The sequence below is a fragment of the Frigoribacterium sp. PhB107 genome, assembly GCF_003751515.1.
In the GTDB taxonomy this organism is placed as follows: domain Bacteria; phylum Actinomycetota; class Actinomycetes; order Actinomycetales; family Microbacteriaceae; genus Frigoribacterium.
In genome coordinates this window covers 1,424,208-1,481,878 of the sequence record NZ_RJKU01000001.1, presented here as the reverse complement: position 1 = coordinate 1,481,878, position 57,671 = coordinate 1,424,208, and the positions used below count along the sequence as shown (strand labels likewise).

Below are 57,671 nucleotides of genomic sequence, written 5' to 3'. Positions count from 1 at the left end.
CTCTCGGGCGCCGTCGAGATGCTCTCGGTCACGCCCGTGCTGGGCGTGATGCTCGGCCTCGCGGTGGGCATCGACTACTCGCTGTTCATCCTCAACCGGCACCGCACGCAGCTGAAGGCGGGCGTGCCGCTCGACGAGTCGATCGGGCTGGCCAACGGCACGTCCGGCAACGCCGTCGTGTTCGCCGGCTCGACCGTGCTCATCGCCCTGCTCGCGCTGAACCTGACGGGCATCCCGTTCCTCGGCTTGATGGGCACCGTCGGCGCGGTCTGCGTGTTCGTGGCCATCCTCATCGCGATCACGCTGACGCCGGCGCTGCTGCGCCTCGTCGGCCCGCGCATCCTCACGAAGAAGGCGCGTGCCGCAGTCGGCCGCACCGGCGCCGTGAAGGTGCCGTCGAAGCCGATGGGCACCGGCCGTGCCGTGCTGACGCTGATCGCGGGCGTCGCCGTACTGCTGATCATCGCCATCCCCGCGCTGTCGATGCGCCTCGGCCTCCCGGCCGGGTCGTCGGAGCCCGTCGACTCGAGCGCCTACCAGGCGTACAAGATCGTCGAGGACAAGTTCGGCGCCGGCGTCAACGGGCCGCTGCTCGTCGTCGCCGACCTCGACCAGGCCGTCTCGGACGACGACCTCGTCGCCGAGCAGGTGCGCGTCGGCACCGAGCTGGCCGCCCAGGACGACGTCGCCGCGATCGCCCCGATCGGCGCCTCGGACGACGACACCCTGCTCGCGTTCCAGGTCGTGCCCGAGGGCGGGCCGACGGCCGAGTCGACCGAGCAGCTGGTCCGCGACCTGCGCTCGCTCGACGTCGAGGGCGTCTCGTCGCTCGGCGTGGCCGGCAACGCGTCCGGCAACATCGACGTCAGCGAGAAGCTGGCCGCGGCCCTGCCGCTGTACCTGCTCGTCGTCGTCGGGCTGTCGCTGATCATCCTGATCTTCGTGTTCCGGTCGATCCTCGTGCCGGTGACCGCGACGCTCGGGTTCGTCCTGTCGCTGTTCGCCGCGTTCGGCGGCGTGACCGCGGTGTTCCAGTGGGGCTGGCTGGGCCCGGTGTTCGGGGTGCACGACCCCGGCCCGATCCTGAGCTTCCTGCCGATCCTCATGGTCGGGGTGCTGTTCGGGCTCGCGATGGACTACCAGCTGTTCCTCGTCAGCGGCATGCGCGAGTCGTACGCCCACGGGTCGCCGGCGCGGCTCGCCGTCCAGCGCGGCGTCCACGCCGGGCGGACCGTGGTCATCGCCGCGGCGCTGATCATGGCGGCGGTCTTCTCGGGCTTCGTCTTCTCGAACTCCGTGATGATCCAGTCGATCGGGCTGGGGCTCGCGCTCGGTGTGCTCGTCGACGCGTTCGTCGTCCGCCTGCTGCTGATCCCCGCGGTGATGCACCTGCTCGGCGACGCCGCGTGGTGGATCCCGAAGTGGCTCGACCGCATCCTGCCCGACGTCGACGTGGAGGGCGCGTCGCTCGAGCGGTCGCACCCGGCTTCGGGCGCTGACGGCGGTGCGGGTGCGGGCTCCGGCTCCGGCTCGGGTTCGTCTGACACCGTGTCGCACGTCGCGGCCGAGGCGCCCGTCGACGCCGAGACGTCGACCCGGCACCACGGGGACGGCGCCCACCGGGCCTGACCCGTCCCCCGGGCCACGGCCCGACCAGCGTCGAGGAGGCGCGGTGCGGCACCCTGCCGCGCCGCGCCTCCTCGTCTGCGTGCGCGACCTGGGCCGGGCCGTCGCGGTCGCGACCGGGCACAGTGTGGGGCATGCCCCTCTGCCGCGTCCGCGCCTCCTCCGCCCTCGTGACCCGCCCGTGAGGGCCGTCCTGCTCCGCGCGCGGGAGTCGTTCTGGTTCTTCCCGGCGCTGCTCGGCGTCGTCGCGATCGTCGCGGCCGAGCTGCTCGTCGCCGTCGACCGCGGCCTGATCGGCGCCGGCACCGTCGGCCTGCCCTTCCTCGACGCGCTGAGCGCCAGCGGCGGACGGTCGCTGCTCTCGATCATCGGCTCGTCGATGCTCACGGTGGCCGGCACCTCGTTCTCGATCACCATCTCGGTGCTCGCCACGACGTCGTCGACCTACGGCCCGAGGCTCGTCCGCAACTTCATGGCCGACCGCGCCAACCAGCTCGTGCTGGCGGCCTTCACCTCGACGTTCCTCTACGCGATCGTCGTGATGCGCTCGGTGCACACCGAGGTCGACGGCGCCGACGCGTTCGTGCCCCTGCTCGCCGTGCACGGAGCCGTGCTGCTCGGCGTGGTCGACGTCGGCGTGCTCGTCTTCTTCATCCACCACATCGCGACGTCGGTGCAGATCACGTCGCTGCAGCAGCAGGTGCTGGGCGACCTGCGCACGGCGGCCGACCTCGCCTACCCGGCCTCACCCGGCGACCGCGTCGAGACCGAGCCGCAGGAGGCGCCCCGCACGACGGCCGCGGTGCGCACCGACCGGGACGGCTACGTCCAGGCCGTCGACTGGCCGCGGCTCGTCCGCGTCGCGGCCGACGCCGATATGGTCGTGGACGTGCGCTCGATGCCCGGCAGCTGGGTCATCGTCGGCGACGAGCTCGTCGGCACGACGACGACCGCGTCGTCCGCCACGGCGACGGCGATCCGCGCCTGCGTGACGCTCGGCTCGTCGCGGACCCCGCACCAGGACGTCGGCTACGCGCTCCAGCAGCTCGTGGAGATCGCCGTGCGCGGCCTGGCCTCCGGCACCAACGACCCCTACACGGCGGTGAGCGCGCTCGACATGTCGACCGCGGTGCTCGTGCCCGTGTGGCGCGGACGCGACCGCGTGACCGGGCACCGCGACGCCGACGGGACGCTCCGCGTCGTCGTCGGGCTGCCGTCGGTCGAGTCGCTCGTCGACTCGGTCGTGGCGGGCGTCGAGACGTACGGCGCCGACCAGCCCGCCGTGGTCGCGGCGGCGCGCCGGCTCGTCGGGCGCCTGCGGGACGTGTCGCCGGAGCGGCGGCTCGGCACGGTCGACGAGCTCGAGCGACGTCTGGCGGCGTTGCCGGCCGCAGTTGCCGCCTGAGCCTGCACGACCGGTCGTGACCCGAGCCTGAGCCGCAGCGACCCGGGCGTGGCCCTCCGCGACCCGGCCTCTGCACGTCGGCGGGTACCCGTCGTGTCGGGCGGGTCAAGATCCCTGTCGGCGGGTTCCCGTCGTCCTCGGCGGGTCGGCGCTGACCCGCCGACGGCCACGGGAACCCGCCGACACCCAGTTCGAGGAGGCAGGCGTACCCCGGCGGGAGGCGGCAGGCTGGGAGGGCGGTCAGCCGTGCGTTCGTAGTGTCGGCGGTGCCTCGTAGTGTCCGACGTGCCCCCGCTGCCCGGGGGCACCGCGCCGAGGCCCCTCGAGGAGCACCCGTGAACACACCCGTCGACGCTGCCCGTCCGACGATCTTCTTCCTGCACGCCCTGGGCATGAGCGCCCGTGAGTTCGACGGCGTCGCCGCACGGCTCGCCGACACGGCCGACGTGGTCGCGCTCGACCTGCCCGGCTTCGGCGACGCGAGCGCCGCCTCCGGCGTCTCGGTCGACGCCATGGCGGCGCTCGTCGTGCGCAAGGTCCGGCGCCACGCGCCCGGCCGGTGGCTGCTGGTCGGCCACAGCATGGGCGGCAAGATCGCCTCCGTCGTGGCCTCCCGGGCCCTCGCCGGCGAGCACGGGCTCTTCGGCCTCAGCGGCGTCGTGCTGCTCGCGGCCTCGCCGCCGACGCCCGAGCCGATGAGCGACGACGACCGCGCCGAGAAGCGCGCGATGGCCGACGGCGGGGCGATCGACGCCGCCTCGGCTCGTGCCTTCGTCGACGCGAACCTGGGCGCGCCGCTCGACCCGCCGTCCGACGCGACCGCCGTCGCCGACGTGCAGCGCGCCTCCGCCGAGGCCTGGACGGCCTGGTTCGACCGCGGCAGCCGAGAAGACTGGTCCGAGACGGTCGGAGTGCTCGACGTGCCCGCCGTCATCTTGGCGGGCGGCAGCGACGGCGACCTCGGCGAGGCGGCGCAGCGAGAGCTCAACGGCCGCGTCTACCCGCGGGCCCAGGTGCACGTGCTCGAGGGCGCGGGTCACCTGCTGCCCCTCGAGCGTCCCGACGAGGTCGCCGCCGCGATCCGTGACCTCTGGCGCGACGAGGCCGGCACCGGCCCGGTCGTGCCCGTCGACGTGGTCCGCACCCTCGCCTCCTCGCGGGTCAGCACGCAGACCCGCGCGCTGCACGCGCGCCGCGTCCTGGCGGACGACCCGCGTTACCGTCCGGTCGTCGTCGACGAGGCGCAGCTGCAGACCCTGCGCGTGCTGAGCGACCGCATCGTGCCGCAGCGGGCTCCCGAGCCGCGGCAGGCGATCGACCTGGCCGCCCGGGTCGACGCCCGGGTCGGCTCCGGCCGGGGCGACGGCTGGCGCAACGCCGCCCTGCCGCCCGATCCCGAGGCCTATCGCCGCGGGCTCGACGAGCTGGCCGGCTTCGGCGACCTGTCACGGGCCGAGCAGGACGCCCTCGTCACCGCGATCATCGCCGGCGAGCACGAGCCCCGGTCCGACGACTTCACCGCCGAGCAGATGACGCTCTGGTTCGAGGACTGCCGGGTCGACCTCGTCCGCACGTGGCTGTCGCACCCGGCGACGATGTCGCGCATCGGCTACGACGGCTACGCGAACGGCGGCGACGGTCCGCGGTTCCAGGGCTTCCAGCTGCTGGCCGCCGATGCCCGAGAAGCGTGGGAACCGACCATGGAGGCAGCACGAACGCAGGCAGCACCGACGGAGGCAGCACGATGAAGCTCGACGACATGACCACCTACGGGCACGACGAGGTCGTCGACGCCGTCGTCGTGGGCACCGGCGCGGGAGGCGCGCCCCTGCTGGCGAAGCTGGCGGCAGCCGGCCTGCGCGTCGTCGCGATCGAGGCGGGGCCGAACTTCGACCCCGAGCTGTACACGAACGACGAGGAAGCGGGCACGGCCATCAACTGGATGGACGAGCGCCTCAGCGACGGCGACGACCCGAACGCGTTCGGCCCGAACAACTCGGGTCGCGGCGTGGGCGGCTCCACCCTGCACTGGGGCGCCTTCGTGCCCCGGCCCGACGAGCGCGACCTGCACCTGAAGTCCGTCACCGGCCAGGGCGTCGACTGGCCCGTCGACTCCGCCGAGGTCACCCGCTACATCGAGCAGGTCGAGGCCTTCGTCGGCGTCTCGGGGCCGAGCGACTACCCGTGGGATCCCTCGCGGCGCTACGCGTACCCGCCTGCGGGACGCAACGCCGCGGCCGACATGATGGTGCGCGGCTGCGACGCGGTCGGCATCCGCACGGCCGACGCCCCCGAGGCGCTCATCACCCACGACCACCACCAGGAGCACGCGGGCCTCCGCCACGCCTGCGTCAGCTGCGGCAGCTGCCACCAGGGCTGCCGCAACGGCGCCAAGGTCAGCATGGACGTCACGTACCTCCCCAGCGCGGTCGCCCACGGCGCCGAGATCCGGCCCGACTCCACGGTGACGGGCATCGACACCGACGACAGCGGCGAGGTCACGGCCGTCGTCTACGTGCACGACGGTGTCGAGCACCGACAGCGCACCGCGGCCCTGTTCCTCTGCGCCGGCGGCGTCGAGACCCCGCGCCTGCTGCTGCACACCGGCCTCGCGAACAGCAGCGGCCAGGTCGGGCGCAACTTCATGGCGCACGGCGCGACCCAGGTCTGGGGCACCTTCGAGGGCGAGATGCGCGGGCACCGCGGCTATCCGTCGTCGATCATCACCGAAGACCTGAGGGCGCCTGCCGACGCCGACTTCGTGGGCGGTTACCTGATCCAGAGCCTCGGCGTCCCGCCGCTCACGCTCGCCACGACGCTGGTGCGCGGCGGCGGGCTCTGGGGCGACGAGCTGGCCGACGTCATCGGGGGCTACCGCCACCTGTCGGGCATCGGCATCAACGCCGAGTGCCTGCCGAGCGACGACAACCGCCTCGTGCTCTCCGACGAGCTCGACGAGGTCGGCGTGCCCAAGGCGCGCATCTCGTTCACGGCGGGCCCGAACGAGCAGGCCATCGACGAGCACGCCATCCGCACGATGACGTCGATCGTCGAGGCCGCGGGCGGGACCGACATCCGGGTCCTGGCCCGGACGGCGCACACCCTCGGCACCTGCCGCATGGGCGACGACGCGGCCGACGCCGTGGTCGACCCCGACGGCCGCAGCTTCGACGTGGCCAACCTGTGGGTCTGCGACAACTCGACGTTCCCCAGCGCCGTCGTGGCGAACCCCGCCTTGCTGCAGATGGCGATGTCGCTCCGCACGGCCGACCGGTTCCTCGCTCAGCACCCGACGGCCTCGGTCGTCGAGGTGCGCGACGGCCGGGCCGACGGCGACGCGGCGCAGAACGGTGCGGTCGACCGCCGTACCCTGGTGTCATGACCGAGACGACCCTCACCAGCGCCGACGCGGCGCGGCTCATCGACCACACCCTGCTCAAGCCCGAGGCGACCCGAGCCGACGTCGACGCCCTGATCGCGGAGGCCGTCGAGCTCGGCACGTACTCGGTCTGCGTCTCGCCGTCGATGTTGCCCCTCGTGCTGCCCGAGGGCGCCGACCTCAAGGTCGCCGTCGTCGCCGGGTTCCCCAGCGGCAAGCACACCTCCGCGGTCAAGGCCGCCGAGGCGGCCGAGGCAGTCCGTGCCGGGGCCGACGAGGTCGACATGGTCATCGACGTGGGTGCCGCGGTCGCCGGCGACTACGCCTCCCTCGAGGAGGACATCGCCGCGGTGCGCCAGGCCGTGCCGGCCCCGACCGTCCTCAAGGTCATCATCGAGTCCGCGGCGCTGAGCGACGACGCGATCGTCGGTGCCTGCAAGGCCGCCGAGTCGGCCGGTGCCGACTTCGTCAAGACCTCGACCGGGTTCCACCCGGCTGGCGGTGCGTCCGAGCACGCGGTCCGGCTGATGGCCGAGACCGTCGGCGGACGCCTCGGGGTCAAGGCCTCGGGCGGCGTGCGCACCCTCGCCGACGCGCAGAAGTACGTCGCCGCCGGCGCCACGCGCCTGGGCGTCTCGGGGTCGCGGGCGCTCCTCGCCGACTCGGCCGCCGCCTCCTCGGGGGCCGGTTCGTACTAGGCGCCGATCGTCTCTCGGACGCCCCGCTGCCGACCCGGCGGCGGGGCGTCCGTCCTTTCGGGAGCACACGTTCTAGGCCCCTGCCGCCTGCCGAGTGCCGCCTGCCCCTGACGCCGCCGAGTGACCGGAACACCACCTCGTTCACCGGTGTCGCGTCCACTCGGCGGTGTCCGAGCCCGGGCGATGCCGGCTGTGCAGGCGCTGCCGGTTCAGCGGACGGTGCGGTGCTCGGCGATCAGCGCCGCATGCGGGCGTGATCCGGGGTCGGTGCGGGTCGTCGTCCCGAGCACGGTGAGCCCGGCAGCCTCCAGCCGTGCCGCCAGCTCGTCGACCGGCCAGCGCCAGGCCGTCACGACGGTGTGCTCGAAGCGCTCGAGCGCCGGCCACTCGAAGAACCCCACGAGGAAGCGCCCGCCCGGACGCAGGACGCGCGCGACCTCCCGCAGCGGCCCGTCGATCGCGTCCGGAGAGTGGTGCACGAGCGAGTACCACGCCAGCACCCCGCCGAGGCTGCCGTCAGGTGCCGACAGGTGCTCGGCCGTGCCGACCTCGTAGCGGCCGCCCGGGTATGTGCCTCGGGCGTGCTCCACGAACGCGGGGACCGGGTCGACACCCGTGACGTCGAGTGAGCTGAGCGGGGCGTGCCCGCTGTGCCCGTTGCCCCTGCTGTGTCCGCCACGCCCGGCGAGGAATGCCGTCCAGTGGCCCGGCCCGCAGCCGAGATCGAGCACCGGTCCGTCGAGCTCGTCCGCCCACTGCGACACGATGCTGAGGTCGGCGGGGTGGACCGCGCTCATCGAGCCGAGTGCTGCCGCGTACTCCGCCGCTCGAGACGAGTAGGCCGAGCGGACGGCGACGGCGTCCGATCCAGGTTCGGCGTCGGATCCGGGTTCACTCGGCGGTCGCTGCACGCCCACCATCATCGCGCGGTGCCCACACCCGCCGCACCCGCGCACACCCTCCTGCGCGCATGAGGGTGCGTGCGGGTCCGCGGGGTGCCGCCGCCCCCCGCCGCCGCGGCCGCCGCGCGAGCTGCACCCCCGAACCCGCGCTACACCCGTGGAACGGGGGGTGCAGCGCCGATCCAGGGGTGTAGCTCGTCCTTCGCGAGGGCGCTCACGCCACGCGGCGGCCGTCCACGAGGTGCACGACGTCGATGCCCGGCCCGCGCAGCGCGTGGTCGTGGGTCGCCTCGACGACGGTGGCCCCGCGGGCGAGCTCGGCGTCGACGGCTGCTCGGATCAGGGCTGTGGCGGAGGCGTCGACCCCGGCCGTCGGCTCGTCGAGCAGCAGCAGGTCGGCCTGGCGTGCCAGCCCCTGAGCCACGAGCACGCGCTGCCGCTGCCCGCCCGACAACGCCGCCAGCGGACGCCGGGCGAGGTCGGCGACGTCGAGCGCCTCGAGGCAGTCGTCCACGACGGAACGGTCCCGACGCCCGAGCGGCCGCCACGCACCGAGCGCCCCCCACCTCCCCATCGCGACCGTCTCGCGCACGGTGATCGGCAGGCGGTCGGTGACCGCGCTCCGCTGGACGACGAGCGCCGTCGTGCCCGACGCGGGCAGGGCGACCTGCCCCTCCACGTCGCGGTGGGTGCCGGCCAGCACGCCCAGCAGCGTCGACTTCCCCGAACCGTTCGGGCCCACGAGCACCGTGAGCCGGCCGTCGAGCACGTCGACGTCGACTCCCCGCAGCGCGGTGCGTCCGTCGTGGTGGGCGCTGACGCCGAGGAGGCGCGCGACCGTCCCCGAGGTCGGCTCCGCGAGGCGAGAGTCGGGGCGGGAAGCGAGGCGAGAGGGGAGGTCGGAGGCCGGTGCGAGGGGTCCCGATGCGATGTCCATAGCTTGATCATACTGATAATCGTTTTCATGTATGGTCGTGCCTCGTGACCTTCCTCCTCGACCCGTTCAGCACGGCGTTCATGCTCAGGGCCCTCGTCGGCGGCGTGCTCGTCGCTGTGCTCTGCGGCGTCGTCGGCACCTGGGTCGTCGTCCGCGGCATGGCGTTCCTCGGGGAGGCCATGGCGCACGGAGTCCTGCCCGGCGTCGCCCTGGCCGCGCTCCTCGGGCTGCCCGCCGTGCTCGGCGCCGCCGTCAGCGCCGCCGTGATGACGGCCGGCGTCGGTCTCGTCACGCGACGGTCACGGGTCTCTCCCGACACCGCCATCGGCCTGCTCTACGTCGCGATGCTCAGCGTGGGCGTCGTGATCGTCTCCTGCTCACGCTCGTTCGCGACCGACCTCACGGCCGTGCTGTTCGGCGACGTGCTCGCCGTCGACCAGGGCGACCTCGTGTTCATCGCCGTCGCGGTCGTCGTCGGGGTCGTGGTCACGGCCGCGTTCCACCGCCCGTTCGTGGCCCTCGCCTTCGACCCGCGGGTCGCGAGCACGTCCGGCCTCCGCCCGGGGCTCGCCCACGTGGTGCTGGTCGGGCTCGTCACCCTCGTCGTCGTCGCCTCCTACCAGGCGGTGGGCAGCCTCCTCGTCGTGGGCCTCCTCATCGCCCCGGCCGTGGCCGCCGCCCAGTGGACCCGTCGCATCCCCACCACCATGGCCGCCGCCGCCGTCGTCGGCGCCCTCGCCGTGCTCGTCGGGCTGCTCGTCTCGTGGCACGCCTCGACGGCGGCGGGCGCGAGCATCGCCGCGTGCGCCGTGGCGCTGGCCGGGCTGTCGGCCGCGGCGCGTGCCGTGGTCGGAGACCGCGCCTCCTCGGCATCGACGCCTGGCGCGGACGCCGGGGCGACGCCCGCGCCCGCACCTGCACCCGCATCCGCACCCGCGGCGTCCGCGCTCGTCGCCTCCGTCGCCGCCCGCCCCGCACCTGACCGCCCGACCCTCGACCTCGCGCCCCCGGCGCGACAGGAAGCGACCCCGCACTCGTGACCAGAAGAACAGTCCTCCTCCCCGCCGCCCTCGTCGCGCTGCTCGCCCTCGCGGCCTGCAGCCCCGGCGCCGACTCCGCCGACGACGCCGGCAAGGCCGGTGCCGACGAGACCGCCGTCCCGCACGGGTACGTCGAGGGAGCCCGCGAGCTCCAGGAGCCGCAGCTCCGCCTCGTCGCCCTCGACGGCGACGTGCTGAGCGCCCTCGACCCTGCCTCGGGCGAGATCGTCGAGCTGGCGTCCGGGGGCTCGCTCGGCGACGCTTCCTCGCTCACGACCGACGGCCGGCACCTCTTCGCGGCGACCCCGGACGGGCGGCTCACCGTCGTCGACGGCGGCGCCTGGACGGTGCCCCACGGCGACCACTCGCACTACTACCTCGCGGATCCCCGGGTCGTCGCCGAGCCCGACGACCTGGCCGACCTCGGCGTCGAGACCGGCAGCGGCAGCGGCACCGGCGCCGACGGCGGCGCCGACGCGTCAGGCACGTCCGAGGACGCTGCGCAGGAGGTGCGGGCCGCCTCCAGCGCGTCCCTCACCGCCGCGTCCTGGTCGGCCACCGGCACGGGGCTCGTGCTCGACGGCGACGCCCTGGCCGACGGCGAGCTCGACGCGGTCGGGAGGATCGAGGGGACGCCGCACGCCGGCGTGCTCGTGCCGCTCGGCGACGAGCTGATCGCGAGCGTCGTCAGCGACGCGGCCGACGCCGCCGACGCGGCCGACGCGGCCGACGCCTCCGGCGCCTCCGAGCCCGCGCCCGTGCTCGCCGACACGGTCGTCGTCACGACCGCCGGGGGCGAGCCCGTCGATGGCCTCGAGGAGCCCTGCCCCGCTCTCCGCGGCTCGGCCGCGACCCGCGTCGGCGTCGTCGTCGGCTGTGCCGACGGCGCTGTGCTCGCCACCGCCGACAGCGCCGGCGACGTGACGCTCGAGCGCATCCCGTACCCGGCCGGGACGGCCGCGTCGGACGTGGCCACCTCGTTCCAGGCGCGCCCCGGCCGGCCGGCCGTCGCCTCCGTCGCCGGCACCCGCGGGGCCTGGCTGCTCGACACGCGGGCCCGCACCTGGACGCTGATCGAGACCCCGGAGCCGCTGCTGCGGGCGACGGCCGTCGGCGACTCGGACGACACGGTCGTGGCGGTCGACACCTCCGGACGCGTCGTCGTCCTCTCGCCCGAGGGCGTGCTCGCGCAGACGGAGCCGCTCGTCGCGGCCGACCTCGTCGCCGGAGCCGACGGGCCCGAGCTGCCCGCCGGCGTCGTCCTCGAGGTCGACGCGTCGCGCAGCTACCTGAACTCGCCGTCGGCGGGAGTCGTGCACGAGATCGACCACGCCGACTCGGCGCGGGTCGCCCGCACGCTGCCGCTGCCCGGCCGCCTGTTCGTGGAGACGGGTCGATGAGCCGCGCGCGCCTCCTCGGTTCCGGTCTCGGCTCGATGAACCGCGTTCCGAACCATGAACCGCGAACTATCCCGGTTCATGGTTCGGAACCCGGTTCGCGGGGCTCAGTGGCTCGTGCTCGTCCTCGGGGTCGACTCGTCCGGGCGACCGCCGCCCTCGCCGTGCTGCTCGTCACCAGCGGCTGCTCCGCCCTCGCCGAAGGCGGCTCTGCAGGCACAGGCACGAGCACCGGCGGCGCGGCCGCAGGCACCCTGCGCGTCGTCGTCACGACGAACATCCTCGGCGACGTCGTCGGCGAGCTGGTCGGCGACCAGGCCGACGTCGTCACCCTGATGCCCCCGGGGGCCGACCCGCACAGCGTCGAGATCTCGGCCCGCGAGGCCGCCGACCTGCGCGACGCCGACCTGGTCGTCTCGAACGGCCTCGGCCTCGAGGAGGGCCTGCAGCAGCACGTCGACTCCGCCGCCGCGGCGGGCGTGCCCGTCGTCGAGGCCGGCGACCTGATGGAGCCCCTGGCCTACGCCGAGGGCGACGCGGAGGGCGAGCTCGACCCGCACTTCTGGACCGACCCGCAGCGGATGCTCGACGTCGTCGACGGGCTCGAGCGCGAGCTGGCGACGCAGGTCGACGGCCTCGACGCCGGTGCGCTCGAGTCGGCCGCCGCCTCCTACCGGGGCCAGCTCGAGCAGCTCGACGCCGACCTCGAGGCGAGCTTCGGCGCGATCCCGGCCGAGCGGCGCGCGCTCGTCACGAACCACCACGTCTTCGGCTACCTCGCCGAGCGGTACGGGTTCCGCGTCGTCGGGGCCGTGCTGCCGAGCGGCACGACGCTGGCGGCGCCGAGCGCGTCCGACCTCGCCGGGCTCACCGACGCGATCGAGGAGGCGGGGGTCGGCACGATCTTCGCCGATGCCTCCCAGCCGGACCGCCTCGTGCAGGTCCTCGCTGACGAGGCCGACGTCGAAGTCGACGTCGTCGCCCTGCACACCGAGTCGCTCAGCGCCCCCGGCGGGGGAGCCGAGACCTACCTCGAGATGATGCGCTCGAACGAGCAGCTCATCGCGACCGGCCTGTCGCCCTGACCGGCCCGCACCACCCCCATCACCGAACACGGAAACGGATCACATGACCCAGCGACACACGACCTCCCGACACCAGACCAGGGCCCTCGCCGGCCTCGCCCTCGCCGCCTCGGCCGCGCTGGCCCTCACGGCGTGCTCGAGCGCAGGAGGCGCGGGCGGCGACGCCGCGACCGGCGCGGCCTCCGAGGCGGGCGCGACCACCGCCTCCTCGGCGCAGCCCCGCATCGCGGCCACCTACGACGGCGGGGTGCTCGTGCTCGACGCGACCACCCTCGAGACCGTGGCCGACATCGAGCTGGCGGGGTTCAACCGGGTCAACCCGGCCGGCGACGGACGGCACGTGCTCGTCTCGACCGAGGAGGGGTTCCAGGTGCTCGACACCGGGGCCTGGACCGCCGACGGGACGTCGTACACCGCGGAGCCCGAGCTCACCGACCTCGTGTTCGAGGCGCCGACGCCCGGCCACGTCGTGCGCCACGGCGACAAGACGATCTTGTTCTCGGACGGGACCGGCGACACCACCGTCTTCGACACGGCCGACCTGCTCGACGTCTCGTCGACCGGGGAGCTGCCCGCGACCGAGACGATCTCGTCGCCCGAGGCCCACCACGGCGTCTCGATCGAGCTCGAGGACGGCACGTTGCTCACCACGATCGGCGACTCCGAGTCGCGGGTCGGCGTGCGCGCGCTCGACGCCGCCGGCGAGGAGACCGCGCGCAGCGAGGAGTGCCCCTCCGTGCACGGCGAGGGCACCACGGCCGACGAGGTCGCGGTGTTCGGCTGCAGCGACGGCGTGCTGCTGTACGACGACGGCGCGTTCACGAAGATCGCCGCCCCGGACGACTACGGCCGCACCGGGAACGCCTACGTCACCGACTCGTCGACCGTCATGCTCGGCGACTACAACAGCGACCCCGACTCCGAGGGCTACGAGCTGACACAGCTCACCGCCGTGGACACCGCCGCGGCCACCTCGCAGGTGCTCGACCTGCCCGACGGCGTCGCGTACACCTGGAAGGGCGTCGGCCGCACCGCCGACGACGACGCGCTCGTGCTCGGCACCGACGGGGCGCTGCACGTGCTCGACGTCGCCACCGGGACGTTCGGGGCCTCGTACCCCGTGATCGAGGCGTGGGAGGGGCCCGCCGAGTGGCAGGACTCGCACCCGAGCCTCTCGGTCGTCAGCGACACCGCGTACGTGACCGACCCGGCATCGGGCTCGATCCACGCGGTCGACGTGGCCAGCGGCGAGGTCACGGCCACGGGCGACCTCGGCGTCGCTGCCAACGAGATCGCGGTCGTCACCGGCTAGCCCGGGCTCTCTCCGTCGACGGGCGGCGAGACGTCAGAAAAGGTCCTTTCCCGAGAGGGAGAGGACCTTTTCTGACGGTTCATGACCGAGCGGAGGGAGAACCCCGCCCCACGCCGGAGCGTGGAGCGGGGCCCCACCGGGAACACCGGCCCACGTGCAGGGTCGGGGCCGGTGTCGTCGTCACTCGGGTGAGGGCGGACCCTACTCGGTGGCGACGGTGATCTTCGCGACGCCGACGAGCATCTCGTCCTGGACGGCGTCGGTGTTGAAGGTCTGGTTCAGCAGGGCGGCGGCGTCGGGGCTGATGTGCACGGTGGTGCCCTCGAGGACGGCGTTGGTGCCTTCCATCTGGAGGGGCTTCAGGGTGCCGCCGTAGAGGTTGAAGAGGTAGGCGTCCTCGGCTGCGACCTCGCCGTTGGCGGTGACGGTGCCGTAGAGCTTGCTCTCGCCCGGGTCGATGCGGAAGTCGGTGAGCTCGACGACGGTGCCGTCGGCGGCGGTCAGGGACAGGCCGGAGCCGTCGTGGTCGATCTCGCCCTGGACGTAGGGGCGCACGTCGGAGGAGGGGTCGTAGTAGTCGACGTTGCCGCCGGTGATGGGGAAGGAGAAGGTGCCGGTGGTGGCGTCGAAGCCGGCGGTGCCGACGACTCCGGGGGTGAGGCCGAGGCTGGTGAGGGCCTCGACGAAGGACGCGTCGACGGCGACCTGAGTGTCGACGCCCTTGCTGAGGTCGGGGAGCGACGCGACGGGCTCGGTCGACGCAGCGGACGACGAGGACGACGGGGCGGCGGACGACGACGAGCCGGAGCCGGCGTCGGTCGAGGAGCAGGCGGCGAGGCTGAAGATGAGGGCGCCGGAGGCGACGATGCCGAAGGCGGACTTGGTGATGGTCTTGCGTGAGATGTTCACGATGGTTCTCCTTGTCTGTGGTTCCCGGTGGGGAGTTGACAGGGGTTCGCCACCCTCGCTGGATGAGATTGGTGCGTTACCTGACCGTGACCTCGAGCCGACCCGCCCCCAGCACGGAGGAGGCGGTGAGCAGGTCCCGAGGACCCGGCCACCGCCTCCTCGGCAATGCGCCCGGTCAGCGCAGGTCGAGCCAGGCGACCTGTTCGTCCGAGAGCGAGACGCTGAGGCCGCGCATCGACGACCGCGCCTCCGAGATGGTGCGCGGCCCGAACAACGGGAACGTCGGGAACGGCTGGTGCAGCACGTAGGCCAGGGCGATCGCCGTCGCGGCGACGCCGTGCTCGGCCCCGAGCTGTTCCGCACGGCGCAGGCGCTCGAAGTTGTCGGCGCTGTAGTAGCAGCGCACGAGCTCGGCGTCGGTGAGGTCGTCGGGGCGGGCCCGGCCCGTGAAGAAGCCGCGCGCCTGCGACGACCAGGGCAGCAGCGGGATCTGGCGCTGCTCGAGCCACTTCTTCGACTCGGGGTCGGTGACGTGCTCGCAGCCGGCCCACGGCACGTCGTAGGCCTCGGCGAGGCCGAAGTGGTTCGACAGCACCGAGAACTCGGCGCGGCCGTGGGCCCTCGCGTACTCGTTCGCCTCGTCGACACGGGCCGGGGTCCAGTTCGAGCCGCCGTAGACGCGGATGCGCCCGGCCCGGCGGTGCTCGTCGAGCACGTCGACGAACTCGCCCACGGGGACGTCGGTGTTGTCCCTGTGCATCATGTAGATGTCCGCGTGGTCGGTGCCCTGGCGGTCGAGGCTCTCGAGCAGCTGGCGGGTCAGCGACTCGGGGTCGCAGTGCGGGGTGTGCGCGCCCTTCGTGATGACGACGACGTCGTCTCGGATGCCGCGGTTCGCGATCCAGCGGCCCAGCCGCGCCTCCATCTCGCCGTCGCCGTAGAGCCAGCCGGTGTCGAACGTGTTGCCGCCCTGGCTGACGAAGTGGTCGAAGATCGAGGAGGCGTGCGCCAGGTCCTGCTGGTTGTCCACTCCCATGACCAGCCGCGACACCTTCTTGCCGACCCCGGCGATCTCGCCGTAGACCATCGGGGCGTCGGGGGAGACGGCGAGCGGGCGGCCGGTGACGGTGGGGATGTCGACGTCCTCGCGCTCGAACGGGTAGCGCAGGCCGATCGCGGCACGCCACTGGTCGAGCACGCGGGCGGTGCCGACGCTGTCGTCGAGGCTGATCTCGGCGGCCTCGCCGGTGCCGTCGCGCAGGGCGGCGACCGTCGCGGCGGCCTCGAGGCCGTAGGGCTGCGCCCCGGGGAACGACAGGGTCCGGGTCTCGCCGTCGACGGTGCGGACGGTCAGCTCCGCGTCGTCGCCGAACCACGGGTCGGTGAGCACGATGCTGCCGCGCGAGCCGGTGATCGTCGCGATGTTGGCGTCGTCGACACGGACGCCGCACCGCACGGCGGCGGTCACGCCGTCGCCGAAGTCGAGCTGGGCCAGGGTCCACTCGTCGACGCCGGTGGGGCCGAGCGTGCCCTTGGCGGTGACGGCGAGGGGCTCGGCGAACGCGCGGCCGCGAGCGGCCCCGACCACGGCGCGGGCCAACGAGACGGGGTAGCCGCCCACGTCGAGGATCCCGCCGCCGGCCGTGTCGACGTCGAACAGGCGGCCCTCGCGGTCGGAGGCGGCGAACGAGAACGCGGCGTCGACGTGCACGAGCTCGCCGATCGCCCCGTCGCGGACGAGCTCGAGCAGGGCCCGCGTCTGCGGGTGGAACCGGTACATGACCGCCTCGACCAGGGTCGCCCCGGCCTGGCGGGCCTCGTCGGCGACAGCCATCGTCGTGCCCGCGTTCGGCGTCAGCGGCTTCTCGCAGAGCACGGCCTTGCCGGCCGCGACCGCGTCGAGCACGAGGCGGGCGTGGGCGGTGTGCACCGTCGCCACGTAGACGGCGTCGATCGTCGGGTCGGCGAGGACCTCGGCGTACGTCCCGGTGCGGACGAGCTCGGTCGGGGCTCCCACGGTGCCGTCGGCACGGGGTTCCTCCCCGGCGGGAGCCGCGCCCTGCTCGACGGCGAACGCCGCGAGCTCGGCGGCGCGTCCCGCGTCGGTGCTGCCGACCGCGGCGAGCACCCCGCCCGACGAGGGCAGCTGCGAGACGAACTTCCGGGCGATCGAGCCGGCGCCGAGCACGGCCCAGCGGGCGACGGCGCCCGGCTCGGCCAGACGGTCGGAGGTCGAGGAGGCAGCAGTCGAGGAGGCGGCAGGGGCCGAGGAGGGGACGGTCGCGTCGGCGGGAGTGGTCAGGGGAGACATCGGTGTCCTTCACTGGGTCGGCAGGCACCCGGCGAGCGGGTGGGCGGTCGCGGGGCCGTGCAGTCGAGCGAGCGACCGTGAACGTTCACGGCCACAGACGACGCTACCAGTAACCTCAGGGGGTGACGACTGCCGACCCCCGCCTCCCTCGCCCTGCCACGATCCTCGACGTGGCCCGGGTCGCCGGTGTCTCGCGCCAGACCGTGACCCGTTCGCTCAACGGCCTGCCCGACGTCAGCGCGGCGACGCGCGAGCGCGTGGTGCAGGCGGCCCGCGACCTGAACTACCGGCCGAACCGTGCGGCCCAGGGCCTGGTCAAGGGCCGACAGGTGACGGTCGGGCTCGTGCTCGACGACCTCCGCAACCCCTACTACCCGGAGGTCGCGTCGGAGTTCAGCCGGGCGGCGACCGCACGCGGCTGGGGCGTGCTGCTGTGCGACCTCGGGCACGACGCCTCCGTGGCTCGGGAGAGCCTCGCGTCCCTGGTGCCGCGCGTCGACGTGCTCGTCTCGCTCATGCCGCTCGGCGACCTGCGCGAGCAGGTCGCGGGCGTCCCGACGGTCGAGGTCGACACCGACCCCGACGGAGGCGCCCAGGGCGTCATCGAGATCGAGACCCGGACGGCCGTGCGCAGCGCCCTCGACCACCTCAGGGCGGCGGGTCGCAGCCGGGTCGCGATGATCGACTCCGGCGTGGATGGCTCCGGGCGGGCCCTGGCCTACCGCGACTACCTGGCCGAGCACGGCCTGGCGTGGAGCCCCGCCTCCGAGGTGCGGGTCGAGCAGACCCACGCCGACGGGGTGCGGGCGGTCGCGGAGCTGCTCCGGGCGTACCCGGACGCCGACGCCCTGCTCGCCTTCAACGACGTGCTCGCGATCGGGGCGCTCAAGGGCCTCGCGCGGCTCGGCGTCGTCGTGCCGGACGACGTCGCCGTCGTCGGCATGGACGGGCTCGACCTCGGCTCGCTCGTCACCCCGGAGCTGACCACGCTCTCGATCGACAAGGCCGAGCTGGCGCGCGTCGCCGTCGGGGTCGTGGCCGACATGCTCGCCGGCGCGGAGCCGCCGCGGCGCCGCGTCGCGCGCACGCTGCTGCTGCGCGAGTCCGCGTAGCGCGCCGCGCCCCGCGCCCGGCTGCGCCGCCCGGAGGCCGGAACACCCCGGAGTGGACGAAGCACCCCGTCGTTTCGGGGTGTTCCGTCCACTCCGCGGTGTTCCAGGCGGGCGACGGGCGGCTCCGCGCAGCCCGCCCTGCCGCTCGGATCCCGCGCCCGCGCCCCTCCCGCCCCTCCCGCCCCCTCATCGTCCCGTGGGCGATGAACCGCGAACCGAACCATGAACCGCGAAAGAACGCGGTTCATGGTTCGGAACGCGGTTCGAGGAGACGCAGCGGGCCGAGTAGCCGCCGCCGCCGCCGGAGGCCGGCTACTCGTCGTCGAGGGCGCCGAGGCGGCGGCGGCGCAGCGTCAGCCACGCACCGACCGCGATCAGCAGAAGCGCCGTGCCGGCGATGCCGACCCAGGCGTCCGAGCCGGTGAACGCGAGGCCGTCGCGGCCGGCGACGGCCACCGCGCCGCCCGACCCGCCGCCCACGCCCGCGCCTGCGCCCGGCGTGCCTGAGCCCGGAGTGCCGCCCGGCGTGCCCGCACCCGGCGTGCCGTCACCCGGCGTGCCCGCACCCGGCGTGCCGCCGCCCGGCGTGCCCGGGTCACCGGGGTCGCCCGGCCCCGCGGCGGCGAGCACCGTCAGCGTCGCCCGCGCGAGCTGCCCCGCGCCCTCGAGCTCGACGACGTGCGCCCCCGGCTCGAGGTCGGCCGGCACGACGAACCGCAGCACGCCCACCCCGGCGACGGTCGCGGTCGTGTCGCCGATCGACTGCGGCTCGGAGAAGACCGTCCCGGCGAGCTCCTCGCCCGCGACGAACCCGGTCGCGGTGATCGACACCGTGTCGCCCGGACGTGCCGTGGCCGGCGAGAGCGTGCCCGGCACGACCGTCTTGGCCGGCTCGACGACGCCGAGGTCGATGCCCAGCACGGTCGCGAGACGGGCGAGCGCCACGTCGGGCAGCCCGCGCTGCAGCGCGTTCTCCGCGTCGGCGGTCAGCGCCGCCGCGCCGACACCCGCCGGCCCGGCGGCGGCCGTCCCGTCGACCATCGCGGCCTGCGCGAGGTCGCGGGCGACCGACACGAGGTCGTCGGCCGCGCCCATCGAGTCGACATCGGTCCCCGAGAACGGGCCGACCGCCTCGAGCAGCGAGCGGAGGAGGCGCGCGACGGCGTCGGCGTCCCCGCCCGCCACCGTCCCGTCAGCTGCCCAGACGTCGCCGTCGAGCACGTCCTGCACGCCGTCGCGGGCTGCGCCCGCGGGCAGCGACGCGACGAGCGCCTCCAGCCGCTCGCGCGCGCCGTCGGTGCGCAGGCCCCAGCCGTACGGGTACAGCGGCGAGTAGTCGGCGTCGCCCACGTTGATCGGCACCTGGTCGGCGCTCGCGGCCCAGGTCACCGGCAGGCGCCCGGCGAAGGGCAGGCGGCCGAAGAGCACGTCAGCCACGCCCGCGCCCTCGGAACCCGGCAGCGACGAGGCGACCACCGCGTCGGCGAGCCCGACGACGTCGCCGAGCAGCTGCGGGCGGCCCGACACGACGAGCACGACGCACGACGAGGTCGCGGCGCAGACCTTCTCGACGACGGCCTGGTCGGCGGGCGTGAGCGACAGGCTCGAGCCGTTGTTGCCGACGTCGCCCTGCCCCTCCGCGTAGGGCCGTTCGCCGACGACGACGACGCCGGTCTGGTCGGCGCGGATCGGCTCGGCGGCGCCGGGGCTCACCGTGACGGCCGCGCCGGGAGCGACCTCGCGGATGCCCTCGGCGATGCTCGTGCCGGTCGTCGTGTCGCCCGACCCGCCCTGCCAGCTGATCGTCCAGCCGCCCATCTGGCGACCGAGGTCGTCGGCGCTGGAGCCAGCCACGTAGAGGTCGGCGTCCGCTGCCAGCGGCAGGGCGCCTCCTGCGTTCTTCAGCAGCACCTGCGACTCGGCCGCGGCCTGGCGGGCCACCGCGCGGTTCGCGGCGCTGCCGACGCCGTCGACATTGGTGCGGTCGGCGAAGGGCTGCTCGAACAGGTTCAGGTCGAACTTCTGCGTGAGGATGCGCCGCACGGCGTCGTCCACCCGCGACTGCGACACGGCGCCCGAGCCGACGGCCGCGACGATGCTGTCGATGAACGCGCCGTAGTTGTAGGGCGCCATCGCCATGTCGAGCCCGGCGTTCACCGAGCGGACGGCCTTGTCGGCGTAGCTGCCGCCCGGCAGCTTGTCGATGCCCTCCCAGTCGCTGATGAGGAACCCCTGGAACCCCAGGTCGCCCTTGAGCAGGTCGTTGTTGAGCGCGGCGTTCTCGTGCATCCGCACGGGCCCGTCGCCGAGGTCGACCGCCGAGTACGACGGCATGATCGTGCCGACGCCGGCCTCGAGGGCAGGCAGGTAGGGGTCGACGTGCAGCCGGGTGAAGTCCTCGAGCGACTCGGCCTCGGTCACGCCCTGGTCGATCGGGTACGCGCCGGTGCCGACGACGGACTCGTCGTACGTGGTGCCTCCGTCGCCGGCCCAGTGCTTGGCGGTGGCCAGCACCTCGTCGGCGCCGCCGATGTCGGTCGGGTCGTCGCCCTGCAGGCCGATCACCGAGGGGGCGGCGAAGGTGCGGACCAGGTCGGGGTCCTCGCCGAACGACTCGTAGCTGCGGCCCCAGCGCTCGTCGCGCGAGACGCAGAGGCAGGGGGCGAAGGTCCACGGCACGCCGGTCGCGCGCACCTCCTGCGCCGTGACGCGGGCGATCTGCTCGACGAGCGCCGGGTCGCGGGTCGCGCCGAGGCCGGTGTTGTGCGGGAAGATCGTCGCCCCGACCACGTTGCTGTGGCCGTGCACGGCGTCGACGCCGTAGATCATCGGGATCTGCAGGCGGGTCGAGAGCGCCTCACGCTGGTAGCCGTCGACCATGTCGGCCCAGGCCACGGCGGTGTTGCCCTGCGGCACCGATCCTCCGCCGCTGAGCAGCGAGCCGAGGGCGCGTCCGCTGATGTCGCTCGGCGACGACAGCCCGAGGCGCTCGGCCTGCGCCATCTGGCCGACCTTCTCCTCGAGCGTCATCCGCCCGAGCAGGTCGGCGACGCGCTCGGCGGTCGGCAGCGACGCGTCGAGGTAGGGCAGGTCGTGCGCGCCGATCACGATGCGCGGGCCCTCGCCGACCTTGGCCGTGGTCGACGCGAGCGTCAGCTGCAGCTCCTTCGACTCGGCCGGCCCCGAGGAGGCGCGGGTCGTCACGCTGATCGTCTGCACGGTCCCCGAGGGCGAGCCGGCCAGGAACGTCGCCGTGCCCGAGGCCGCGTCGTAGTCGACGCCCTCGACGGCGGTGCCGTCGGCGGTCGCCCAGTCGACGACGACGTCGGAGGCGAGGGGCTCGTCGCCCGCCGTCGAGAGGGTGAGCGGCACCTCCGCGGTGTCGCCCGCGTCGACGAGCCAGACGTCCTGCGTCGAGTCGACGGTCACGGAGGCGGCGGTCGCGGGCGTCCCGTAGACCTGCGTGTCGTCGATCGCCCAGCCCACCGGCGCCGGGGTGCCGGGGGCGAAGGTGATCGAGTAGCCGAAGGCGCTCGTCAGGTCGAGGGTGCCGTTCTTCGTCGCGTCGTCGCCCGGCTGGTAGCCCGACGGCGTGAACGACGAGAAGGGCAGCTCTACGAGCTTCCAGCGGCTGGTGCTGCTGCCCCAGTTGTCCTTGAAGGTGGCGGCCCAGAGCTCGCTGGTCTCGGCGGTGTCGCCGCCGCCCGCGGGGTCGCCGTCCTTGATCTCGACCTTGAGGTCGGCGCCGGCGGTGGGCGACGCCGGGTTGTTCGCCTGGGAGGCGTACCACCAGAACCGCAGGCCCTGGTAGCTCGACCAGTCCTGCGCGTCGGCCAGGTCGTGGCTGAGCCCGCCGTAGCCGCCCTCGGGGATCGAGTACGTGCCGCTCAGCACGTGGTTGTCCGCGACGCCGGCGCGCTCCTGGGTCGTCACCTCGCGGCTGATGGTCGGCTCGAGCGGCGCGGGGGAGCCCCACGTGAAGAAGCCGACGGGGTCGGCCCCGGTGGTGAGGTCCACGGCGCCTTCGAAGTCCTCGATCATCGTCGCGCGGTCGTACACGGCGACGTCGTCGAACAGCCAGGTGCCGGCGCCGAGGGCCGTGAGCGTCACGGCGAAGCCGGTCGAGGCGGAGGGGTCGAAGCGGGCGTCGCTGGTCGGGGCCGTCTTCGAGCGGAGATCGGCGAACAGCACGCTGACCTCCTTCCAGTCGGCGCTGTCGTCGATGACGGTCTGCTCGAAGAGGGCGTCGTTGCCGTTCTTCAGCTCGTACCGCAGCGGCAGGCCGGTGGCGTTCCCCTTGAACCAGAACGAGAAGCCGTCGTGGTCGCTCCAGTCGGTGGCCGCGGTGTCGTGCGCGAAGCCGAACCAGTCCGCCTGCGTGGTGGGCCCCGCGACGGCCGCGCTGAGGACCTTCGCGCCTGCGCCCGACGATCCCGCACGATCGGCCGCGACGGTGCTGAGCGTCGGCGTCACCGGTGCGTTCGCGCCCCACGGGAAGTACCCGGCGGGCACGTCGCCCTCGAAGTCGTCGATCACGGTCGTGGCGCCGACGTTCGGCAGCGCGCCGGTCGGCGTCACGGTGACGGCCAGCGTCGACCGCGCCCCGAGCGTCACGGGCTCGCTCGGCTCGGACAGCGTCAGGGTGAAGGCGCGACGGGGGCTGAGGCCGCCCGTCGACAGGGTCGTGACCACGACGGAGGCGGTGGTCTCGCCGGGTGCGAAGGTCACCTCCTGGTCGACCGCCTCGAAGTCCGTGCCGGCGACGGCGGTCCCGTCGGCCGACCGGACGCGCGCGGTGACCGGCTCGGTGCTCGCGCCCGTCAGGCTGAGCCCGACGGCGAGCGGCTGCCCGGCGGCGACCGTCGCGGTCGACCGGTCGAGCGTGACCGCCCGCGTCTGCGACTGCCCGAAGACCTGCAGGCCGAAGGCCGAGTAGCCGTACCAGTGCTGGCGCGGCAGGTCCCAGGTGGCGGATGCGCGCTGCAGCATGCTGAGCCGCACGTAGCGGGCCTCGACGGGCGCGTCGGGCGTGCCGACCGCCTCCTCGTCCCGGCCGCCGTCGCTCGTGACCGTCTTCGCGACCGTCCAGCTCGCCTCGAGCGCAGGGTCGCCCTGCGTGGTCTCGATCCGGTAGCTGGACGCGTACGACGTCTCCCAGTCGATGCCGATCGAGTCGACGCGGGAGACGCCGCCGAGGTCGACCGTGACGGAGGCGGTGAAGGGGACGTCCTCGTCGGGGCCGTTGCCGCTCGCCCAGCGCGTGGTCGAGTCGCCGTCGATCAGGGCGTCGGCCGGGAACGTGCCGTCCTTGTCCGACTGCGTCGCCGAGGCGACGACCGTGCCGTACCGCGCCAGGTCGACCGGCGCGGCCGAGGCGGCGACCGCCGGCAGGCCGCTCAGCAGCAGGGCCGAGACAGCGGTCAGCGCGGCGGCGCCGAGCAGGCCACGGCCACGGGCGCGGTGCCGGGAGCCGGGCGCGCGTCGCGAGGACGAGCTGGCGGTGCGAGGTGAACGAGTGCGGACAGGACCGACGGCCACGATTACTCCCTTGTAATCACGAACTGACGCGGGACAGTCCACGCCGCCACGTCGTCGTGGCCGCGTGCTGTCGCGAGGCAGGACCGCCCTCGCCGACCCCGCGAACGGGGGCCAGGGGCGGATCGGCTCATCGTATTCACACAGGCGGCGCAGAGGCAAGGGCCCCTGCCCCCTCTGTCAGCCTCGCATGATGAACCGCGAACCGAACCATGAACCGCGACAAAACGCGGTTCATGGTTCGGAACGCGGTTCACGGCGGCGACGCCGCGGGCGTGCCCCGAGCGGCGCGGTCGGATGCGCGCGCCTTGCGTGAACGTTCACGGTCATTTAGTCTCAGGTCCGACACAGCCGTCGAAGCGCTTCGCCGAGACGAGTGACCAGACGCACGACGACTCGACGAGGAGGCCGAGATGACCACGATCCACGACGTGGCGAAGGCCGCCGGCGTCTCGATCAGCACCGTCTCGTACGCACTCAGCGGCAAGCGGTCCATCCGGGCCGACACCCGCCTCCGGATCGACGCCGCCGTCCGCGACCTCGGCTACCGCGCCAACGCCGGCGCTCGCATGCTGGCCGGCACGCGGACGAACATCCTCGCCCTCAGCGCCCCGATGCACGCCGAGACGCACCCGCCCGCGTTCATGTCGTTCGTCGTGGCCATCGCCACGGCGGCCCGGCGCCACGACTACGACATCCTGCTGCTGACCGAGGCCGACCCGCTCGAGGGCCTCCGCCGGGTGGCGTCGAGCCAGCTGGTGGACGGCGTCGTCCTCATGGACGTCGACACCGACGACGCCCGCCTCCCGCTGCTGCGCGAGCTCGACCTGCCCGCGACGGTCGTCGGCGTGCCCCGCGACACGACCGGTCTCGTCTGTGTCGACTTCGACTTCGAGGAGGCGGCGCGCACCTCGGTCCGCCGGCTCGCCGACCAGGGCCACCGGTCGATCGGCATGGTCGGCCACGCCGCGGCCCTCTACGAGCACGGCTCGAACTTCGCGCCGCGGTTCCGCGACGCCTTCGTCGCGGCGATCGAGGCCGACCCCCGCGCGCTGCGCGGCGCCGTCGCGCACGCGCCGGCGCCCGGAGACCCCCGTGACGCGGTCGAGGTGCTGCAGGAGGCGCTCCCCGACCTGACCGCGCTCGTCCTGAACTGCAACGAGGGCGCCCACCGCGCCGTGCTCCGGTCGCTCGCCGCCCGCGGCCTGCGCGTGCCCGACGACGTGTCCGTCGTCTCGGCCTGCTCGAGCTTCGACACGGCCGAGTTCGTGCCGGCGCTCGACGTCGTGCCGTTGCCCGCCGAGGAGTCGGGCCGTCGCGCGGTCGAGCTGACCATGGCCCAGCTCGACGGCCGGTCGACGGATCAGGTGCAGCTGATCGCGCCGACCTGGATCGCGGGCCGCTCGACCGCGGAGGTCGCCGTCTCCTGACTCCTCGACGCCCCTGACGGCCGACGGCCCGTCGTCGAAGCGCTTCGACATCCGTTCCCCCCCCACCACCACGACCCGCCGCACCCACCCACCACCGAGAGGCCCCCGATGTCGACGCTGACGTCCCGCTCCCGCGACCTGCCCGAGCCCCGCACCTTCCCCTGGATCACCGACGGCCTCGCCCTCGGCGGCGACTGGTCGCCCGAGCAGTGGCCCGAGGAGCTCTGGGCCGACGACGTCGCCCTCATGCGCCGCGCCGGGGTCAACAGCATCAACCTCGCCGTCTTCTCCTGGGGCCTGCTCGAGGTCGCCGACGGCGAGTTCGACTTCGGCTGGCTCGACCGCGCGATGGACCTGCTCGCCGACGCCGGCATCGGCGTGAACCTCGCGACGCCGACCGCGGCGCCGCCGATCTGGCTGTTCCAGGCGCACCCCGAGATCGGTCTCGTCACCGACCGCGGCGTTCGGGTCTCGCAGGGCGGCCGGCTCGGTTGGTCGCCGAGCTCCCCGGTGTTCCGCCGCTACGCGCTGCGGCTCGTCGAGACCATGGCGGCCCGCTACGCCCACCACCCAGCTCTCCGCCTCTGGCACGTGAGCAACGAGCTCGGCAACGAGAACTCGCACTGCTTCAGCGACGAGACCTCGACCGCCTTCGCGACCTGGCTCGAGGCGCGGCACGGCACGGTCGAGGCGCTGAACGCCCACTGGGGCTCGGCCTTCTGGGGCCACCGCTACACCTCGTTCGACCAGGTCGAGGCGCCCCGCTTCACCGGCACGAGCCACAACCCCGGCCTGCTGCTCGACTTCGAGCGCTTCAGCAGCGACGCCCTGCTCGGCCACTACCTCGCCGAGCGCGAGGTGCTGCGCCGTGTGACGCCCGACGTGCCGATCACGACGAACTTCATGATCCAGAACCACCCGGGCGTGCACGACTACGCCGGCTGGGCACGCGAGGTCGACCTCGTCGCGAACGACCACTACACGATCGGCGTCGACCCCGAGCGCTGGGGCGAGCTGGCCTTCAGCGCCGACCGCACGCGCGGGATGTCGCAGGGCGAGCCTTGGCTGCTGATCGAGCACTCGACCTCGGCCGTCAACTGGCAGCCGCGCAACCGTGCCAAGTCGCCCGGCGAGCTGGCCCGCAACAGCCTGGCGCACGTCGCGCGCGGAGCCGACGGTGCCCTGTTCTTCCAGTGGCGCCAGTCGACCGCGGGCAGCGAGCAGCACCACTCGTCGGTCGTGCCGCACGCCGGTGCCGACAGCCGCGTCTATCGCGAGGTCGAGGCGCTCGGCGCGACCCTGCGCCGCATCGGCGCCGTGCGCGGGTCGACCGTCGAGCAGGCCCGTGTCGCGATCCTCTTCGACGAGATCAGCCCGAACGCGCTCCGCTCGGGTAACAACCCGAGCGTCGACATCAGGGCCCTCGACCAGCCGCTCGCGTTCCACCGGGCGCTGACCCGCAAGGGTGTGGCCGTCGACGTGGTCGCGCCGACGAGCGACCTCTCGGGCTACGACCTCGTCGTCGTGGCGACGCTCTACCTGTGCCCCGAGGAGGCGGTGGCCGGCCTCGAGCAGGTCGTCGCCCGAGGCGGCACCGTCGTCGTCACCCCGTTCTCCGGCATCGTCGACCGGCACAACCGCGTCGTAGAGGGCGGCTACCCCGGCGTGCTGCGCGAGCTGCTCGGGGTGCGCTCGGAGGAGTTCTACCCGCTGCTGCAGGGCGCCGAGGTCGAGCTGTCCGACGGTCGCCGCGGCCGCGTCTGGAGCGAGCTCGCCGCGCCCCGTGCGTGGGGCGGCGGCGACGGCGACGCCACGAGCGGAGCAGGACCGACCGGCCCAGCCCCGACCGACGCGGCCGCCACGGTCACGAGTACCTACGTCACGGGCCAGCTCGCCGGGCACCCCGCGACGTTCCGCCGCGACGCCCCGGGCGGCGGTGCGGCGCTCTACCTCACCACGCACCTCGACGACGCCTCGCTCGCCGCCCTCGTCGACGACCTCGTCGCCGAGCAGGGGATCGCGCCCACCGCGGTCGGCGACGACGGCCTCGAGAGGGTGCGCCGCACCTCCTCGACCGGGTCGTGGCTCTTCGCGATCAACCACGGCGACGTCGACCAGCAGGTCGTCGCGACGGGGGTCGACCTCGTGTCGGGCCAGCCCGCGGACGGCTCGTTCACCGTGCCCGCCGGCGCGGTCGCCGTGATCGAGGAGACCCCGGCCCGCTGACCCCGACACCCCACCCGAGAACCCTCCGCCGACCCCTCACCCGGGCGGCACCCGCGTCGAAGGAGATGCAGATGAGACACCCGAAGACCGTGAGGGCCGCAGCCCTCGCGACCGTCCTGATCGGGGGAGCCGCGCTGAGCGGCTGCTCCGCCGTGGGCGGCGACGACGTCGTCCGCCTCGAGTACTGGGGCTGGGGGGTCGGCCAGGGCGAGCAGGTCGCCCTCTGGAACGCCGCGAACCCGGACGTCCAGGTGCGGCACACCGACGCCGGAGGCGGCACGGACTCGGCCGCGAAGCTCCTGACCTCGAGCCGGGCGGGCAACGCGCCCGACGTGGCGCTCGCCGAGTACACGACGATCCCGTCGCTGGTGATCGCCGACGTGCCGCGCGACATCACCGACCTGGTGGCCGACGTGGACGACGCGTTCACCGAGGGCACCTGGGCCCAGACGACCTTCGGCGGCCAGGTGTACGCGCTGCCGCAGGACGCCGGGCCGATGGTGCTCACCTACCGCGCCGACCTGCTCGCCGAGACGGGCCAGGCCGTGCCGACGACGTGGCAGGAGTTCGGCGACGTCGCCCGTGCCGTGCACGAGCAGCGGCCCGACACGGTGCTCGCCGCCGTCCCGGCCGGCGAGCTCGGCTTCTGGGCCGGGGTCTCCGCGCAGGCCGGCGCCGACTGGTGGTCAGTCGACGAGGACGGCTGGACCGTCGGCATCGCCGACGAGCGCATGCTCGAGGTGGCCGACTTCTTCGAGCAGCTCGCCGCCGACGGCTCGATCGACACCGACCCCGTGCTCTCGCCCGAGTACAACAAGCGCGTCAACGACGGCACGATCGGCGGCTGGGCGGCAGGCATCTGGGCGCCGAGCGTGCTCGGCGGCGTCGCCCCCGACACCTCCGGCTCGTGGGAGATCACGCCGCTGCCCGAGTGGACGCCCGGCGACGCCGCGGTGCCGTTCCAGGGCGGCTCGGCGCTGATCGTGACGAAGAACAGCGAGCACCCCGAGGAGGCGGCGGCGTTCGCCAAGTGGATGAACGCGAGCACCGAGGGCAACCAGTCGCTGCTCGACGTGCGCGGCGTCTACCCCGCGTCGATCGAGGGCCAGGAGCTCGCGATCGGCAACGCCCCGCCCTCGCTGATGCCGCAGCAGACCGACTTCTACGACGTCGCCGCCGAGGTCTCGGAGGACGTCCTCCCCACCACGTGGGGCCCCAACGTCGCGCTCGCGACGACCACGCTCACCGACGAGCTCAACGCGGCGATCGCGGCCGGCACCCCGTGGCGCGACGCCTTCGTCGCGACCCAGGCCGTCGTCGTGGCCGACATGGAGGAAGTGGGATACCAGGTGACCACGAATGGCTGACACCGCGCTGCGCCCCGAGATGACGCACCCCGTCACCGCGAGCCCGGCCCCGCGCCCGGCGCGCGGCCGACGCCGGAGCCCGCTGGCTCCCTACCTGTTCGTCGCGCCGGCCGTCGTGCTGTTCGTGGTGTTCATGCTGATCCCGCTCGGCTACACGATCTGGTCGAGCCTCCGGGCCTACCGGATCGAGGAGGGGGCGTCGGTGCTCGGCGTCCGGGTCGACCGCTTCGTGGGCCTCGACAACTACGTCGCCGTGCTGCAGGACGCCGAGCTGCTCGCCAGCTTCGGCCGGCTCGGGATCTACGGCGTCATCGCGGTGCCGCTGACGCTCGGGCTCGCGCTGCTCTTCGCGCTGCTGCTCGACGTTCCCGCCGTCCGTGCGAAGCGGTTCGCGCGCACGGCGATCTTCATCCCCTACGCCGTGCCCGGCATCACCGCGGCGCTGCTCTGGGGCTTCATGTACCTGCCGAGCACGAGCCCGTTCTCGTACGTGACGAACGCGCTCGGCTGGGGGCCGATCCCGTTCCTCGAGGCCGGCGGCCTGTTCGGGTCGCTCGCCAACATCGCCATCTGGGGCGGCGTCGGCTTCAACATGATCATCATCTACACGTCGCTCCGCGGCATCCCGGCCGAGATCTACGAGTCGGCCCGCCTCGACGGCGCGAGCGAGCTCCAGGTCGCCCTGCGCATCAAGGTCCCGCTCGTCGTGCCCGCGCTCGTCCTCACCGGCGTCTTCGCGCTGATCGGCACGCTGCAGCTGTACGGCGAGCCGAACACCCTCCGTCCCCTGACCACCGAGATCACCCAGAGCTGGGCCCCGCTGATGACCATCTACCGCGACGCGTTCCTGACCGACGACCTCCCGTCGGCCGCCGCCTCCTCGACCATCCTCGCGCTCGGGACGGTCGCCCTCTCGGCGATCGTGCTCGCCGTCGCGAACCGCCGCCGGAAGGAGGGCGTCTCGTGACCGCCCTCGACGCGCGCCCCGGCTCGGGCTCCCGACCAGGAGGCGCGGAGGGCGACCGCAGGACGGCCCGCTCCGGCGGCACCGCCCGCCCCGGCGCCGCCCGCGCCTCTCGCAGCGGCAAGCTGCTGCCCACGATCGTGCTGCTGATCGGCGCCTTCTACTGCCTCGTGCCGGTCGGCTGGGTGTTCATCGCCTCGTCGAAGTCGCCGGGCGAGCTGTTCACCTCGTTCTCGTTCGCCCCGGGCACCGGCCTGCTCGGCAACCTCGGCGACCTGTTCGCCTACGAGGGCGGCCAGTACGGCCTGTGGGCCGCGAACTCGCTGCTCTACGCGGGGGTCGGCGGCGTGCTGTCGACGCTCGTCTCGACGATGGCGGGCTACGCCCTGGCGAAGTTCGCGTTCCGCGGGCGGAACCTGATCTTCTTCATGATCCTCGCGGGCGTGCTGATCCCGGGCATCACCCTCGCGATCCCGCAGTACATCCTGCTCAGCGAGATCGGGCTGGCGGGCGGGCCGATCTCGGTGCTGCTGCCGATCATCATCAGCCCGTTCGGCATCTACCTGTCTCGGGTGTTCGCGCAGTCGGCGGTGCCGCAGGAGATCCTCGAGGCGTCGCGGATCGACGGCGCGGGCGAGTGGCGCATCTTCCGGCACATCGTGCTGCCGATCATGGTGCCCGGCATGGTGACCGTGTTCCTGCTGCAGTTCGTCGGCATCTGGAACAACTTCCTGCTGCCGTTCGTGATGCTCAGCGACCAGGCCGACTACCCGCTCACCGTCGGCCTCTACACGCTGCTGTCGAAGGGGTCCGGCGCCCCGGCGCTGTACTCGCTCGCCATCACCGGGGCGGCCGTGTCGATCATCCCGCTCACGCTGCTCGTGCTGTTCCTGCAGCGCTTCTGGCGGCTCGACCTGATCTCGGGAGGGCTGAAGGGCTGATGACCGAGCCCATCCGCACCTCCGAGGCCCACGAACGCTCGGCCGTCGTCTCGCCGGCCACCTCCTCCTCGCACCCCGCGCACCCGGAAGGCAGCACCGCATGAAGTTCACCGACGGCTACTGGGAGATCCTGCCCGGCGTCACCGCCCTGTACGCCCAGGAGGCGCACGACGTCTGGGAGCAGGACGGCGGCCTCGTCGCCTACGCCCCGACCAAGCGCATCGCGGGTCGCGGGGACACCCTCAACCGGCCGATGCTCACCGTGTCGCTGTCGTCGCCGGCCGAGGGCGTCATCCGCGTCCGCATCGACCACCACCAGGGCACGCGCGGCCGCGGCGGGTTCGACCTGCCCGGCGACGACGGCTCGCGGGTCGGCGAGGTGAGCGTCGTCGACGGCGTCGGCACGCTCACCTCGGGGGCGCTCACCGCGACCGTCGGCGAGGGCGCGCCCTGGTCGCTCGAGTTCAGCTCGGGCGGTGAGCGGCTGACCGGGTCGGGGCACCGCTCCGTCGGGTACGTGACCGACGCCTCCGGCCGGTCGTTCGTGCACGAGCAGCTCGACCTCGGCGTCGGCGAGCACGTCTACGGGCTGGGGGAGCGCTTCGGGCCCCTCGTCAAGAACGGCCAGACCGTCGAGATCTGGAACGCCGACGGCGGCACCTCGAGCGAGCAGGCCTACAAGAACGTGCCCTTCTACCTGACGAACAAGGGCTACGGCGTGCTCGTCGACGACCCCGGCGCGGTCTCGTTCGAGGTCGGCACCGAGTCGGTCGAGCGCGTGCAGTTCTCGGTCGAGGGCGAGTCGCTCGAGTACCTCGTCATCGCCGGGCCGACGGGCAAGGACGTGCTCGAGCGCTACACCGCGCTCGCCGGCCGCCCTGCCCTCGTGCCGGCCTGGAGCTACGGTCTGTGGCTCACCACGAGCTTCACGACCGACTACGACGAGGCGACGGTCACGTCGTTCATCGACGGGTTCGCCGAGCGCGATCTGCCGCTGTCGGCGTTCCACTTCGACTGCTTCTGGATGCGGGAGTTCAGCTGGACCGACTTCGTCTGGGACCCGCGGGCGTTCCCCGACCCCGACGCGATGCTCGCGCGGCTGCACGACAAGGGCCTGCACGTCTGCGTCTGGATCAACCCCTACATCGCACAGCGCTCGCCGCTCTTCGCCGAGGGGGCCGCGGCCGGCTACCTCGTGAAGAAGGCGAACGGCGACGTCTGGCAGTGGGACATGTGGCAGGCCGGCATGGCGCTGGTCGACTTCACGAACCCGGAGGCGGTGGCCTGGTACCAGGGCTACCTGCGGCAGCTCACGGCGCAGGGCGTCGACTCGTTCAAGACCGACTTCGGCGAGCGGATCCCGACCGACGTCGTCTGGCACGACGGCAGCCACCCCGAGGCGATGCACAACCTCTACGCGCAGCTCTACAACCAAGCGGTGCACGAGGTGCTGGTCGACGAGCGCGGCGAGCGCGACGCCGTCGTCTTCGCCCGCTCGGCCACCGTCGGCGGCCAGACGATGCCGGTGCACTGGGGCGGCGACAACTCGTCGAGCCACGTGTCGATGGCGGAGACGCTGCGCGGCGGGCTGTCGCTGTCGATGGGCGGCTTCGGCTTCTGGGCGCACGACATGGGCGGCTTCGAGGGGCTGCCCGACGCGGGCGTCTTCAAGCGCTGGGTCGCCTTCGGCCTGCTCTCGTCGCACTCGCGGCTGCACGGGTCGAGCTCGTACCGGGTGCCGTGGCTGTTCGACGACGAGGCCGTCGACGTCACGCGGTCGTTCACCAAGCTCAAGCTGTCGCTGATGCCGTACCTGTTCCAGGCAGGCGTCGAGGCGCACGAGCGGGGAGTGCCGGTGATGCGGCCGATGGTGCTCGAGTTCGACCGCGACCGCGCCGTCGTGCACGTCGACACGCAGTACATGCTGGGCTCCGACCTGCTCGTCGCGCCGGTGTTCTCGGCCGACGGCACCGTCGAGGTGTACCTGCCGCACGGCCGCTGGACGAACTGGTTCACCGGAGAGGTCGTCGACGGCGGCTCGTGGCGCACCGAGCGGCACGGCTTCGACACCCTGCCGCTGTACGTGCGCGAGGGTGCGGTCGTCCCGGTCGGCGCCCGCGACGACCGGCCCGACTACGACTATGTCGACGGGCTGACGCTGCACGTGTTCCCCGGTCCCGACGGGGTGCGAGAGGTGACCGTCACGGACCAGGCGACGGGCGAGCCGACCGTCTTCCGCGTCGAGAGGCGAGGAGGCGCGGCGGAGGTGACCGGGCCCGAGGGCGCGACCCTGCCTGCCTTGGTGGTGCGCGCCTCCTAGGCCGCGGTCCCCTCTGCCTGCCGGGCTGGCCCTCGACCGGGGGCCAGCCCGGGGTGCGGGGCGACGCCACCGGTCGGGGTACGGCCGCTCGGACGGCAGCCGAGAGAACTGGCGCGGTCATTGTGCTCGACGTGGATCAGGCCTATATCTCAGGCAACGGGGAACACCAGCACGTCCGACACGTGTGCTCTGGTGCCTCCTCTCCGCAGTCAGGTGCCGCCATGGCCCGCACGACGTCCACCCTCCCTCTCTCGCGGACGGCCGTCGTGCTCGGCGTCGCCGCAGCACTTGCTCTCACGGCCGCGCTGCCTGCCCAGGCCGACACGGTCATCCCCGGGCCGGTGGGACTCGGCTCCGCCGCGACCTACGGTGTCCTCGCGAGCTCGGCGATCACCAACACCGGCCCCAGCGTCGTCGACGGCGACATCGGCGTGAGCGCCGAGGGCGCGATCACCGGGTTCGACCCCGCGACGGGCCCCGGCGTGATCGCCGCGGGAGGCGTCGTGCACGTCAACGACGCCGCCTCGGCCCAGGCGCAGGCCGATCTCACGACCGCCTACGACGTCGCGCGGTCGCTGACGCCGCAGGAGTCCGGCATCACCGAGCTGGCCGGTCGGTCGCTGACCCCCGGCGTCTACTCGGGCGGCGAGGTCGCGCTGTCCGCGAACGGCAGCCTGACCTTCGCCGGCACCGCGGAGTCGGTCTGGGTGATCCAGGCGGCGAGCAGCCTCACGATCGGCTCGGCGACGACGATGATCCTGCCGCCCGGCGCGAGCGCCTGCAACGTCTTCTGGCAGGTCGGCAGCTCGGCCACCATCGGCACCGGGTCGCAGTTCCAGGGCACCGTCCTCGCCCAGACCTCCGTCAGCGTGAACGACGGCTCGACCGTGATCGGCCGTCTCCTCGCCCGCACCGGCGCCGTGACCTTGATCAACGACGCGATCACCGTGCCGGAGGACTGCGCGGCCGGCGACGTGACCAGCAACCCGACCATCACCTCGGGAGCGCCCGGCACGGCCACGGCGGGCACGCCGTACACGTTCCCCGTGACGGCCACCGGAGCACCGTCCCCGAGCTTCACGGTGACGGCGGGCACCCTGCCTGCCGGGCTGAGCCTCGACTCCGGCACCGGCGTCATCTCGGGCACGCCCACGACGCCCGGCTCGACGACCGTGACGATCACCGCGTCGAACGGCGACGCGCCGGACGACAGCGAGACGTACGTGATCACCGTCGACGCGGCAGCGGTCGTGCCGCCCGTCGTCGTGCCTCCGGTGACCACGCCGCCGGTGACCACGCCGCCCGTGACGCCCGCCGCCCCGGTCACGCCCGTCGCCGACCGGACCCGCGGCCAGCTCGCCTCCGGTCGCCTCGCGAACACGGGCGCCGAGAGCACCGTGCCCGCCCTGCTCGCCGGGCTCGCGCTGTTGTCTGGTGTCGCGCTCGTCGTGACGGCTGCGACGCGCCGCCGCCGCGGCGCGCACGTCGCTCGCTGACGCGAGCCTGCCCGGTCGGCGGGCCGCGCCGCGGCCACTGGGGGAGCCGCAGGTGCGCGGCGGGCGCCTCCCTCGCTGGGCCCCTGGTCGTCCCGTCTCGTTCCGAGCATCCCGTCGCGCCACGACGAGACGGGATGCTCGGAACGAGGAAGGACCCTGGTGCGGCGCCGCCGGGCGCGGCCGATCAGCCCCGTGCTCGGGGGTGGTGACGCGGGGTCGACGGTGCGAGATGATGTCGTCGCGACATCCGTGCCTGCACCTCCGTGCCCGCGGCTTCGTGACGAACCGGCTCGCCGAGACGTCCCGAAGGAGGCGGGTCCGCCTCACCAGCGGGCGGCGCAGGCCGGGAACGGACCAGGAGAACCACTCATGACCAGCACCGAGACCCACAGCGACGCCCACGCCGTCGAGGACGGCCTCGCCGTCGTGGCGACGGCTGCCGCCGTCGCGTCCGCCGACCCCGGCACTGCCGTCGACAGGGACGCCGTGGCCTCCGCCGGGCCCGACTCCGGGCCGCGCTTCGAGCGTGTCCAGTTCGCGAGCGACGACCTCGAGGAGGCGCGCAGCAGCCTCGAGAGCGTCTACGACGGCCGCCAGTTCCGGGCACGCGCCACGGGGGAGCCGTTCGCGTTCCGCTTCGCCTCCGCCGGCGACTCGCGCCTGAGCCTGCAGACCGGCACCTTCACGGCGCACCTGCAGGGCGTCATCCCGTGGTCGCGCGACTACGCGATGTCGTGGTTCCGCTCCGGCTCCGTGACCGTCGACTACCCGGTCGGGCAGCTGACGAGCGAGGGCTCGAGACCGTTCCTCACGCCGACCGAGACGTCGTTCGCGTTCTCGATGACGCCGCACCGGCACGGCATCGTGCACGTCGACGCGGCGTTCCTCGAGGCGGTCGCCAGCGAGCGCCACGCGGGGCCGCCGCAGCGCATCGTCTTCGACTACGCCGCCGTGCCGACCGACGAGTCGCTCGCCGCGTGGCGGACGACGCTCGGCGAGGTGACCCCGCTGATCGTCGGTGAGGAGACGCCCGCGCTGGCCCGCCACGCCGCCCAGCAGGCGCTCGTCCGCGGCATGCTCGACCTGTTCCCCTGGCGCGCGATCGACGTGCCCGACGCCCTGCGGACCGAGCGCACCCGCCGCCTCCGCCAGGCCGCGGAGTACGTGCACGCCTACGCCGACCAGGCCATCACCTCCGCCGACATCGCGGCCGCGGCGGGCATGCACACCCGGACCCTGCAGCTGCTGATGAGCGAGCACCTCGGCTCGAGCCCCACCAACTACGTGCGGCACGTGCGCCTCGACCGGGCCCGGCAAGACCTGCTCTCGTCCGAGCCGGGCTCGGTGCTCGTGTCCGACGTCGCCCGCAAGTGGGGCTTCGGCAACCTCGGCCGCTTCTCGGCGTCGTACTCCGCGCGGTTCGGCGAGTACCCGCGCGACACGCTCGCGCGCTGAGCGCGACGGCGGGGCGTCCTGCGGTGCCCGGCCCGCGCCTCCTCGGGGCGGTGGTTCACAGCGAGCTCGGGGTGCTCTCGCGGGGGCCGGGCGTACGGTCCGCGACATGAGCACCGACGACAAGTCCGACGAGACCATGACCAGCCCGATGATGGACGGCGCCGAGGAGGCGACGGCCGAGGAGAAGACGGACGGCCTGTCCGAGCAGGCCGACGCCGACCACCGCGACGGAGGCGGCACCGGCAGCCGCGAGGGCGACGTGCGCGAGCGCGCCGCCCAGCACGACGCGCAGTCGGACGTCTAGCGCGGGCTGAGCAGCCCCGCCGAGCACCCGCTCGGACCGCACCGCACCGCGCTTCGTGCACCGCACCGGTTCTCGACCTGGTGCGGTGCACGAAACGCGGTGCGGTGTCTCTGCGGGTGGCGCGGGGCGCGGGGCAGGCGCGTCAGGCGCCGGCGGGCACGGGAGCGCGGAACCAGTCGAGCAGGGCGCGCACCGCAGGGTCGAGGTCGGGTCGGCGGCGCGAGTCGTCGAGGGCTGCGCCGGTGACGTCCGCGTAGCCGGGGATCGCCTCGGCGAGCTCGTCGGTCGTGGGTCGGTAGCCCATCGACCACTCGGCGAAACGGGGCTGATCGATCGACTCGCGCAGCAGCTCGACCACATCGGTGTGCCGCGGGTCGGCGGCGATGAGCTCGTAACGGGCCTGCACGACCTCGTCGGGACCTTCGAGCACCTGGACGAAGCGCCCCTGCTTGTGCATCAGGAACCCCGACAGCCCTAGGCGACGGTTGTTCGCGCGGCTGTTCATGAGCAAGGTGGCGAGGTCGCCGTCGGTCGGACGGACGCGCGAGGCACTGGTGTAGACGATCGAGAGCATGAGGGCCTTTCGGGGGGTCCTTCGAGCTTGCCCGCTGTGCACCGCGCCGTCACGCCCCAGAGAGGGGGCTGCGCGGGTCGTTCCTGCCCGCGGCCGCTGCGCGCCCGCCGAACCCGCGCACACCCGTTGGCGCGCGCGAGGGTCCACGCGGGTTCAGCGGGTGTCGACCGCGCGCCGTGACCGGCGACGGCCGCGCAGCAGGATGGCGAGGTACGCGAGGGCGCTGGCGAGGCAGAGAGCGATGCCGGTCCAGACGACGGGCAGCGCAAGCCCGTCGAAGACGGCGCCCAACAGGAACGACAGGCCGATCGCGAAGGAAGTGAGCAGCAGCGAGAGGACCGGCTCGAGCCACGCCGGGCCGAGCAGTGCGGCTCGTGAGGTGTCGTGTCCCTCGTCGGCACGGCTCCGGGCGTCGTCCAGCCGGTCGCGGATCGTGAGGCCGATGACGGGGCCCCAGAAGCAGACGACCGCGGGCTGGCCCACCTGCGACACGGCGATCACGGCGATCGAGGCCACTGCCCCAGCGACGTACCACCGCGGGAACACGCGGCTGATCGGGACGGCGCGTCCGGGGCCGTCGGTCACGCCGAGCTCGCAGTCGTGGGCATGCCGCCACGTTAGCCGCGCCGTTGCTGCTGCGCGCCGCCACCTCGAGCCGGCCGCCTTCCGAACCCGCGCACCCGTCGAGCCGCGCGCACCCCTCGAAACTGCGCGTACCCTGCGGCGCGCACGCGGTGTGCGCGGGATCGGCGGGTGTCGACGCAGGAGGACGCGGCACCAGGCGCTGGCGGCTGGCGGCCGGCCGCCGAGCTCGCGCCGCGGGTGCCGCCCGCCGGCCACGCGCCGTCAGCGCGCGAGCGTGTCGCGGGGGTACTCGCCGACGTGGTCGGCGTAGCTGGCCGAGAAGCGGCCGAGGTTGCCGAAGCCCCAGCGGCGCGCGACGGATGCGACGGTCGTCTCGTGCGGCGAGGCGGCGAGCAGGTCGGCCCGGACGCGGTCGAGTCGGACCTGGCGCAGGTACGCCGAGGGCGACGTGCCGAGGTGCTCGCTCATCGCGAGCTGCAGGCTGCGGGTGTGCAGGCCGACGGCAGCCGCGACGTCGGAGGGGCTGATCGCCTCGGCCGCGTGCGCGTGCAGGTACTCGAGGGCGTGCCGCACGCGGACGGTGCCGGGCGTGCGGAGCGAGCGGGGGACGTCGACGACCTGCCAGCGCCAGGTGCGGAGCACGGCCCGCGCTGTGCTCAGCTGCGCCTCGAGCCGGAGCAGGGGAGGGACGACCTCGCCGACGACGGCCTCGGTGGCCCCCGCCATCGCCGTCCGCCAGTCGGCGATCGCCTCGGCGCCGGGCGTGTTCGTCGTGTCGAAGGCGATGCGCTGGGCCGGCCCGCCGTGCAGCTCGGTCGCGGTCTGCTCGAGGAACTCGGTGCCGAGCCGCACCAGGTGGCTCTGCCGCGGACGGAACTCGAACTCGAACGAGTCCTCGGCGGGGATGAGGAACGGGGTCGACCCCTCGGTGCGGTACGCCTCCGACCCGCGGCGGACCGTCGCCGACCCGCTGCGGAACCACATGACGAAGTGGGTGTCGGGGAAGGGGATCTCGCCCTCCATGTGCCCGCTGAAGTGCGACGTCTGCAGGCTGACGCGCTCGTCGCCCGCCGTGACGTAGCGGTACGAGAACGGTGCGCTGGAGGGGCGTGCGTCGAACCGGCGCCCGCCGTGGTGGTCGGCGCGGCTGCGCAGCACCTCGTGCAGGTCGGTGCCCTGCTCGACGGCACGGCTGTACGCCGGCACGTCGAGGCGCGCGGATTCGTCCGACATCGGGGATCGTCTCGTCTCTGCAGGGGTCTGGGCAGGAAGAGCTGAATCGTGCCACAGGCCGCCGACATCCGACCCGTGGACGGTCAGGCGCGCGAGCGCGCCTCCGCGTCGACGAGGGCGAGAGAGACGTCCCACAGGCGGTCGGCCTCGGCCGGGTCGAGCGCCCAGGCGCGGACGCCGTGCAGCCCGTCGACGATCTCGTCGACCACCTCGGCCTCGTGGCAGTCCTCGAAGTAGCGGCCCCGCACCTCCGCCAGCTCGGGCGCGGTGGCGAGCAGCACGGAGGTGGCCGCGCCCTGCTCGGGAGTCTTGACCGCGTCGGCCGCCGCGACCTTGGTGGCGGCGAGCACGTCCGGGGCCCAGTGCTTCTGCAGGCCCGTCCAGATGCCGCCGGGCATGCACGAGTTCGCGACGATGCCGTCGCCGGCCCAGCGGGTGCTCGCGCCGACCGCGAAGAGGGCGTTGGCCGTCTTGGACTGGGCGTAGGCGAGCCCCGGCTCGTAGCGCCGACGCCGGAAGAACAGGTCGTCGAACACCACGGGCGACCCGCCGTTGCCGCTCGACGAGACGGAGACGATCCGAGCGCCACCAGCCGCGGCGAGGGCGCCGTGCAGGCCGAGCGCGAGCGCGAAGTGGCCGAGGTGGTTCGTCGCGAACTGGAGCTCCCACCCCGCGGCCGTGTAGGTCTCAGGCGAGTCCATGACGCCGGCGTTGGCGATCAGGACGTCGAGCGGCCCGGTCCACTCTGCGGCGACGCGCTCGACGGAGGCGGGCCGGTCGAGGTGCAGCTCGACCACGTCGGGTGCGGACCCGCCGGTCGAGCGGGCGATGTCGTCAGCCACCGCACGCCCCGCGGCGACGTCGCGCACGGCCAGCGTCACCCGGGCGCCGGCCCCGGCCAGGGCGCGGGCCGTCTCGACCCCGATCCCCGAGGAGGCGCCCGTCACGAGGGCCGTCCGCCCGCCCAGGTCGACGCCCTCGAGCGTCTCGGCCGCCGTCGTCGTCGCCCCGAAGGTGCTGATGTCGCGTGTCGTCACGTGGTCCCTCTCGCTCGATGCCGCGACCCTACGCCGGGCCGCCGACACCGAGTCCCGTGGCGGTCCGCCGCCTCCTCCGCCCGCCGGGCCGCCGACACCGCGTCCCGTGGCGATCCGCCGCCTCCTCCGCCCGCCGCGTCGCTTCGTCGGTGCGCGCCCGCCTGGGGCATGCTGAACGAGCGCGGGGAGTCGCTCTCCGCGCACCGACGGAAGGACTCCCCGTGCACATCGACCTCACCGGCAAGACCGCCCTCGTGACGGGCTCGACCCAGGGCATCGGCCGCGCGATCGCGCTCGGCCTGGCCCGGGCAGGCGCGACGGTCGCCGTGAACGGGCGTACCGCCTCCCGCGTGGACGAAGCGATCGCCGGCCTCCTCGAGGACGCCCCCGGCGCCTCCTTCGTCGCGGCCCCCGGCGACGTCTCGACCGACGAGGGGACGCAGCAGGTGCTCACCGCCGTGCCGCAGGTCGACGTGCTGACGAACAACCTCGGCATCTTCGCCTCGGCCGATCCGCTCTCGATCGACGACGACGAGTGGCGCCGCTACTTCGAGGTCAACGTGCTGTCGGCGGTGCGGCTGATCCGCTCGTACCTGCCGGGCATGACCGAGCGCGGCTGGGGGCGGGTGCAGAACATCGCGAGCGACTCGGCCGTCGTCATCCCGGCGGAGATGATCCACTACGGCATGTCGAAGACGTCGCTGCTCGCCGTGTCGCGCGGCTTCGCGAAGGCCGCCGCGGGCACCGGCGTCACGGTCAACTCGGTCATCGCGGGCCCGACCCACACCGCCGGCGTCGAGGACTTCGTCTACGAGCTCGTCTCACGCGACCTGCCCTGGGACGAGGCGCAGCACGAGTTCATGGTGCAGCACCGGCCGCAGTCGCTCATCCAGCGCCTGATCGAGCCCGACGAGATCGCGTCGATGGTGGTGTACCTGTCGTCGACCTTCGCGTCGGCGACGACGGGCGCCGCGGTGCGGGTCGACGGCGGGTACGTGGACTCGATCCTGCCCTGACCTCAGCTCGGCGGCGCGAACCGACGCGAAACCGACAAAGCAACGCGGGGCCCCGCGTAGTTCTGTCGTTTTCGCGTCGGTTCAGCCGCCAGAGCTGATCAGGCCGACTCAGGCGCCGGCTCAGGCGGCGGCGGCAGCGGCGCGGCGTGCCCGGCGGTCGGCCTCGAGGCCGTCGAGGAGGCGGGTGTCGAGCGAGTGGGCGAGCGCGACCTCGGCGACCACCGCCTCCTTGTCGGCGTCGGTCCACGGGGCGGCGTCGAGCTGCTCGCGGTAGGTGGCCCGGAAGAGCGCCGGGTCGGCGACCTCGGCGAAGACGTAGAAGCCGACGCCGTTGACGTCGAAGCCGTAGTGCTTCTGCAGCAGCGTGCTGATGAAGCGCCCGCACGACAGGTCGCCGAGGTAGCGCGTGTAGTGGTGCGCGACGAGGGCCCCCGCCGAGGTCGCGGCGATCGTCTCGAGCCTCTCGACGTACTCACGCGTCGCGGGCAGGGCGACGACGCGGTCGCGCCAGGCGTCGCCGAGCAGGAACTCGAGGTCGGACTCGAGGGCAGGCAGCCGGCTCATGCCGGTCGTCACGAACGGCGAGGCCACGGGGTGCCCGGCCATGGACCCGGAGGCGCCCTCGAGCGCCCGGTACACGAACCAGTACTGCGCCACGAGCTGGGCGTAGTCGTCGACGTCGCAGGTGCCGCGAAGCAGGTCGGTCATGAAGTCGGCGCCGCCGCTGGTGCCGTGGCGACTGGTCGTCCGGGCCCGCAGCAGCTCCGAGAAGGGGACGACGTCGTGGGCCACGGGTGACTCCGATGCTCGGATCGGGCGGTCGGACGACGACCCGTCCCTGAACCGTACTTAGGTCACCCTTACCGCGCAACCCCCGTGCCTCCGAGGTCGCCGAGAGCACCGGGTGAGGAGGCCGTGCCGCGAGGGCCGGGGGCATGCTGGGCCGATGGACGACGACGAGAAGAAGAGCATCCGAGACGACTTCCACGACGCGGTGAACATGACCCCGCACGAGCTCGAGCAGTGGCTCGAGACGGACGAAGCGAAGGAGGTGGGGCAGAAGTCGTCCGACGGGGCCGAGTCGGTGGGGCACCACAGCGGACGCAGGATCGTGACGATCCTCCGCACGAAGGCGGCCGACCTGGGCGACGACGACTACGCGCACATGAAGAAGGTCACGGGCTACGTGCACCGGCACTCCGCACAGGGTCCGGAGGGCGACGCGCACGACTCGAAGTGGCGCTTCTCGCTGATGAACTGGGGCAACGACCCGGAGAAGACGACGAAGTCGAAGAAGTAGCGGCGACAGCCGCAGGACGCCGCCATGGACGGCGACGGCCCCGCCCCTCCGGTGAGGAGGAACGGGGCCGTCGCCGTGCGGGGCCGAGGCCCGGACGTGTGGACTACGCCTGCACGTCGCCGCGCCAGGACCCGTCGGCCTGGCCCTTCGACTCGATGTACTGCTTGAAGTTGGCGAGGTCCTTCTTGATGGCCCGGCCGTCGGAGCCGATGGCCGCGCCGAGCTTCTCGAGGACGCCCTCGGTGGACCAGTCGATCTGCACGGTGACGCGCGTCTCGGTGTCGCTCAGCTTGTGGAAGGTCACGACGCCGGCGTGGTCGACCTCGCCGCCGGTGCTGGTCCAGGCGACGCGCTCGTCGGGGTGCTGCTCGGTGATCTCCGCCTCGAAGGTCTTCTCGACCGGTCCGACCTTGACCTTCCACACCGTGAGGGTGGGGGTGGTCTGCGTGATCGACTCGACCTCGTCGAGGAACTTCGGGAACTCCTCGAACTGGGTCCACTGGTCGTACGCGGTGCGGACGGGGACCTCGACGTCGATCGTCTCGATGGCCTGTGCCATGGTGTTCTCCTCTTGTCGTGATGTCGTGGGGCGGGCGAGCCCCGGTGGGTCCGACCCCGGAAGGGCCGGCCCTGGTGGGCGGCCTCGTCCGAGGCCGTGCCCGCCGACGTGAACGGTAGGAGGCGCGGGCCGGCCGGGTCCACGTGCAGAGGCGATGGTCAGGTGCCGGGTGACGCGGCGTCCCCCGGCACCCGCTGCGGGCCGGGAGCGTACTCGCCTAGCGCGGCGTGACCGCCATGCTGCGGAACGACGCGGGGATCGCGAGTGTGCGGACACCCACGTTGCCTGCGGTCGTGTCGCAGCCCGTGTCGGTGTGCGACACGGTGGTCTGAGGACCGCCGGACGACGCCTGGGCCGTCGCCGTGATCGTGCAGCCGACCATCTCGACGGTGAGGTGCTGCCACTGGCCCTGCGGCACCGTGGCGGCGAGGGGGGTGCGGGCGAACTCCCGCCAGGTACCTCCGAGGTGCTTGCCCACGATGAGCGAGGTGCTCGAGATGCCGCCGTAGTAGCCGTCGAGCTGGTCGGTGCCCGTGCCCGGGTTCCGTACGCGGACGTTGAAGCCCGCGTCCAGGAAGGTGGCCGACGGGGCGTCGAACCGCACCTCGCCGGTCAGCGAGAGGTCCCCCCAGGTCTGAGAGGTCTCGACCGCCTTGTCGCCCTTGCCGGACTGCCTGTTCGAGTAGGTCTCCGTGGTCGCGTCAGCGGTCCAGCTGCCTCCGTAGGTCGTGAAGGAGGGTGCGGCACCGGTCTTCCACGGGGTGTTCCACGTGGCGGGGGGAGGGGAGACGGCGAGCGATCCCTCCGTCACCGTCACGAAGCGCCAGGCCCCCGTCGCCTCGAACGTGCGGAGCCCCACCATGCCCTTCTGGTGCACCGTGCCGCAGCCCGAGTCGAAGTGGCGGAACGCGGTGACGGCGCCGGGGCCGGTCGCCCCGACGGTGCTCTGCGAGACCGTGACGTTGCACCCGCGCACCTGCACGACGAGGTGGTACCAGGTGTTGTACGCGATGCCGCCCGGCACGTCGACCGTGCGGAGGAACTCGTACGACCCCTTCGTCATGCGTCCGAGCTCGAGCTTGCCGGTCGAGCTGACGTAGGCCCAGTACCCGTTGTGCTCGTCGAGGCCGGGCGACGGCGAGCTCACCCGTGCCAACAGGCCGACTTGCTTGCCGCTGTCGAGCTTGACGTCGGCCTGCACCGTGTAGTTCGTCCAGTCGGGGCTGCCGGTGACGGCCTTGGGCGCGGCCCCGGCCTGGTCGTTCCCGCAGGTCTCGTAGTACATGCCGAAGTCGTTCGGCGTCATCGTCTGCCAGCAGCCGCCGTAGGTCGTCCAGTCCGAGGCGCCGCCCGCGAAGCTCGAGCGGTACGGCAGGGCGTTCGTGGTGCGCGCGAACGACGCGGCCGTCGTCGCGGTGTTCCCGGTGTCGCGCACCGAGGCAGTGAAGGCCCCGGACGTGGGGTCGGCGGTCCAGAGCCCGGCCACGAGTGCGGCGAGCAGCAGGACGACGACGAGGAGGCGCCGGCCCGTGACCGGACCTCGCACGACCCGGCCCCTCACGAGGCGGCCGATCGTCGGCCGACGTTCTGCGGGGCGAGCCCGACGAGGAGGCACCAGAGCAGCGGGAGGCAGCAGACGAGTCCGAACACGAGCCAGCCGAGGGGCGGCAGGTGCGGAGCGATCGAGACGAGGACCCCGCTGCCGGCGGGGGCGTCGGGCGAGAGCGGAGGCAGGTCGAGGGTGCCCAGCTCGCCCGACGCGAGCACGACCGCCGAGCCGTGCTCGGTCGCGAGTCGCGACGGCAGCATGCCCGTCGAGGCGACGGTCGCGGTGCCGCCGAGTCCGTCGTCGGAGGCGGTGGTCCAGAGCACCGTCGCGGCCGTGAAAGGGCGGAGGACGGCCGAGACCGCCGCCACCACGACGGTCGACCCGACGACCCGCAGGGCGGAGCGGTGCGTCCGCGAGGGCACGAGCAGGGTGATCGCCCAGAGGGCGACGCCTCCGACCACGAGCCACGGCAGCGCCCGGGCGAGCCAGCCGACGCCGGGCAGCAGCACCGAGGCGCGGCCCACGAGGTCGGCGTCGGTCAGACGCCACGGGTCGTCGGCCTGGCTCGCGTCGCCGCGGGTCGCGATGCCCGTCGTGCCGATGTCGACGACCCGGTGGGTGAACGTCGTGCCGGTGCGACCGGGAGGGGTGAACGTGACGACGTCACCCGCCCGGAGCTCGTCGACCGTGACGGGCGTCGTCACCACGAGCGTGCCGACGGGCGCGGCCGTGCCCATCGAGGCAGTGCGCACGACGAAGGTGCGGGCGCCGGCCAGGTGCAGCAGGGCCAGCGCGACGAGCAGGCCGAGGGCCAGGGCGACGCCGGCGGCGAGCAGCAGGTCACGTCTGCGGGCCGGTCGCCGGGCCGACGACGGCGTCGCGGCCGTGGTCGGCCCGGACGCGGTCGTCGACCGGGTCAGGCCGTGAAGGTCCACTTGAGGGGCACCGTGGCCGTCAGGCCCTGGTAGTCGTTGCCGACGGCGCCGTCGAGGGTCACGGAGAAGACCATGTCGGCCTTCTGGCCGGCCGGGACGGCGGTGAGGCTGATGGGGGTGGTGCGCGCCCCGAGGTCGGCCAGGGTGCCCGAGTAGACGGACGTGCCGCCCTGGGTCAGCACGAGCGTGATCTTGCTGCAGATGTCGGTGGCCGTGCCGCTCGTGTCTCCGGTCTTGCCCGGGACGCAGGCGCCGGTGTTCGCGAGGGTGAAGGTGCCTGCGTCCATCGTGCCGACGTTGGAGATCGTGACGGGAACGTTGCGGGTGGTGCCCGGCTTGAGGGTCCCGCCGGCGCCGAACTTGTTGTTCGACGTGCAGGTCGCGGTGTTGCCGTTGCTCGAGACGGACGCCGACTCGGCACCGTTGCTGTAGCAGGTGGCGCCGGGAGTGCCGACCTCCCGCATGAGGAGCGTGCCCGTGGTGGCGGTGTTGTTCGCGTTCGCGATGCTCGCCGTGAACGCGGAGAGCGTCCCCGACATCGTCAGGGCCATCAGCACGGCGGCGACGAGGCCGGTGACGACGGCGAGGGGGGTGGTGCGGAGGCGCGCGTGGGCGCGGTGGGACGAGGAGGCCATGTGATCGGTCTTTCGGTCGGGTCGGTCGGTCACGGTCGCGACCGGCGCGGTCGTGACGAGCCGATTCCCAGCGGCGCCGCACGACGGTGACGACTGATCCCCCACCGGTCGATGCAACGCTATCGATGTCCACAGAAGTGAGGACACCCCAGTTCGTGGGCCCCCACGGCCCGGACCAGCGTCGGGCCTGGACGGGTCAGGCCCGCCAGCCGGCCTCGCGCAGGGCGGCACGGGCGTCCTGGCGGGGCGAGTACGGCACGTCCTCGGTGCCCACGACCCGGTAGTCCGTGTCGCCCGGCCCGACCCAGAGGACGGTGTCGCCGGGGCCCATGCCGCTCACCGCGTGCCGGATGGCGTCCGCCGGGTCGGCGAGCTCGACGACCGCCGCGACCCGCTGCCGGCACCGGCGTCGCTCGTCGGCGGCCGTCCTCGCGCCGGCCACGAGCGCGTGCCGGATCGACGCGGGGTCCTCGGTGCGGGGGTGGTGGTCGGTCACGACGACGAGGTCCGCAGCATCGGCCGCTGCCCGGCCCATCGGCTCGCGCTTGGACGGGTCCCGGTCGCCGTCGGCGCCGATCACGACGACCAGGCGCCCGTCCGTCACGGTCCGCAGGGCCTCCAGGGTCTTCGCGACGGAGTCGGGGGTGTGCGAGAAGTCCGTGTAGACCCGGGGCCCGTCGACACCGGAGAGGTCCAGGGTGCGGCCGGGCACCGTCACCTCGATGCCCCGTTCCACAGCCTCCTGGAGCTCGTCGACGGCGTGGCCGGCCTCGACCAGCATGACGAGGGCGAGCGCGGCGTCGGCGGCCATGTGCCGTCCGATCAGCGGCACCGACGACCGGAGCACGCGGCCGTCCCGCCGCTCGAGGCGGAAGCTCGTCGAGGTGGCGCTGGAGGCGGTGACCTGCAGCCTCCAGTCCGCGGGGGCCTCGCCCGCCCCCTCTCCCTGGTCGACCCCGTCGCCGGTCGCGACGGTGGTCACGGGGACGCCGGAACGCGCCGCGATCTCGCGGCCCGCCGGGGAGTCGAGCAGCACGACCCCGCGCTCGGCACGGTGCTGGTCGAAGAGGGCGAGCTTCGCCTCGAGGTAGCTCGCGGACGTGGGGTAGTCGTCGCGGTGGTCGTGGCTGAGGTTGGTGAAGCCGACGACGTCGAAGCGGAGCCCGTCGACCCGGTGCCGGCTGAGCGCCTGGGCGCTCACCTCGAGCGCGGCGGTGTGGACGCCGTCCTCGGCCATGCGCGCGAGGAGGGCGTGCAGCTCCGTCGCCTCGGGCGAGGTCAGGCGGCTCGCGACGGCCGCGTCCAGGCTGCGTCGCTCGGCGGTGGAGCTCAGGCCGGCGGGGACGCCCAGCTGCCGGAGCACCGCGTGGAGCACGTGCACCGTCGTGGTCTTGCCGTTCGTGCCCGTGACCCCGAGGAGGCGCGGCCGCCGCGACTCGGTCCCGCTCACCCTCGCGGACAGCCGGCCGAGGTGCCGTCGGGGGTCGGCCACGACGAGCGAGGGGAGGCCGGCGGCGGAGGCGCGCTCGACCCCCGCGTCGTCGGTCAGCACGGCGACGGCGCCGGCCAGGGCGGCCGCCGCGGCGAAGTCCGCCCCGTGGCCCCGGCGACCGGGGAGAGCCGCGAAGAGCCCGTCGGGCAGCAGCTCGGCGTCGTTCACCGCCACGTTCGTGACGAGGACGTCGAGTGCCGCCTGCTCGTCGGACCAGCCGGTGCCGGAGGCGGGCACGAGCACGAGCCCGTCGCCCCGCAAGGCGGACAGGCGCACCCCGACGGGCCGCCGCGGGCGGAGGAACGAGAACTGGGGCACGGGTCTCCCGGGGCGACGTCGACGGAACGACCATCGTGCGCCGTGCACCGCACGAGGTCCCGTGAGGATGTACCCCGACGAGTCCGCCGTCTAGAGGAGGCCGAGCGCCGTGAGGACGCCCGCGGCTGCCGTGACGCCCGCGGCGACGGAGGAGCCGACGATCACGAGGAGGGTCACTCGCCGCTCCCGGTCGCCGACGGACCGGGCGGAGGAGGCACGGTGCGGATCGGGGTACGTCACGGGGCTCCCTCCTGTGGGGCCGGGTCAGGCCCGGGCGCGCCCAGCATGGACCTGACGGGCCGCCGGCGCACCCACCCAGTCCGGGGCGCTTCGCTCGGCGGCCAGCGGCCAGCGGTCAACGGCCCGTTCGGCCCACGGCCCGATCGCTCCGCGGCCCGCTCGCCCTGCGGCCGCTCGTCAGCGGGGCGCGGGCCCTCCGACGCTGCCGAGGTCGACCCCCGTGCCGCCGACGCCCTTGCCGCTGCCGGTGCTGACGCCCGCGCCCGCGCCCGTCCCGTTGCCGTTGCCGTTGCCGTTCCCGTTCCCGTTCCCCACCCCAGGTCCGCTGTTCCCGTTCCCGCCCGGCGCCGCAGGCTGACTGGGCGCCGGCTCCTCGACCGGGGTGCTCGGCTCGGGCGCCGGGGCCTGCGAGGTCGTCTCGTCGGTCGGCTCGGACGTCGAGGGCTCGGGTGCCGGCTCCTCGTCCTCGGTGGAGGGCGAGGGCGTGTCGGCAGGCTCGGTCTCCGCCGGAGTCGTCTCCGCCGGAGTCGTCTCCGCCGGAGCGGGGGTGTCGCTGGTCGCCGGCGCGACGGGCTCGTCGTCGCCCCGGGTGACGGCGAAGCCGATCAGGGCGGCGGCGCCGAGGGCGAGCGCGACGAGGCCGGCGATCACCGCGCCGCGACGGCTGCGTCGTCCGGGCACGGCTGCGGGGCCGTCGGAGCCCGTTCCCGAGCCGACACCAGCGGCGCCACCGGCACCGGACCCCGAGACGCGTCCCGTGCCGCCGTCCACGGCGCCGAACCGCTCGTTGGCGGCGTCCGCGGCGGCCGACCCTGCGAGGGCGCCCGCCGCACCGGCCCCGAGGCCCGCGGCTCCGAGCCCGGCAGCCGCACCGGCCGGCAGGCGCCTCGTCGGGGCGTCCCCGTCCGCACTGGGCATCAGCGCCGTGGCGGCGCCGGTGCGGGCGTCGTCGGCGCGTCCGCCTCCGGCGACCAGCGCCTCCGCCCTGGCGTGCACCTCGAGGGCCGTCGGCCGGCCCTCGGCCTCACGCGCGGTCATGGCACGCAGCAGCGAGGCCCACTCCGGGCCGAGTGCGTCGGGGACGACGGGGTCACGGTGCAGGCGCCCGGTGAGCGACTCCATCATCGAGCCGGGGAACGCCCGCTCCCCGGTCAGCGCCTCGAGCACCACGAGGCCGAGGGAATAGATGTCGGAGGCCGGCCCGACCCGCGTGCCCAGGGCCTGCTCGGGGCTGAGGTACGCGGCCGTGCCCAGCACGGCGCCGGTCGCGGTCACGCGCGTCGAGTCGACGAGGGAGGCGATGCCGAAGTCGGCGAGCTTGGGCGACCAGCGGCGACCGGGTACGGGGGAGGGGGCGAGCAGCACGTTGCTCGGCTTGACGTCGCGGTGCACGATGCCGGCCGTCTGCACGACGTGCAGCGCGCCCGCGAGGTCGACGAGCAGCTGCGCCGCGTCGGTCGTGTCGAGCGGGCCCTCGGCCAGACGCGACGAGAGGGACGGGCCGTCGACGAGCTCCATGGCGAGCCAGCCCGGGCCGCTCGTCGGTGCGACGTCGGCGTCGTACAGGGTGACGAGCGCGTGGTGGCTCAGCGAGGCGAGCACGGCCACCTCGTTCTGGGCCCGCTGGGCGTCGGCCGGGTCGGAGCCCTGGGCGCTGAGCAGCTTGACGGCGATGGTCCGCCCGAGCAGCCGGTCGTCGGCACGGTGCACCGTCGACATGCCGCCGCGCCCGAGGACGTCGCCGAGGAGATAGCGGCCAGCGAGGAGGCGCGGTGCGTCCCGGTCGTCCACGGTCGCGTCGTCGTCCCGGTCGTCCATGACCCCGAGGCTACCCGGCGGGCACGGGGAACGACGCGACGGTCAGACGGCCGCCGAGGGCCCCTGACCGGTCAGCAGGCTCAACGAGCCGGGACGGGAGCCGTGGTCTGCTGCTGGGCGATGACCGAGCTGAGCTCGTCCAGGAACGCGCTGACCGCCTCCGCCTGTTCCGTCGGCACGCCCATCAGGAACTTCCGAACGTGCGGAGCGCTCGTCACCGTGTCGCAGGCGTCGCGCCCGGTCTCGGTGGTCGTCACGATCTTGCGACGGCCGTCAGCAGGGTCGGGGGTGCAGGTGATCAGCTCGGCGTCCTGGAGACGGTGCAGCAGGTTCGAGACCGCGGGCGTGGAGAAGCCCAGGGTCGCGGCCAGCGTGCTGGGCGTCATCGGCTCGTCGGTCTGCTCGGCCGCGAGCACGAGGGCCAGCGCGTCACGCTCGGTCCGTGGCAGCGCACCCGCGGATCCTCGGCGGTCGAGTCGCTGCTCGGTGATGCGCCAGGCCTCGAGGGCGGCGTGCAGGCGGGCTGCCTGGATCTTCTGCGGCATGGGGGTGGTGTCCTCTGAGTGGTCAGGTCGTCGGGGTGCGGCGGCGGGTGCCGGTGGTCCGGGTCGGGCGCGGACGGTCAGTCGAGGTCGTCGTCGTCGATCGAGGTGTCGAAGTAGGCGACGTGGTCGTCGGGGGCGGAGCCGAGGATGCGGTCGGCGAAGGTCACGAGGCGACCGCCATCTCGCGGTCGTCGCGGGCCGACACGGCCTCGGGGTCGACGAAGAAGCTCGCGTAGCTCACCTCGAGCGGCCGCACGGCGTCGAGAGAGCGGGCGCCGGTCTCGACCGACTCGGCCATCGAGGTCACGACGTCGCGGACCCGGCGGCGACGCGGGTAGGTCTCGATGCGGGCCGCGGGGACGGAGCGCTCCCGGACGTAGAAGCTGTCGAGCTCGGTCGCCGTGGGGCGCACGGCACCGCCCACGCGACCGCTGACGGCGGCGACGAGGCCCTCGTGCGTGAGGCGACGGAGGTCGACGCTCATCGGAGCACCTCCGAGTCGAAGAGCTCGGCCAGGTCGAGCGGCTGGGTCTCGGCCAGGAGGTGGTGGCCGGCGTCGGTCACGGCCGCGGGGGTCGAGGCGCTCATGCGCCGGCGCCCATCGCGAAGAGCATGCCCGCGATCAGCGTGCCGCAGGCCGCGAGGGCCGAGGTGGCGACGACGAAGAGCGTCAGCTGACGGTCGGCGTCGCGGATCTCGGAGAAGGGGGAGTGGTGCGTGGTGGTCATGTCCTGCTCGTTCCTGCCAGCCCTGCGCTGACCTCGAGGTGCATGTCGTTCGTGTCGGTCGTACCGCCGTGAATCGGTACACACGAATGGTTACACAGACTCGCTAGTCGCTCTAACTAGATGGCTGAGAGAGTTCGCAGAACGGACATCCCTCGAGGACGAAGCACCCGGAGTGCCCACGCAGGGTGTGCGAACGACGTGCGCGCAGCATGGACGCGGCATGGACGCGGCGTGCGCGCGGCGAGAGGCCTGGACGAGCACCCTCCTCCGGAACGGGGAGACCAGGGGAGGGTGCTCGAGGCGCCCCGGCCGGGTTCAGGCGACCGGGATGTGCGCATCGACGTCGACGGGGCGGAGGTTCGGGTCGACCACCCCGCGTCGGTGCGTTGCGTCGACATTAGGGGCGTCGGGCGCGCCAGGACGAGGGGGTTGCCAATCGCTCGATGCCGAGCTATCTTCAGCTCTCGGCGAGGGGGCGGTCCTCTGCGGGTGGCTCGGCGTGGTGCTCCAAGGGCGTCACGCGCACCGTCGCGATCCGGTAGCCCTCCATGCGGACCACCTCCAGGGTGGCGCCGTCGACGGCGAGGGTGTCGCCGACGACCGCCAGTCGTCCGAGCGCGTCGAAGACCCAGCCCCCGACCGTCTCGTACGGGCCGTCGGGCAGCGCGACGCCGGTCTCCTCCTCGAGCTCCTCGACGATCATGCCGCCCTCGACCTCGCGGCTCTCACCCGCCTCCAGTGCGCCCCCGCCGCGGTCGCCGGTGTCGTACTCGTCGTAGATCTCGCCGACGAGCTCCTCGAGCAGGTCCTCCAGCGTGACGATGCCGTCGGTCCCGCCGTACTCGTCGATGACCACCGCGATCTGGTGGCCGTCGTCGCGCATGGTGCTGAGCGCCGCCAGAACCTTGGTAGTGCCGGGCAGGGCGAGGATCGGCCGGGTGATGTCGGCGACGGTCGTCGCCTGGTCGCCGCCCGCCGCGGGCACCGACGCCATCAGGTCGCGGACGTGCACGAAGCCGAGCACGTCGTCACGGCTGACGCCGACCACGGGGTAGCGCGAGTGCGGCAGGGCCAGCACGGCGCGGTAGCCGTCGCTGACGGACGAGTCGCCGCCGAGGAACGACACGTCCGGCCGCGGCCTCATCACCTCGGCGACGCGGCGGTCGTCGGCGTCGAGCACGTCGGCGAGGATGCTGCGGCTGTCGCGGTCGATCTCGCTCGTGTTCGAGATGATGTCGCGGACCTCGTCGGCCGAGACCTCGTCCTCCTTCTGGTCGGGATCGAGCCCGAGGAGGCGCCCCACGGCGTTGGTGGACACCGACAGCAGCCAGATGACCGGTCGCATCAGCCGGGCGAGGGCGTTGAGCGGCGGCGCGAGCGCCTTCGTGAACGCGACGGACTTCTGCATCGCCAGGCGCTTCGGCACCAGCTCGCCGAACACGAGGGAGAGGTAGGCGACCACGAGCGTCATGCCGATCAGCGCGACGGTCGACGCCGTGCTCTCGGCGAGGCCGAGCGCCATCAGCCCCGGCACGAGGTCGGGCGCGATCGTCGAGGCGCCGTAGGCCGACGAGAAGAAGCCGGCGAGCGTGACTCCGATCTGCACGGCGGAGAGGAACGTGTTCGGGTTGCGGACGAGCTGCCCGATCTTCCTGCCCCGGTCGCCGCTGGCCTCGATCGCCCTGACCTGGCTGTCGCGCAGGGTGACGATCGCCATCTCGGTGCCCGCGAACACCCCGCCGATCAGCACGAAGAGAACCACGAGGCCGATGTTGAGCAGGGTGTCCGTGTCCATGCGCGAGAGTCTGTCGGCGCAGGCCGGGAGATCACCTCGAACGTGCGCGAGGTGCACGCTCTGCACGTCGAGGGGCGCGCCTCCTCAGCTCGGCCTGCCGCGACGGCAGGCGCGGGCCGGGGGAGGCGCGTCAGGCGCGGTCGTGCAGGGTCACGTGGTAGCCGTCGGGGTCGGCGAACGTGAAGGTGCGGCCGAAGGGGCCGTCGATCGGCTCGGCGACGACGGTCACGCCGGCCTCGACGAGGGCGTCGTGGATCGCCTGCACGTCGGTCGCGTGCAGCCAGAGCGCGACGCCGAGGCCCGGCTGGGCGACCGAGTCGAGGTCGGTGTCGGGCAGGAGGCCCCGCAGTGCGAAGGCGATCGACGTCGTCGTGAAGACGACGGCGTGCGGCGGGCCGGCGGGCGAGCGGACGAGGCCGAGGTGGGTCTCGTAGAACGCCTGGGAGGCGTCGAGGTCGCGGACCTGGAGGGAGACGAAGTCGGGGCCGGTGACGGGCATGGGTGCTCCTGAGCTGATCGGGGTGAGGTGACGGCGTGGTGAGGCGACGCGGCCTTGTGTGTCAGTCTTCTGACACGGATCAACCTATGTCAGAATGCTGACATGAGTCAAGGGATCGACCTCGAGACGTCGCTGGGCTACCTGCTCAAGGAGGCGTCGAGCGCTCTGCGGGCGGCGATGGAGGAGGTGCTCCGGCCGCTCGGCATGACGGTCACGCACTACTCGTGCCTCGAGCTGCTCGCGCAGCGGCCGGGGCTGTCGAACTCCGAGCTCGCCCGCGGGGCCTTCGTGACCCGGCAGTCGATGAACGTCCTGCTCCAGGCGCTCGAGCGCGACGGGTCGGTGACCCGGCCTGCGGAGGCGCCGGTCGGCAAGGCGCTGCCGGCCCGCCTGACGCCCGCGGGGCGACGGCGCCTCGCGGCGGCGACCGCGGCGGTGCGCGGCGTCGAGCTGCGGATGCTCTCGGGGATGAGCGAGGCCGACCGGCCCGAGGCGCGCCGCCTGCTGCGCAGCATGGTGGTCGCGCTGCAGGCCGACCCCGGCTGACGACCGGCTGTCTCGGCGTCGAGGCACCGGGTTGCGGGGGGTCGCTAAGGTTAGGCTAACCTCAGTCCTCGTGACCCCGCCCGACACGGCCCTCGTGCCGCCCGCCTCCTCGGCCCTGTCCGCCGACGCGACGGCGCACGCGCTCCCGGCCGCCGACGCGCGACCCGAGGCGACCGCCCTCGTGGCCGACGGCGTCTCGGTCTCGTACGGCGCCTCCGACGTGGTGCACGACGCTCGGCTCGAGCTGCGTCCCGGTCGCGTGACGGCCCTCGTCGGACCCAACGGCAGCGGCAAGTCGACGCTGCTCCGCACCGCCGCCCGGCTGCAGCGGGCGCGGGCGGGGACGCTGTCGCTCGAGCAGCAGCCTCTCCAGCAGGCCGAGGCGTCTGCGGCGCCGACCGACGGCCTGGCCCTCTCGGTCCGCGACTTCGCCCGGCACGTCGCCCTCCTCACGCAGGGACGCCCGGTGCCGAGCGGCCTCAGCGTGCGCGACGTCGTCCAGTTCGGCCGCTACCCGCACCGCGGGCGCTGGGGCAGGGCCGACCCGGGAGGCGCGGCGGCCGTCGACCGCGCCCTGCAGCTCACCGGCGTGGCCGACCTGGCCGAGCGCGGTGTCGACCAGCTCTCCGGCGGGCAGCTGCAGCGGGTCTGGCTCGCCAGCTGCCTCGCGCAGCAGACCGGGGTGCTGCTGCTCGACGAGCCCACCACCTACCTCGACCTGCGCTACCAGGTCGAGCTGCTCGACCTGGTGCGCGACCTCGCCGACGAGTCGCAGATCGCCGTCGGCGTCGTGCTGCACGACCTCGACCAGGCCGCGGCGCTCGCCGACACGGTCGTCCTGCTGCACGAGGGCCGCGTCCGAGCCACGGGCACGCCCGCCGACGTGCTGACCCCCGACCTCCTCTCCGAGGTCTGGGGCATCGACATCGAGGTCGACACCGATCCCTCCACCGGCCGGCTCCGCACCCGTGCGGTCGCCCGTCACCACACCAGAACCGAGAGGCTCCACCCATGACCAGCAGACGACGCGTCCTCGCCGTCACCGCCCTCGCCGCCTCGGCCGCCCTCGCGCTGGCCGGCTGCGGCACCACCGAGGAGGTGGCCGGCGGCTCGACCACCGGCTCGGGCTCGGGCGAGCAGATCACGCTCACCGACGGCACGGGCACCGAGATCACCCTCGACGGTCCGGCGACGAAGGTCGTCGGCACCGAGTGGAACGTCGTCGGCGACCTCGTCTCGCTCGGCGTCGAGCCCGTGGGCGTCGCCGACGTCGAGGGCTACGAGGCGTGGTCGTCGGCCGTGCCGCTCACGGGGGACCCGACCGACATCGGGACCCGCGGCGAGCCCAGCGTCGAGACCGTCGCCTCCCTGGCTCCCGACCTGATCGTCGCGACCACCGACCTGCCCGCGGACGCCGTCGAGCAGCTGCGCGACATCGCGCCGGTGCTGCAGGTGGTCTCGGCCGACGCCTCCGACCAGATCGGCCAGATGGAGACGAACTTCGGGATGATCGCCACGGCGACGGGCACCGGCGAGCGGGCCGACCAGGTGCTCGACGCCTACACGAAGGCGGTGCTCGACGGCGAGGAGGCGCTGGCCCACGCCGGTCTGGCCGGCACGGAGTTCGCCTTCGTGGACGGCTACGTCGACGCTGGCCAGGTGAGCATCCGGCCCTACGCCCCGGGTTCGCTCATCAGCGAGGTCACGACGTCGCTCGGCATGGTGAACGCCTGGACGCTCGAGGGCGACCCGGCCTACGGCCTCGCCTCGACCGACGTCGAGGGGCTGACGCAGCTGCCCCCCGACACGCAGTTCCTGTACTTCTCGAACGCCGTGGACGGCGACCCGTTCGCCGACACGCTCTCGTCGAACGCCGTCTGGCAGTCGCTGCCGTTCGTGCAGTCGGGCGACGTGCACCGCCTGCCCGACGGCGTCTGGGTCTTCGGCGGACCTGCCTCGATGACGGCCTACGTCGACGCGCTCGTCGAGACGCTGACGGCCTGACCCGGTGACCGTCACGGAGCCGGCGCCCGTCGCCGACGCGCCGCCCGTCGCCGACGGGGCTCCCGTCGCCGACGGGCCCGCCGTCGGCGCAGACCGGCAGGAGGTACGGCTCACGACCCCGCCCCGTGCCGGTCTCGGCGCCGTGGCCGTCGTCGTCGTGCTGGCGGCGGTCGTCGTGCTCCTCGCCCTCGTCGACGTCACGCAGGGCACCGCGGCGGTCGGGCCACGCGAGGTCTGGCGGGCCCTGACGGGCTCCGCGACCGCGGGCGACGCCTCCGTCGTCGTGGCGTCGCGCCTGCCGCGGATGGCGGCGGCGATCCTCGTCGGCGTGGCCCTCGGCGCCGCGGGTGCGGCGTTGCAGACCGTCAGCCGCAACGTCCTGGCGTCGCCGGACACCCTCGCGGTGAACGCCGGCGCGTACGCGGCCCTCGCCGTCGCGTCGGTGACCGGTCTCTCGCTGCCGCTGGTCGCCTCCTCGGGCATCGCGTTCGTCGGCGGGCTGCTCGCCGCGGGCGTCGTCCTCGCCCTCTCGGGCCTCGGCTCGGGGTCGGTGCGGCTCGTGCTCGCGGGCAGCGCCCTCGCGCTGGGGCTCGCCAGCGTGACGAGCTCGCTGCTGCTGTTGTTCCCGCGCGAGACCGCGGGGCTCTACCAGTGGGGGCAGGGCAGCGTCGGGCAGAACGGCTTCTCGTCGGTCGCCCAGGTGGCCCCGGTCGTGCTGGTCGGCCTCGTCGTCGTGCTGCTCATGACGCGTCGGCTGGACGCGCTCGGCCTCGGAGACGACGCGGCCCGCAGCGTCGGGGTCGACGTGCGCACCACCCGCGTCGTCACCGTCGTCGCGTCGGTGCTGCTCTCGGCCGGGGCGGTCACCGTCGCCGGGCCGATCGGCTTCGTCGGGCTCTGCGCCCCCGCGTTCGTGCGGCCGCTGCGTCGGCTCGTGCCGAGCGTCCGCCGCACCTGGGTCTTCGTGTCGCTGGCCGGGCTCGCGGGCGCCGTCGTGGTGCTCGCGTCGGACGTGCTGCTGCGCGCCGTGGTGGGCGCGGAGGCGTCGGTCCAGGTGCCGACCGGCATCGTCACGTCGATCGTCGGCGCGCTCGTGCTCGTCGTGCTGGCCTTCCGGGCGGCGGACCACGGAGGGTCGACCCCGACCGAGCAGCACCGGGTGGTCTCGCGGCGCCGCTTCGTGCTCGTGCTCGCCGCGCTCGTGGTCGTGCTGGTCGGCGTGGCCGTCGCCGGGGTGCTGCTCGGCGACGCCGTGCTGCTGCTCGGCGACGTCGCCAACTGGGCGACCGGGCGGGCCGGTCCGGTCGTCAGCTACGTGCTGGACACCCGGGTGCCGCGGGTCGTCGCCGCCCTGCTGGCCGGGGCTGCGCTCGCCCTCGCCGGGGGGCTCGTGCAGTCGGTGACGCGGAACCCGCTGGCGGAGCCGAGCATCCTCGGCGTCTCCGGGGGAGCCGGGCTCGGCGCCGTCGTCGCGGTCACGAGCGTGCCCGCGATCTCGGGCTGGGGCGTCGCCGGGGCCGCGTTCGCCGGGGCCGTCGTCGCGGCGGTGGTCGTCTTCGGCCTGGCCGCACGCGGCGGGTTCCCGCAGGACCGGCTCGTGCTGATCGGCGTCGGGGTGGCCGCCGCGACCGCCGCGGCCATCAGCCTGCTGATCGTCCTGACCGACCCGTTCAACGGCGCGAAGGCCCTGACCTGGCTGTCGGGGTCCACCTACGGCCGCTCGTTCGCCGACTCGGTGCCGGTCGCCCTCGCGCTGGTCGTCGGCCTCGTCGCCGCGGGGACGAGCCACCGCGCACTCGACCTCGTCGCCCTCGACGACGACACCCCCCGGCTGCTCGGCGTCTCGCTGTCGAGGTCGCGCCTGCTCTTCCTGTCGCTCGCGGTGCTGCTGACCGCCGCCGCGGTCGCCGCCGTCGGGGTGGTCGGGTTCGTCGGGCTGGTCGCCCCGCACGCCGCCCGCTCGCTCGTCGGAGCCCGGCACTCCCGCGTGCTGCCCGTCGCCGTCGTGCTCGGCGCGGCGCTCGTCGGCCTCGCGGACGTCCTCGGCCGCACGGTCATCGCCCCGGCCCAGCTCGGCGCGGGGCTGCTCACCGCGCTGATCGGGACGCCGTA

Annotated in this window: 47 protein-coding genes (2 of these 47 cut by a window edge); 25 read left to right on the top strand and 22 right to left on the bottom strand. The window is 73.7% G+C overall.

Translation table 11 applies throughout. The annotated features are described in order from the left end of the window. The 5 genes from EDF18_RS06885 to deoC all read left to right on the top strand — a co-directional run. Nucleotides 1-1,629: the 3' portion of an MMPL family transporter gene (locus tag EDF18_RS06885; protein ID WP_123546962.1), read on the top strand. Its footprint begins 993 nt before the window's first position; 1,629 of the gene's 2,622 nt are visible here — the last part of the coding sequence; the start codon falls outside the window, past its left edge; the stop codon is at nt 1,627-1,629. A gap of 43 nt (nt 1,630-1,672) precedes the next feature. Beyond that, nucleotides 1,673-3,031: a DUF2254 domain-containing protein gene (locus EDF18_RS06880; protein WP_158614636.1), complete on the top strand. Its 1,359-nt coding sequence runs from the start codon at nt 1,673-1,675 to the stop codon at nt 3,029-3,031. A 335-nt stretch (nt 3,032-3,366) separates the two neighbouring features. Beyond that, nucleotides 3,367-4,779, top strand: coding sequence for an alpha/beta hydrolase (locus tag EDF18_RS06875; RefSeq protein WP_123546960.1), 1,413 nt, complete (start codon nt 3,367-3,369; stop codon nt 4,777-4,779). Further along, entirely contained in the window at nt 4,776-6,413 is a 1,638-nt protein-coding gene (locus tag EDF18_RS06870; protein ID WP_199732343.1) for a GMC family oxidoreductase, read from the top strand. The genes EDF18_RS06875 and EDF18_RS06870 overlap by 4 nt, the downstream gene beginning before the upstream one ends. Further along, entirely contained in the window at nt 6,410-7,108 is a 699-nt protein-coding gene (gene deoC / locus EDF18_RS06865) for a deoxyribose-phosphate aldolase (protein ID WP_123546959.1), read from the top strand. Before EDF18_RS06870 ends, deoC begins: the two co-directional genes overlap by 4 nt. Before the next feature lie 209 nt (nt 7,109-7,317). Here deoC and EDF18_RS06860 read toward each other — a convergent pair whose 3' ends face one another. Continuing rightward, nucleotides 7,318-7,905, bottom strand: coding sequence for a class I SAM-dependent methyltransferase (locus EDF18_RS06860; protein ID WP_233569011.1), 588 nt, complete (start codon nt 7,903-7,905; stop codon nt 7,318-7,320). A gap of 319 nt (nt 7,906-8,224) precedes the next feature. Continuing rightward, nucleotides 8,225-8,947, bottom strand: coding sequence for a zinc ABC transporter ATP-binding protein AztA (gene aztA / locus EDF18_RS06855; RefSeq protein ID WP_123546957.1), 723 nt, complete (start codon nt 8,945-8,947; stop codon nt 8,225-8,227). Between the two features lie 44 nt (nt 8,948-8,991). On the opposite strand from aztA, the gene aztB reads away from it, so the two are divergent. The 4 genes from aztB (at nt 8,992) to aztD (ending at nt 13,781) form a co-directional block, all read left to right on the top strand. Then, on the top strand, nt 8,992-9,987 hold the full coding sequence (gene aztB / locus EDF18_RS06850) for a zinc ABC transporter permease AztB (RefSeq protein ID WP_123546956.1): 996 nt from the start codon (nt 8,992-8,994) through the stop codon (nt 9,985-9,987). Then, complete coding sequence (locus EDF18_RS06845) at nt 9,984-11,387, top strand: ABC transporter (RefSeq protein ID WP_123546955.1); 1,404 nt, start codon at nt 9,984-9,986, stop codon at nt 11,385-11,387. The genes aztB and EDF18_RS06845 overlap by 4 nt, the downstream gene beginning before the upstream one ends. Nucleotides 11,388-11,494: 107 nt before the next feature. After that, a complete protein-coding gene (gene aztC / locus EDF18_RS06840) occupies nt 11,495-12,469 on the top strand; it encodes a zinc ABC transporter substrate-binding protein AztC (protein ID WP_233569010.1) in 975 nt (324 codons plus the stop codon). Between the two features lie 43 nt (nt 12,470-12,512). After that, nucleotides 12,513-13,781 (top strand): zinc metallochaperone AztD, encoded by a 1,269-nt coding sequence (aztD, locus tag EDF18_RS06835; protein WP_123546954.1) that lies wholly within the window; start codon nt 12,513-12,515, stop codon nt 13,779-13,781. Between the two features lie 201 nt (nt 13,782-13,982). Here aztD and EDF18_RS06830 read toward each other — a convergent pair whose 3' ends face one another. Beyond that, nucleotides 13,983-14,690, bottom strand: a complete 708-nt coding sequence (locus tag EDF18_RS06830; RefSeq protein WP_233569009.1) for a hypothetical protein — start codon at nt 14,688-14,690, stop codon at nt 13,983-13,985. Nucleotides 14,691-14,865: 175 nt separating this feature from the next. Then, nucleotides 14,866-17,001 carry an aldo/keto reductase gene (locus tag EDF18_RS06825; protein WP_123546953.1) on the bottom strand — a complete coding sequence of 712 codons (2,136 nt, stop codon included), beginning with the start codon at nt 16,999-17,001 and terminating at the stop codon, nt 14,866-14,868. Between the two features lie 122 nt (nt 17,002-17,123). On the opposite strand from EDF18_RS06825, the gene EDF18_RS06820 reads away from it, so the two are divergent. Continuing rightward, nucleotides 17,124-18,113, top strand: a complete 990-nt coding sequence (locus EDF18_RS06820) for a LacI family DNA-binding transcriptional regulator (protein WP_123546952.1) — start codon at nt 17,124-17,126, stop codon at nt 18,111-18,113. 312 nt (nt 18,114-18,425) lie between these two features. On the opposite strand, the gene EDF18_RS06815 is transcribed toward EDF18_RS06820, so the two are convergent. Further along, a complete protein-coding gene (locus EDF18_RS06815) occupies nt 18,426-23,651 on the bottom strand; it encodes a glycoside hydrolase family 3 N-terminal domain-containing protein (RefSeq protein WP_158614635.1) in 5,226 nt (1,741 codons plus the stop codon). Between the two features lie 410 nt (nt 23,652-24,061). Here EDF18_RS06815 and EDF18_RS06810 point away from each other — a divergent pair, with 410 nt between their 5' ends. The 9 genes from EDF18_RS06810 to EDF18_RS06770 all read left to right on the top strand — a co-directional run bounded on the left by EDF18_RS06810 (nt 24,062) and on the right by EDF18_RS06770 (nt 36,151). Further along, nucleotides 24,062-25,078: a LacI family DNA-binding transcriptional regulator gene (locus EDF18_RS06810; RefSeq protein ID WP_123546950.1), complete on the top strand. Its 1,017-nt coding sequence runs from the start codon at nt 24,062-24,064 to the stop codon at nt 25,076-25,078. Between the two features lie 108 nt (nt 25,079-25,186). Next, the gene (locus EDF18_RS06805) at nt 25,187-27,304 is read left to right on the top strand and encodes a beta-galactosidase (RefSeq protein WP_123546949.1); all 2,118 of its coding nucleotides are present in this window, start codon (nt 25,187-25,189) and stop codon (nt 27,302-27,304) included. A 71-nt stretch (nt 27,305-27,375) separates the two neighbouring features. Next, on the top strand, nt 27,376-28,671 hold the full coding sequence (locus EDF18_RS06800; protein ID WP_233569008.1) for an ABC transporter substrate-binding protein: 1,296 nt from the start codon (nt 27,376-27,378) through the stop codon (nt 28,669-28,671). Further along, nucleotides 28,664-29,638 carry a carbohydrate ABC transporter permease gene (locus EDF18_RS06795; protein WP_233569007.1) on the top strand — a complete coding sequence of 325 codons (975 nt, stop codon included), beginning with the start codon at nt 28,664-28,666 and terminating at the stop codon, nt 29,636-29,638. Before EDF18_RS06800 ends, EDF18_RS06795 begins: the two co-directional genes overlap by 8 nt. Next, nucleotides 29,635-30,576 carry an ABC transporter permease subunit gene (locus EDF18_RS06790; RefSeq protein WP_123546947.1) on the top strand — a complete coding sequence of 314 codons (942 nt, stop codon included), beginning with the start codon at nt 29,635-29,637 and terminating at the stop codon, nt 30,574-30,576. Before EDF18_RS06795 ends, EDF18_RS06790 begins: the two co-directional genes overlap by 4 nt. A gap of 100 nt (nt 30,577-30,676) precedes the next feature. Further along, entirely contained in the window at nt 30,677-32,896 is a 2,220-nt protein-coding gene (gene yicI, locus EDF18_RS06785) for an alpha-xylosidase (RefSeq protein WP_123546946.1), read from the top strand. Nucleotides 32,897-33,117: 221 nt separating this feature from the next. After that, a complete protein-coding gene (locus tag EDF18_RS06780) occupies nt 33,118-34,392 on the top strand; it encodes an ice-binding family protein (protein WP_123546945.1) in 1,275 nt (424 codons plus the stop codon). A 369-nt stretch (nt 34,393-34,761) separates the two neighbouring features. Further along, entirely contained in the window at nt 34,762-35,847 is a 1,086-nt protein-coding gene (locus EDF18_RS06775) for a helix-turn-helix transcriptional regulator (RefSeq protein ID WP_123546944.1), read from the top strand. A 106-nt stretch (nt 35,848-35,953) separates the two neighbouring features. Beyond that, nucleotides 35,954-36,151: a hypothetical protein gene (locus EDF18_RS06770; RefSeq protein WP_123546943.1), complete on the top strand. Its 198-nt coding sequence runs from the start codon at nt 35,954-35,956 to the stop codon at nt 36,149-36,151. Between the two features lie 142 nt (nt 36,152-36,293). On the opposite strand, the gene EDF18_RS06765 is transcribed toward EDF18_RS06770, so the two are convergent. From EDF18_RS06765 to EDF18_RS06750, 4 genes are all read right to left on the bottom strand, one after another. Beyond that, on the bottom strand, nt 36,294-36,725 hold the full coding sequence (locus EDF18_RS06765; RefSeq protein ID WP_123546942.1) for a BLUF domain-containing protein: 432 nt from the start codon (nt 36,723-36,725) through the stop codon (nt 36,294-36,296). A 153-nt stretch (nt 36,726-36,878) separates the two neighbouring features. Further along, complete coding sequence (locus EDF18_RS06760; RefSeq protein WP_123546941.1) at nt 36,879-37,310, bottom strand: hypothetical protein; 432 nt, start codon at nt 37,308-37,310, stop codon at nt 36,879-36,881. A gap of 261 nt (nt 37,311-37,571) precedes the next feature. After that, nucleotides 37,572-38,543 (bottom strand): helix-turn-helix domain-containing protein, encoded by a 972-nt coding sequence (locus EDF18_RS06755; RefSeq protein WP_123546940.1) that lies wholly within the window; start codon nt 38,541-38,543, stop codon nt 37,572-37,574. Nucleotides 38,544-38,626: 83 nt separating this feature from the next. Beyond that, nucleotides 38,627-39,580, bottom strand: a complete 954-nt coding sequence (locus EDF18_RS06750; protein WP_123546939.1) for an SDR family NAD(P)-dependent oxidoreductase — start codon at nt 39,578-39,580, stop codon at nt 38,627-38,629. Between the two features lie 221 nt (nt 39,581-39,801). Between EDF18_RS06750 and EDF18_RS06745 the strand changes: the two genes are divergently transcribed. Next, complete coding sequence (locus EDF18_RS06745) at nt 39,802-40,596, top strand: SDR family NAD(P)-dependent oxidoreductase (protein ID WP_123546938.1); 795 nt, start codon at nt 39,802-39,804, stop codon at nt 40,594-40,596. Nucleotides 40,597-40,716: 120 nt separating this feature from the next. Here EDF18_RS06745 and EDF18_RS06740 read toward each other — a convergent pair whose 3' ends face one another. Continuing rightward, nucleotides 40,717-41,388 carry a heme oxygenase (biliverdin-producing) gene (locus EDF18_RS06740; RefSeq protein WP_123546937.1) on the bottom strand — a complete coding sequence of 224 codons (672 nt, stop codon included), beginning with the start codon at nt 41,386-41,388 and terminating at the stop codon, nt 40,717-40,719. 154 nt (nt 41,389-41,542) lie between these two features. On the opposite strand from EDF18_RS06740, the gene EDF18_RS06735 reads away from it, so the two are divergent. After that, nucleotides 41,543-41,896 (top strand): DUF3140 domain-containing protein, encoded by a 354-nt coding sequence (locus EDF18_RS06735; RefSeq protein WP_123546936.1) that lies wholly within the window; start codon nt 41,543-41,545, stop codon nt 41,894-41,896. Between the two features lie 103 nt (nt 41,897-41,999). Here EDF18_RS06735 and EDF18_RS06730 read toward each other — a convergent pair whose 3' ends face one another. From EDF18_RS06730 to EDF18_RS06685, 12 genes are all read right to left on the bottom strand, one after another. Next, nucleotides 42,000-42,455, bottom strand: coding sequence for an SRPBCC family protein (locus EDF18_RS06730; protein ID WP_123546935.1), 456 nt, complete (start codon nt 42,453-42,455; stop codon nt 42,000-42,002). Nucleotides 42,456-42,672: 217 nt separating this feature from the next. Beyond that, a complete protein-coding gene (locus EDF18_RS06725) occupies nt 42,673-44,001 on the bottom strand; it encodes a hypothetical protein (protein ID WP_133739302.1) in 1,329 nt (442 codons plus the stop codon). 11 nt (nt 44,002-44,012) lie between these two features. Next, nucleotides 44,013-44,939, bottom strand: a complete 927-nt coding sequence (locus tag EDF18_RS06720; RefSeq protein WP_123546933.1) for a S26 family signal peptidase — start codon at nt 44,937-44,939, stop codon at nt 44,013-44,015. Then, on the bottom strand, nt 44,921-45,574 hold the full coding sequence (locus EDF18_RS06715) for a hypothetical protein (RefSeq protein WP_148050054.1): 654 nt from the start codon (nt 45,572-45,574) through the stop codon (nt 44,921-44,923). Before EDF18_RS06715 ends, EDF18_RS06720 begins: the two co-directional genes overlap by 19 nt. A gap of 196 nt (nt 45,575-45,770) precedes the next feature. Further along, nucleotides 45,771-47,384 (bottom strand): Mur ligase family protein, encoded by a 1,614-nt coding sequence (locus EDF18_RS06710; protein WP_158614634.1) that lies wholly within the window; start codon nt 47,382-47,384, stop codon nt 45,771-45,773. 90 nt (nt 47,385-47,474) lie between these two features. Beyond that, nucleotides 47,475-47,624 (bottom strand): hypothetical protein, encoded by a 150-nt coding sequence (locus tag EDF18_RS16320; protein WP_158614633.1) that lies wholly within the window; start codon nt 47,622-47,624, stop codon nt 47,475-47,477. Between the two features lie 177 nt (nt 47,625-47,801). Further along, nucleotides 47,802-49,442 carry a serine/threonine-protein kinase gene (locus tag EDF18_RS16740; protein ID WP_123546930.1) on the bottom strand — a complete coding sequence of 547 codons (1,641 nt, stop codon included), beginning with the start codon at nt 49,440-49,442 and terminating at the stop codon, nt 47,802-47,804. 80 nt (nt 49,443-49,522) lie between these two features. Further along, a complete protein-coding gene (locus tag EDF18_RS06700; RefSeq protein ID WP_123546929.1) occupies nt 49,523-49,987 on the bottom strand; it encodes a MarR family winged helix-turn-helix transcriptional regulator in 465 nt (154 codons plus the stop codon). Between the two features lie 163 nt (nt 49,988-50,150). Continuing rightward, on the bottom strand, nt 50,151-50,471 hold the full coding sequence (locus tag EDF18_RS06695; RefSeq protein ID WP_123546928.1) for a hypothetical protein: 321 nt from the start codon (nt 50,469-50,471) through the stop codon (nt 50,151-50,153). 100 nt (nt 50,472-50,571) lie between these two features. Beyond that, the gene (locus EDF18_RS16315) at nt 50,572-50,715 is read right to left on the bottom strand and encodes a hypothetical protein (RefSeq protein WP_158614632.1); all 144 of its coding nucleotides are present in this window, start codon (nt 50,713-50,715) and stop codon (nt 50,572-50,574) included. 457 nt (nt 50,716-51,172) lie between these two features. Then, nucleotides 51,173-52,510 carry a hemolysin family protein gene (locus EDF18_RS06690; RefSeq protein ID WP_123546927.1) on the bottom strand — a complete coding sequence of 446 codons (1,338 nt, stop codon included), beginning with the start codon at nt 52,508-52,510 and terminating at the stop codon, nt 51,173-51,175. 130 nt (nt 52,511-52,640) lie between these two features. Then, nucleotides 52,641-53,009 (bottom strand): VOC family protein, encoded by a 369-nt coding sequence (locus EDF18_RS06685; RefSeq protein WP_123546926.1) that lies wholly within the window; start codon nt 53,007-53,009, stop codon nt 52,641-52,643. A gap of 102 nt (nt 53,010-53,111) precedes the next feature. Here EDF18_RS06685 and EDF18_RS06680 point away from each other — a divergent pair, with 102 nt between their 5' ends. The 4 genes from EDF18_RS06680 to EDF18_RS06665 form a co-directional block, all read left to right on the top strand. Next, a complete protein-coding gene (locus tag EDF18_RS06680) occupies nt 53,112-53,555 on the top strand; it encodes a MarR family winged helix-turn-helix transcriptional regulator (protein WP_123546925.1) in 444 nt (147 codons plus the stop codon). A 115-nt stretch (nt 53,556-53,670) separates the two neighbouring features. Then, nucleotides 53,671-54,570: an ABC transporter ATP-binding protein gene (locus EDF18_RS06675; protein WP_199732399.1), complete on the top strand. Its 900-nt coding sequence runs from the start codon at nt 53,671-53,673 to the stop codon at nt 54,568-54,570. Next, nucleotides 54,567-55,559: an iron-siderophore ABC transporter substrate-binding protein gene (locus EDF18_RS06670; protein WP_123546924.1), complete on the top strand. Its 993-nt coding sequence runs from the start codon at nt 54,567-54,569 to the stop codon at nt 55,557-55,559. The genes EDF18_RS06675 and EDF18_RS06670 overlap by 4 nt, the downstream gene beginning before the upstream one ends. Nucleotides 55,560-55,701: 142 nt before the next feature. Further along, a protein-coding gene (locus EDF18_RS06665) for an iron ABC transporter permease (protein ID WP_233569062.1) crosses the window boundary here: on the top strand, nt 55,702-57,671 show its 5' portion. It continues 46 nt past the right edge of the window; the window shows 1,970 of its 2,016 coding nt (coding positions 1-1,970); the start codon lies at nt 55,702-55,704; its stop codon lies beyond the right edge, outside the window.

Excerpts from the sequence above, each read along its gene's own strand:
- EDF18_RS06870 (WP_199732343.1), top strand. The coding sequence starts at position 4,776 with ATGAAGCTCGACGACATGACCACCTACGGGCACGACGAGGTCGTCGAC.
- deoC (WP_123546959.1), top strand. The coding sequence starts at position 6,410 with ATGACCGAGACGACCCTCACCAGCGCCGACGCGGCGCGGCTCATCGAC.
- EDF18_RS06860 (WP_233569011.1), bottom strand. The coding sequence starts at position 7,905 with ATGAGCGCGGTCCACCCCGCCGACCTCAGCATCGTGTCGCAGTGGGCG.
- aztA (WP_123546957.1), bottom strand. The coding sequence starts at position 8,947 with ATGGACATCGCATCGGGACCCCTCGCACCGGCCTCCGACCTCCCCTCT.
- aztD (WP_123546954.1), top strand. The coding sequence starts at position 12,513 with ATGACCCAGCGACACACGACCTCCCGACACCAGACCAGGGCCCTCGCC.
- EDF18_RS06825 (WP_123546953.1), bottom strand. The coding sequence starts at position 17,001 with ATGTCTCCCCTGACCACTCCCGCCGACGCGACCGTCCCCTCCTCGGCC.
- EDF18_RS06810 (WP_123546950.1), top strand. The coding sequence starts at position 24,062 with ATGACCACGATCCACGACGTGGCGAAGGCCGCCGGCGTCTCGATCAGC.
- EDF18_RS06805 (WP_123546949.1), top strand. The coding sequence starts at position 25,187 with ATGTCGACGCTGACGTCCCGCTCCCGCGACCTGCCCGAGCCCCGCACC.
- EDF18_RS06800 (WP_233569008.1), top strand. The coding sequence starts at position 27,376 with ATGAGACACCCGAAGACCGTGAGGGCCGCAGCCCTCGCGACCGTCCTG.
- EDF18_RS06795 (WP_233569007.1), top strand. The coding sequence starts at position 28,664 with ATGGCTGACACCGCGCTGCGCCCCGAGATGACGCACCCCGTCACCGCG.
- yicI (WP_123546946.1), top strand. The coding sequence starts at position 30,677 with ATGAAGTTCACCGACGGCTACTGGGAGATCCTGCCCGGCGTCACCGCC.
- EDF18_RS06780 (WP_123546945.1), top strand. The coding sequence starts at position 33,118 with ATGGCCCGCACGACGTCCACCCTCCCTCTCTCGCGGACGGCCGTCGTG.
- EDF18_RS06775 (WP_123546944.1), top strand. The coding sequence starts at position 34,762 with ATGACCAGCACCGAGACCCACAGCGACGCCCACGCCGTCGAGGACGGC.
- EDF18_RS06770 (WP_123546943.1), top strand. The coding sequence starts at position 35,954 with ATGAGCACCGACGACAAGTCCGACGAGACCATGACCAGCCCGATGATG.
- EDF18_RS06765 (WP_123546942.1), bottom strand. The coding sequence starts at position 36,725 with ATGCTCTCGATCGTCTACACCAGTGCCTCGCGCGTCCGTCCGACCGAC.
- EDF18_RS06755 (WP_123546940.1), bottom strand. The coding sequence starts at position 38,543 with ATGTCGGACGAATCCGCGCGCCTCGACGTGCCGGCGTACAGCCGTGCC.
- EDF18_RS06735 (WP_123546936.1), top strand. The coding sequence starts at position 41,543 with ATGGACGACGACGAGAAGAAGAGCATCCGAGACGACTTCCACGACGCG.
- EDF18_RS06730 (WP_123546935.1), bottom strand. The coding sequence starts at position 42,455 with ATGGCACAGGCCATCGAGACGATCGACGTCGAGGTCCCCGTCCGCACC.
- EDF18_RS06715 (WP_148050054.1), bottom strand. The coding sequence starts at position 45,574 with ATGGCCTCCTCGTCCCACCGCGCCCACGCGCGCCTCCGCACCACCCCC.
- EDF18_RS16740 (WP_123546930.1), bottom strand. The coding sequence starts at position 49,442 with ATGGACGACCGGGACGACGACGCGACCGTGGACGACCGGGACGCACCG.
- EDF18_RS06700 (WP_123546929.1), bottom strand. The coding sequence starts at position 49,987 with ATGCCGCAGAAGATCCAGGCAGCCCGCCTGCACGCCGCCCTCGAGGCC.
- EDF18_RS06695 (WP_123546928.1), bottom strand. The coding sequence starts at position 50,471 with ATGAGCGTCGACCTCCGTCGCCTCACGCACGAGGGCCTCGTCGCCGCC.
- EDF18_RS16315 (WP_158614632.1), bottom strand. The coding sequence starts at position 50,715 with ATGACCACCACGCACCACTCCCCCTTCTCCGAGATCCGCGACGCCGAC.
- EDF18_RS06690 (WP_123546927.1), bottom strand. The coding sequence starts at position 52,510 with ATGGACACGGACACCCTGCTCAACATCGGCCTCGTGGTTCTCTTCGTG.
- EDF18_RS06685 (WP_123546926.1), bottom strand. The coding sequence starts at position 53,009 with ATGCCCGTCACCGGCCCCGACTTCGTCTCCCTCCAGGTCCGCGACCTC.
- EDF18_RS06680 (WP_123546925.1), top strand. The coding sequence starts at position 53,112 with ATGAGTCAAGGGATCGACCTCGAGACGTCGCTGGGCTACCTGCTCAAG.
- EDF18_RS06670 (WP_123546924.1), top strand. The coding sequence starts at position 54,567 with ATGACCAGCAGACGACGCGTCCTCGCCGTCACCGCCCTCGCCGCCTCG.